The organism is Bacillus thermotolerans, assembly GCF_000812025.2.
Lineage (GTDB): Bacteria > Bacillota > Bacilli > Bacillales > Domibacillaceae > Quasibacillus > Quasibacillus thermotolerans.
Map to the genome: position 1 here is coordinate 1 of NZ_JWJE02000021.1, position 57,671 is coordinate 57,671.

Consider the following 57,671-nt stretch of genomic DNA (forward strand, 5'->3'; position numbering starts at 1 on the left):
CAGACTCCTGCGGGATCAGCGGGACAGGTGAGACCCCGCAAAGCGCAGCTTGAGGAGGCTCACCGCCCGCCCCGCGGAAAGCGAAGCGTCTGGAATGGAAACGGGCAGTCCACATTTACGGGTAAAATAAAAAGACTGTAGACGCTCGATTTCCATCGAGTTTGTCTACAGTCTGAAGCTTCGAATGAACGAAGCTCTCTTTCCCGCTGCTTTGTTATTAGTCTCTTCTAAAAGCGTCCATAATCAACACAACAGCCGTGATCCAGTGCATAATCATCCCAACGATCGGAATCCAGCCAATGATAGACGTAACAATACCGAGCACACTGCCTGCAATGCTTCTGCCGGCATTTAAAGCTAGAAGCAGTGTGATGATATGAAGCACAGCCATGAATCCAAGCGGCGCCCACAAGTTGCCAATGATAATTGAAGCACCAATAATAGGGAGGCCGAGAACAGCTTCTGCCCCGCCGGTAATCCACTTCATTGCGTTTACCATACGTTTCGTTCTCTCCTTTATTTTTCGTCATCTTCTACTTCTTTTTACGGATGAAAATAAAAAAGGTTTCATGCAGCGCCGAATTTTTAAAAAAGCCCGTTTGCGCACGGTATGCTACTATATAGAAGTTAAAATTTATATACAGAGAGGGTTTCAATCGTGTTTAAAGCTCAATCCTGGTTATCATTTAACTTCTTTGCTTTTTTCTTTACATGGGGCGTCTTTATTCCCTACTGGACAGCTTGGCTGATTGCCGAGAAAGGCTTGACGGTTGGAGCCGCCAGCACCATTATCGCGGCCGGCTTATTCGTTCGCTCGTTCTCTACGTTCTTTCTATTTCCAACGCTGCGAGCCAAATTCTCTGCCGGCACACTCTTTAAAGCCTTTGCTTTATTAAGCCTCGTGCTCTTGTTCTCGTTCTTTCTTTTCGATTCCTTTACCGCTATGATGGTGGCCATGATTTTGTTCAGCCTCGTGTACCCGCTCATGCTGCCGCTGACAGAAAGCACCGGGGCGATCATGATTCGAAGCGAGCACATTCAATACGGCCGAAGCCGCTCATGGGGGTCGATCGGTTATGCGGCAGCTTTAGTTGTAGTAGGCGCAGTCACCGCTGCCTTCGGTGATCCTGCGATTATGTATGTCATGATGGCAGGCTGCTTCCTTATGATCATAACGGCGTTTTATTATACTCCAGCCTCCGTTCAAGTGAAGGAGGAAAAGCGCTCTGTGTCGCTGAAGCCGATTCTAAAGTCCAAACGGTTTCTTACAGCCGCGATCATTTGTATTCTCATCGACGGCTCTCATGCGGCTTATTATAATTACGGCTTTATTTATTTGCAGGCATTAGGGGTAAATAATATGTGGGGCGGCATTATTTTGAACCTGGCCGTCGTGGCGGAGATCGCCTTCTTTGCAGTGGCTGACCGGATGTTCCGACGTACGCGGGCGTCATCTATGCTGTTGGCAGCAGGGCTGGCAACCGTGATCCGCTGGGCCATGATGTTTTTATTCCCGAACGTCATCGCCTATGTAGCCGGGCAACTTCTTCATGCTTTTACATTCGGACTAGCTCATTACACATTTATCCGTGTCATGTACGAGGAATTTGAAAATAAAGATATTCCTTCTGCACAAGGCATTTATTCCGCTTTCGGCATGGGGCTCAGCTCCTCGTTTCTAACGATTGCAGGCGGTTATTTATACAACCAGGAACCGGGACTGGCCTTTTTGGGCATGGCCGTTGTTACCATTCCAGCCATCCTGCTAGCCCTTTATATGAAGAAGCAATTCGAAGCTTCTCCACTTTCAGAAAAATAGGCTTTTTCTTCTTTTCTTCTATTATAATGGAGAAGAGAATACACCAAAGGAGAGAACATAGATGAAAATTGTCAAAGCCGAGATGTACGGCATCCACCTGCCGCTCCGGTCACCTTTCATTATTTCCTACGCGACCTTTGATTACATGCCGTCTGTTATCGTCAAACTCGAAACAGACGACGGCCTGGTCGGCTATGGAGAAGCGGTACCGGACGAGCATGTGACTGGTGAAAGCTTCTACAGCTGCATAGAAATACTCCGGCACCAGCTTTTACCTGCCGTGATCGGAGAAACGCCGTTTCACATTGAGCATCTTCATCATAAGATGAATCAAGTGATCACGGCCAATCCGGCAGCGAAAGCAGCGATTGATATTGCCTGCTATGACTTGATGGGAAAAGCCACAGGCCGGCCTGTCTATGACTTGATCGGCGGCAAGAGCCACGAAGAGCTCACTTACCCAAGGGTGCTCAGCATTGAAGAGCCCGAGGTCATGGCAGAGAAAGCACGTGGCGCTCTTGACCGAGGCTTCCGTTCCTTGAAGCTGAAGGTCGGCACAGATCCTGCCCTTGATGTAAAACGTATTCAAGCGGTGCGGGAAGCCGTCGGCTATGATGTGGAAATCCGCGTCGATGTGAATCAAGGATGGCAGACATATTCATCAGCGATTCAGGCGATGAAGCAGTTAGAACCGCTGCGGCTTGCCTGGATTGAACAGCCCATCCGCCTTGGAGATATCGACGGGCTTGCTCAGCTAAAAAGACAATGCACAACACCTTTAATGGCGGATGAATCGATTCATCATGGTGAACACTTAATAGACATGATCAAAAAAGAAGCCGTTGATAAGATTAATATTAAATTGATGAAGTCCGGCGGCATTTACCCCGCCATTTCTATAGCGAAAGCAGCTGAGTATGCCGGCATTGACTGCCAGGTCGGCTCGATGGTCGAATCTTCTATTGGCTCAGCAGCCGGCTATCACACAGCAATGGCGCGAAAAAATATTACAAGCACGGAACTGACCGGCCCCTTGCTATTCAGCAAGGATATCGGGGACTTGATCTACGAGGTGCCGTTCGTTCGTCTGAATGACAAGCCGGGCCTTGGCCTCATTATTAATGAAACCGTGTTAAATGAATTGACCGTTACTCAGGCAACAGTAAACTAAGAAAGGAGCGCTTGTTTGTGACCTCACTAGACAGCCGGCTGATGGACATCTTCCACCATTTGCACACGCACGCTGAAGTCAGCTGGAAGGAAACAGAGACGACCGCTTATCTGGCGGACCTGCTCACTAAAGAAGGCTTATCGGTTCGCACTTTTCCCGACTGCACCGGGCTAGTGGCGGAGATCGGCAGCGGCAAGCCGGTCATCGCCTTGCGAGCGGACATCGATGCACTTTGGCAAGAGGTGAATGGGACGTTTCAAGCGAACCATTCCTGCGGGCATGATGCCCATATGACGATTGCCATCGGCACTATTTTGCAGCTGAAGGACCAAGTCACTCAAGGCACTGTACGCTTTATTTTTCAGCCCGCTGAAGAAACCGGCAGCGGTGCGGTGAAGATGGTGGAAAAGGGCGTAGTAGATGATGCGGACTACTTATTCGGCATGCATCTCCGGCCGGAAGAAGAGCTGCCATTCGGCAAAATGGCGCCATCCATCTGCCACGGTGCGGCCGCTTTTTTATCCGGCAAGCTGACCGGCGGTGATGCGCATGGTGCCCGCCCTCACCAAGGGACAAATGCGATTGACGTTTTAACCGCTTTAAATGAACAGTTAAAAACGATCTACCTCTCGCCATTTGAAACGTATTCGGTGAAAATGACGCGATTAGAGGCCGGCGGGCAAAGCTTAAATATCATTCCCGGCTCCGCCTCCTTTGGCTTAGACGTACGCGCACAGAAAAACGACACGCTGTCTGAGCTGCAGCAAAAGGTAGAGGAAAAGATCCACGGTGTTAGCCAGCTATTTCAGGCAGATATTGAATTCGATTGGAGAGATATCACACCGGGAGCTGAAGTAGCTCCTGAAGCAGAGGAATGGCTGCGCCAGGCGATTAAAGCGCACGGCGGCGAAGACATGCTTGCCCCACCCGTCGTGACCTCCGGAAGTGATGACTTCCACTTCTACACGATTAAGCAGCCTCACGTCAAAGCAGCGATGCTCGGCATTGGCGCCAGCCTGACACCTGGCCTGCACCATCCGAATATGACATTTGACCAGCGCGTCATCCCGATGAGCAGCGACATCCTCGCCCGCGCCATTCTGCTCGCTTTGCAAGCATAATAATATATGTAAAAAGGAAAAAATCCGCCAATCTGCTGGCGGATTTTTTTCGTGTGACGGGAGATATGAGCGGTTTTTTCTTAATATGAGCGATCATCCATGTGAAATGTGCGATTCTCCTCTTGTTATGAGCGATTCTTGAGTCCATATGAGCGATTCCTCTTTTATGAGCGATTTTACTGTGAAAATGAGCGATTTCCACCTTATTATGAGCGATTCTCAACAAATAAAAAACTGCCCGACAGTCGAGGTTGAGCTGCCGGGCAGTTTGCTTAGTTGTTTATCATTATATTTATCAGTCTATTAGTTTAGCACAGTAACTTGAACAGTACGACGTCCAAATTCTAATGCTTCAGATGTAGTTGGTACGTGAAGGTCGATGCGGTTTCCTTTGATCGCACCGCCAGTGTCGCCAGCAACAGCTGTACCATAGCCTTCTACGTATACTTTTGAGCCTAGTGGAATTACGTTAGGGTCAACGGCAATAACTTTAGCGTTGCGGTTATTGTTCAGGTTGATACCTGTTGCAGTGATACCAGAGCAGCCTTTACAGTCAGCAGTGTAAGCAGTTGCTTCTACTGTTAAAGTTTTGCCTTGCGGTGCTTGTGTTGTAGAAGGTTTGCTTGCAGATGCATTTGATTTAGAAGCTGATACACCTTTTACTGCTTTAGCTGATCCGCTAAGTGCTAGCTTGTCGCCTACGTAGATTCTGTCAGAAGATAAGCCGTTTGCTGATTTCAGCGCTTGAACGGTTGTGCCATGCTTCTTAGCAATCTTGAATAACGTATCTCCTGCTTTTACAACGTATGTACCGCTTGCTTTAGACGCTGATACACCTTTTACTGCTTTGCCGCTTACTTCTAATTTTTGATTAGGGTAAATTATATTTGATGATAAATTATTGACAGATTTTAATTGTTGAACAGTTGTACCTTTTTGTTGAGAGATTCCCCAAAGTGTATCTCCCTTTTGTACTGTATATGTCTCAGCTGCTGCAGCTGTGCTGAAAAGACCTCCGCCGATCATTGTAGTAGCTGCCAATGCGATTACTTGTTTTTTCATGATAGAAAAACCTCCTGTATTCTCCCCTGCGACAGTTTCTCCGTTTCGCCTTTCCGACTAGCGGGAAAAGAAAAATGAACCGTCTGCATATATTTTTGATTATTCATTTCGTTCGTCCAGTGTCGTCCAGTGGCCTATCAAAATTAATAAAATTAGTTTTATATAACGCGGGCAGTCACTCTCAATGACCCGCTAACGAGATTCATTGTAACACGGGAAAAGGCGTAATGATTTTAAGAGACCATTACGCTTTTGCCTTTTTATATAACGAGACTGTTACAAAACTATCATTCTTCTTTATTTGTAACTTACGCGAAATAATCATGACAGTTATTCATATCAAAGGAATAATTTGGAATAATATTATTTACAAACCTTCATATTCTTCCTTTTATTGTCTATCCGATTGTCTTTTTTCATCCATATAATAGGCGGTTTATCTTTTTAAGGGAGAAAAAACATATGACTTTTCTTATGATAACGCTTACATACTTGTAATATTCTTTTACCTTGTAATCTTTTTGTAACATAATGTCGATGATAAACCTGATCGACTGTTCATTCCAAGCTTTTTTTATGAAATATGATATGTTTATCATGGTACGAAAAAGTAGAGTTGTATATAATTAGAAAGAATGATGTCGAATTTATTCTATTTATCTGGAGGATGTTAGATGATTTACCGTGTGCAGCTAGTGAAAGGTCTTTTGCATCCGAGACGCTCCCTTGAACAATTGGAGCATGCAGAAAAACTGAAGGGCTTATGGGGACGTATTTTTTTGGTCGTGTTTCTGAGCACCCTTATTTATTTTCTGGGCGGGCTGTTAGGTTTCCAGTCGGAGTCCGTTTCTACATACTTGCCGAAGTCCGGCACCCTTCTATTCGAGCATGAAAAAATGCTGTTTGCGGCTGGCCAAGCGATATGGGGATTTCTCTTCCCGCTTCTGATTATCTTTCTTCCATCGCTTGTATTCTGGACGTTTTTAGAGGTTGACTTCTCTAAACTCTTCACCTTGCAGTCTATGGTGTATGTAATCTATTTAATTGAATATGTTCTTCTTATCCTGTTTAACATTGCCCTTGCGATACCGAGAGATTCTTCACCATTCTCTCTTGGTGTGATTGCTCAATACATATCCGAGAATGAAATCGTGACGAGCTTCTTCAGCTTTGTCACGCTATTCCAGGTGTGGGCGATAACATTGCAATACCGCTTCCTTAAGCGTGTTTCAAGCAAGCAACCAACTGTCGTTCTCACCTACGTCGGCGTTGTTGCTCTCGCCATGTGGTTATTTTCGGCCTTATTTACATCTATCCATATTGATCGGTTATTTCAATAAGAAGGAGGCGACAGAGCGAAATGAAACGGATCAGAACATCAGTCTGGCTGACAGCCGGCGCCCTGGTCGTTGCCGGCAATTTATACTTAACCTTGAAGGAAGACAGCAAGGCAGACCGGTCACAATGGCTCACCTCATGGACTCAGGCAGCAGAGGATGACGTTGTGGAAACCTTCCAAACAACCGGTGTCCTTGTGCCTGCTGAAGAATATCCTGTGTACTTCGACAGCAGCAAAGGCACCTTCCTCCGTTTTCTTGTAGAGGAAGGCCAGGAAGTGGATGCGGGCACTCCTTTGTTCGAATACTCCTCCGCTCCGCTCGACCGGGAAGTGAAGGAGCTCGAAGCTGAGAAGGCCCAAATAGAAACGAAGATTCGATTGGCTGACGAACAGATTTCCCAATTGCAGTCGAAGCTTTCCTCCCTTGAGTCGGATGAAGACCGGGATTCTTACTCAACTGGCAGCTATGACGCAGAGACAAATAGTGAAAGTATTGAAATTCAGATACCAAAGGATTACGAAACTGCCAAAGCGGTCATTGAAAATGAAATCCTTGAACAGCAAACCGAAAAACGGGAGCTTGAAGAACAAGCCAACCAACTAGACACCCGGATTAAGGACACCAAATCGCAAAAGAGCGAATTAATTGTGAAAAGCGAAACCGAAGGCATCGTCAAGGAATTGAATAAAACGCTGGGCAACCCGATCATTACGCTTCGCTCAAAGCAGGCAGCCGTACAGGGGTCATTCGATGAGCAGCAAATGAGCGAGGTTCAGGAAGAGCTGGCGATCCGCGCTTCTGTTGACCAGGTGCCAGGAACGCTTGAAGGTAAAATCACCAACATTGAGAAATATCCTGCACAAGGACCGTCTGTACAGCAGCAAAGCTTGTATCCCTTTATCGCCCAGCTGGATGAAAACAGCATAGAAGGAAACAAACAGCTGCTGCCGGGAATGAAAGCCAATGTGACGGTTATTACAGATGAAGCTCTTCAAGCTGTTACTGTTCCGGTGACAGCCCTCCTGAAATCTGGTGACGAGTCGTACGTCTATGTACTAAATGATAAAGCGCGGCTTGAAAGGCGAGCAGTAGAACCCGGTCTTCTCGTGGATGGCCTGCAGGAAATCACCAGCGGGCTAGAAGCCGGTGAAGAAGTCGTTTCGGATCCTGAGAAGCTCATGGCAGAGCATGGATTCTTTGTCACTCCTGTTGATTACCAGGCCATTGACAAAAGCGAATATGACAATATGACAGCGAAGGAAAAGTTCAAATTCATCCTGATGGGATTGTTCTCTTAACAGAGCGGTTTAGCCTGCTCTGTTTTTTCTTTCTGCAAACAGAAAAGCCGCAAGCTTGGAAGCTTGCGGCTCTCTTTATATCCAATTAGATGATACGGGACATAACGACTCCGTCTACCTTGTCAATCGCCGTCTTCAGTTCTGTTAATACGTCTTCTGCTACTTCATTATCGATGTCGATCATAGTGTAAGCGTAGTCTCCGCGGCTTCTGTTCACCATGTCAGCAATGTTCAAGTGACGCTCAGACAAGCCAGAAGTGATTTGTCCAACCATGTTTGGCACATTTTTGTGGTAAACCGTTACGCGGCGCTTTCCTGTGTAAGGAAGAGAAGCGTTCGGCATATTTACAGAGTTCACAATGTTTCCTGTTTCTAAGTAATCTTTAATTTCACGAGCGGCCATGATGGCGCAGTTTTCTTCAGACTCTTTCGTAGAAGCGCCAAGATGCGGAATCGCAATAGCGTTTTTCATTTTCAGCACATTTTCGTTCGGGAAGTCTGTAATGTACTTGCCGACTTTTCCGCTTTCAAGTGCAGCGGCCATATCCTGCTCGTTCACTAGCTCTCCGCGGGAGAAGTTCAGAATATGTACGCCTTCCTTCATAATATCGAACGCTTTCTCATTGAACATGCCTTCTGTGCTGTCTGTTAACGGAACGTGAACAGTGATGTAGTCACTTTGTGCAAACAACTGTTCGATGGTCATCGCACGCTGTACGTTGCGGGACAAGTTCCAAGCCGTATTAACAGAAATGAAAGGATCGAAACCGATGACGTCCATATCAAGCGCAAGCGCGTCATTAGCTACGTGCATACCAACCGCACCTAAGCCGATAACACCAAGCGTTTTACCTTTGATTTCTTTTCCGACGAACTGCTTCTTGCCTGCTTCGACTAGCTTCGGAATGTTCTCCCCTTCTCCTTCAAGGCCTCGTGTCCACATAAGACCAGAGAATACGTTACGAGAAGAAGCCATGAGAGTAGTCAAAACAAGTTCTTTTACCGCGTTCGCATTCGCACCTGGCGTGTTGAATACAACAATGCCTTTCTCTGCACAGGCATCTGTCGGGATGTTGTTCACGCCTGCTCCTGCACGAGCGATGGCTTTCAGGTTGCTGCCAAGCTCCATGTCATGCATGTTAAAGCTGCGAACAAGGATGCCATCAGGATTATCACTGTCATTATCGATGGTAAATTTCTCTGTATCAAGTATATTTAAGCCGACTTGGGCAATATTATTGAGCGTTTTAATTGTATACACTGGCTTGTCCTCTCCTTTATTACTGATGATTTTCTTCGAATTTTTTCATGAATTGAATTAAAGCTTCTACGCCTTCCACCGGCATCGCATTGTAAATGCTCGCACGCATGCCGCCAACAGAACGGTGGCCTTTTAATGTTTCCAAGCCTTCTGCCTTTGCTTCCTTCACAAATGCTGCATCCAGTTCATCTGATGGAGAAACGAACGGGATGTTCATGATCGAACGGCTGTCCTTATCAACCGGTGAAGAGAACATTTTAGACTCTTCAAGGTAGCTGTACAGCATGTCCGCTTTCTTGCGGTTGATCTCTTCGATCGCCTTCAGGCCGCCGAGCTCTTCCAGCCATTCAAATACGAGCTTCGCCATGTAAATCGCGAACGTTGGAGGCGTGTTGTATAAAGAGCCGCTTTCGCTATGTGTCTTGTAGTCAAGCATCACCGGGCAGTCTTCCGGCGCGCGTCCAATCAAGTCTTCACGGATGATTACGACCGTCAGTCCAGCCGGTCCAATGTTCTTTTGAGCGCCGGCATAGATTAAGCCGAACTTGGATACATCAACCTCTTCAGAAAGAATATTGGAAGACATATCGGCTACAAGCGGCACATCGCCTGTATCAGGGATGTTTTGGAATGCTGTTCCTTCAATTGTATTGTTCGTTGTAATATGTACATAATCCGCTTCCGGATCGATCATGCTGCGGTCAATTTCAGGAATGTAAGAAAAGTTCTTATCCTCAGATGAAGCAATCACGCGAATATCTCCGTATTTCTTTGCCTCTTTGATCGCTTTCTTAGACCAAGACCCGGTATTTACGTAATCCGCTTTCTTGCTGTTTGTCAGAAGGTTCAGCGGCACAGACGAGAATTGCTGAGAAGCGCCTCCTTGAACGAAAAGCACTTTGTAGTTATCTGGAATGTTCATTAAGCCTCTTAGTAATTGTTCTGCCCCTTGAATAATATCAGTGAACAAACCCGAACGATGGCTCAATTCCATCACGGACATACCAGAATCCGCATAATTGACTAATTCTTTTTGCGCTTTCTCTAACACGGGCAGCGGCAGCATAGAAGGTCCCGCTGAAAAATTATACACTCTCTTCATGTAAACTCCCTCATTCGTTTTTTATTTGGAAATCAGAAAATTGATACACTAATAATATGCATGAATTATAAAGTATTACGCCCTACTTATCAAGAGGACAGAAAGCAACTTTTTTCATGCATTTTCTCATGTTAGCGTTTCCATCCCGATAAGAAAAGGTATTTGCAAATTACGAACGATTATTGAATTTTTTTTTTGATTCGTTCGCTTTAAGCACAAGTCCCTTCCTTCTCTTTTTTCTAATCCGATTTCTTTATTGTACCACTTTTGCTTTTTTCTTTTTCTATGGTTTGCTCATACAATTTCTGTGCATCTATGAAAATAGGAAAAAGTGGTGGTTGGCGACCTTACAATTAACAATAATTATTCGAATATTATATCTATTCTATTTTTGTGGAATTATTTTTCCAGTCTGCTAAAATGGAAAAAGCTAGGTTTCGCTTTTTATGAATCCTTTTTAAATGAAAGTGATTCCAAATAAAACAAGCTTCTCTTAATTTTACGAGGAGGATCTACCATGCTAGAAATCTTGCAGAAGATGAATGATGTACTTTGGGGCACGCCCAGCTTAATTCTATTAGCTGGAACCGGCCTATTTTTGACTCTTCTATTAAAGGGTCTGCAGTTCCGCCGGCTTGGCTATGCCTTTAAGCTTGCCTTCACGAAGGAGGACGCGGTAGATGCCCAGGCAGAGGGGGACGTAAGCAACTTTAAAGCACTCATGACGGCACTCGCCGCCACGATCGGCAACGGAAACATTGCCGGTGTAGCAACCGCTGTCACTCTCGGCGGGCCGGGTGCTATTTTTTGGATGTGGGTCGTCGGCCTGCTCGGTATGGCGACTAAATACGCAGAGGCGCTTCTCGCGATGAAATACCGTGTAAAGAATGCGAACGGCGAGTACTCCGGCGGTCCCATGTACTATATTGAACGAGGGCTCGGCCGCAAATGGAAATGGCTTGCGATGATGTTCGCCCTTTTCGGTGCCATTGCTGCCTTTGGGATCGGCAACAGTGTACAATCGAACACGATTGCCGATGTGATGCAAGGCTTCCATGTGAGCAGCTGGGCAACCGCTGTCGTGCTTGTCACATTGACGGCTTTGATTATTTTCGGAGGACTGCAGCGAATCAGCACGGTCGCAAGCTTTTTCGTACCGATTATGGCGTTTCTGTATATCGGCGGCTCCCTGCTTATTATTGGGGTTCATTACGACCAGATCATTCCGGCCTTTGAACTTATTTTTCATTATGCCTTCCAGCCCGTTTCTGCTGTCGGCGGCTTCGCTGGCGTCATGGTAGCAGAAGCCATTCGAAATGGCGTCTCGCGCGGCATTTTCTCCAACGAAGCAGGACTTGGAACCGCTGCGCTGATTGCCGGAAATGCCCGGGCGGATCACCCTGTCAAGCAGGCGCTCGTCGCGATGACTGGTACGTTTATCGTCACCATTATCGTATGTACAATGACAGGGCTCGTCCTGTTAATGACCGGCTTCTGGGATCCGACTGGAGGAGCTCTTTCCGGTGTGGTCCATGACTCGACACTCAAAGGCGGCGCGTTAACGACAGCGGCCTTCGGTTCAGTTCTTGGCGCAGCCGGTGAATGGATTGTTTCCTTATCCGTGATTTTCTTCGGATTCTCGACGATCGTCGGGTGGTATGTATATGGAGAGAAATGCTTCGAATACTTAGCCGGTACAAAGCTTATTGTTCTGTACCGTTTCGCCTATGTAGCAGTCACAGGAATCGGAGCCATCGCCAGCCTTGCCACCGTCTGGCAGTTTGCCGATATGGCTAACGCTCTTATGATGATTCCAAACTTAGTTGCGCTGCTTCTTCTGTATAAAGTCATTAAAAAGGAAACGGATGACTATTTCCGTCAACTGCCTTCTGCTTCATTTAATAAAAAAGCAAGTTAACTTATTATTAGCCTGCCAGGCTCATTCCTGGCAGGCTTTTTTGTGTATGAGCGGTTTTAACCTGGATATGAGCGATTCTAGGTGTAGTATGAGCGGTTTTTCCTGGATATGAGCGATTCTCACCGATAAATGAGCGATTCCCCTCTCCAATGTTATTGAAGGGTAATATCATTAGGAAAAGTTTTTTATTTTCTCAAGATTGTTTAAAATAATGTAGAATATTGACGGTTTTTTGCTGTATAATAGGAACAATTTGTGAGTAAAAGGAGAAGTGAGTATGCGCACCTACCAAGTTGATGAGCGGCCGCCGCTTCCGGCGATGATTCCGCTTAGCTTGCAGCATTTGTTTGCGATGTTTGGTTCAACGGTACTCGTGCCTATTCTGTTCGGAGTCAACCCAGCAACGATCTTGCTGATGAACGGAGTCGGTACGTTGATTTATTTGATTCTATGTAAAGGACAGGTTCCTGCTTATCTCGGCTCAAGCTTTGCCTTTATTTCCCCGGTGCTGGCGGTCATGGCAGATAAAAGCTATAACGCAGCCCTTGGCGGTTTTATCGCTGTTGGTATCATTTTTATTCTTGTTTCTTTAATCATTCGGGCAGCAGGCACAAAATGGGTCGATGTCGTCTTCCCTCCTGCTGCTATGGGCGCGATTGTCGCCGTCATCGGGCTTGAGCTCGTACCGGTCGCCGCCGGCATGGCCGGATGGATTCCGGGAGATGGGGCAGATCCTGCGACTTGGTCTCCTGATCCAGATGTGGTGATCGTTTCCTTGCTGACGCTCGGCATTACGATTATCGGAAATGTCATGTTCCGCGGTTTCCTGCGCATCATCCCGATCTTAATTGGCATTGTCGCTGGTTACATCATTGCGATGCTGTACGGACTCGTTGATTTCCAGCCAGTCCGGGATGCGGAATGGTTTGCCCTTCCTGACTTTTATCAGCCTGAATTCGATTGGGCCAGCATCGCGATTATTTTGCCGGCGGCTCTCGTTGTCATCGCTGAGCATATCAGCCACTTAGTCGTGACACAGAATATTGTCGGCCGCGACTTAATGAAAAAGCCTGGCCTTGGCACGTCGCTGTTCGGTAACGGGATCTCTACGGTGCTGTCTGGCTTCGTCGGTTCTACGCCGAACACGACTTACGGTGAAAACATCGGCGTGCTAGCTTTAACGAGAGTGTATTCGACATGGGTGATTGGCGGGGCGGCCGTGATGGCGATCATCCTTTCCTTCGTTGGAAAGCTCGCGGCTTTGATTTCCACGATCCCAAGCGCCGTCATGGGCGGGCTTTCTCTGTTGTTGTTCGGAAGCATTGCCATTTCCGGCTTGCGCATGCTCGTTGAAGCTAATATCGACTACTCTAAAGCGACGAATATGATTTTATCTGCTGTCGTGCTCGTTGTCGGCTTGAGCGGCGCTACGTTGAGGTTTGGCAACTTCGAGCTGACAGGCATGGCGCTTGCTACCGTCATCGCTGTTCTGCTCAGCTTATTCTTTGCTGCTATTGACAAATTGAAGATCTCTAACGATTACGAGTAGGAAAATCCGGCCCCGAGCGGCCGGATTTTTTTGTTCCTTCTATTCATGCTTCAGGTCGCTTGCCATCCGGCGGATCCGTACCTCAAATGCTGCCCAGGTCATAAGGGAAGGAAGAAAAAGAGCAATAGCCAATGTTTGGACGATATAAGCGATCACTCCTGCAAGTCCTGTATAGTCTTGAATAAATAAGAAATTAACCAAGAAGCAAAGAGCGGTGAAAGCGAAAAGAATCAGTGTCACTTTTGAAAGCAGCTTCCTCGCCCGTTTATACTTTTCAAGACGTGTGGCGCCATCTGTGTAAATCGGCTTCGTTCCCGGCGGTGCGGAAAAAATGTGCATATTCCCTTCCGAACAGACCGGCTGCCAGCCGCCTGCTCGAAAGATATCGTAATAGTCCTCTAAGTCTTCCCTCGCTACATCGTGATAATCCAGGCTGTAAACCACATGGCGGGGATTGCTTTTGCGAAGCTTATAGCCAAGCGGAGCGAACGAGTGAAGCACCCACCCCTTTTCCGCCATTTTGCTGAGCTTCTTCATGTCCTTCTCTTCTGTAAACGCCAATCCTCCCGAAGACATGTACTTTTCATTTTTCATTTCCTTCACTCCCCTGTAAGTGTTGAAATGCCTGTGCCCCGTGGGCGGCCATTCGTCTCCTTCTCTCAATTTCCCGCTGAAGCATTTCCCTGCCTTCTTGAGTGGCTTCGTACGTCTTCCGCCGGTCCCCCGGGGAATCCAGCAGTGTAATTAAACCTGCTTTTTGCAGCTTTTTCACTAATGTGTACAACGTGGCTGGCCCGACGATAAACTCGCCTTCTGTCATGTCCTCAATGTACTGCATCACCGCATATCCATGGCGCGCCTCGAGGACTGACAACAGAATATAATAGGCCGGATCCGTTAACTGGTCCATCTTCTCCTGTTTCAAGAAGCTTCCTCCCTGCTATATCATATTTCGTTATATCATGTTTGGTTATATCACTTTATGATATATCTGTTAATGATATAGTATGCGCTTTTGAATTATTTGTCAACGAAAAAAATAAAAAGCTGCCGGGCATTTGCCCGACAGCCTTCTATTCCTTCACTTGATACGTCCAGCCTTCTTCCTGATACACTTTCTTTTCCTTCATCAGTTTTCCGAGTGCACGCTTAAAGGCGCCCTTGCTCATAGAGAACCGCTTCTCGATTTCTTCCGGGAAGCTTTTGTCACTGTACGGCATTGCACCGCCGCGCTGAAGCAGATAGCGGTACACTTTCTCTGCGTCATCCACCTGCGCTTCCTGTCTGCGCGCGAGAAGCGAAATGTTCACGGAGCCGTCCTCCTTCACATCGATCACACGGCCCTCCACTTTCTGGCCAAGACGCGGCTCATCCTTCCGCTGAGAGGGATGGATAAATCCACGGTAGCCTTCCTCTGTAATAGCGAAGGAGCCGGCTTTTGTCGCCCGGTAGACAGTACCGATGACATCCTTATTGAAATCCTTGCGTGTTGCTTTCGTGAACTGCTCCTCCATGACGTCTTCTGTCGCCGGCTTAGCGAACAGGCGCCCCTTTCGATCAAGCTTCAGCGTACAGTACAGGCGGTCGCCGACATCCGGCCAGACAAATTGAATCAGCGGCAAATCGTCTTCCGATACGAGGACATCCTTCGTTAAGCCAATGGATACAAACACACCGAGCTCTCTCTTCACGCCTACCACTTCTACCCAGCCATATGTGTCCTGTGTAATGACCGGCATGTTCATCGTAGCCGCCAGCCGCCCTTGATGGTCCTGATACAAGAACACCTCTACCGGTTCATCCGGGTCGAAGGCTTCTGTTGTTTCCGACTGGTGAAGCAGCACACTCTCTTCTCCATCCGTTAAGAACCAGCCAAACGGCGCTTCATTTTTCACGTCCAGCGTCACAATGGTTCCTGCTTGTAAGTCACTCATATATGAAAATCCTTCTTTCTTTCCGTATTTATTCCACACTTTTCCCGATTTGGCTCTCATTATACCATGATGTTCCTTTGTTTAGTCTATTCCTAACTGGGGAATATAAAAGCCAACAGACAAATTCACAAAGGTGGTAAACATAATGGCAAAAAGTAAATTGTCTTCACTTGTGAAGCTGGCCGCGAAATACGGGCCAATCATTTATCCCATTGTCAAAAAGATGATGAACAAGCGGAAATCCTCGCAAATCGCTAAAAATTTAAGCAAACAACAATAATACAAGCACAAGGGAAGCCGGACTGGATTTATTCAATGCGTACCCAGACGGTTTCTTTTGTGCTGTTGTTTTGTAGATCGGTGCCGGTAAGAATGATTTGATAGTCACCGGGCGGCATCTTTTTTAAATTGCCGTTTGTTCCATCCCAGCTGAGGTTATGACGGCGTGCCGGCAGCGCCTTTCTTGTCAGGAGCGGCTTCACGAGCTTTCCCTGCTCATTGTAAACAGCCGCTGTGATAAATAAGCTTCTGTCGATTGCAAAGGTGACCGCAGCAGACGGCTTTTCCTTCGTCATGGTCATATCGGCAGCATCGGCAGTGATCACCGGAGGCAGGTCAGGAATGACTTGCACTTCGGCTCTTTGACTGAGTGACTGCCGGTTGTCGGCCAGACGGAATACAACCGAGTACTTGCCCGCCGGAACAAAGTCGCCGTTATCCTGCTTCCCGTTCCAATAAGCGACGAAGCCGCCCTGCTTTGGCAGTTCTCCGTTTATGAGCGTACGGACACGACGGCCGCTCGCGTCTTCTACATAGACCAGCCCTCGCATGCTTCCGCGGACTGACAGCGCGGCTCGGATATTAGTTTTTCCCGTCATGCGAAATTCTTTCGTATTGAGTGATATCGCTCCCATCGGCTTTGGTGTAAGCGCCAAAGCCTGGTGGGCATCCACACGGCCGTGCCCGTACGAATCATCCATCGACGGGTGACCGAGATCGACAGACGACTGATACAAAATACGCATCACCTGCTGCGGTGTCAAAAACGGATTTTTCGATAGCACGAGTGCGGCTGTGCCTGATACGACGGGTGCCGCCATGGACGTACCGCTGTCATAGCCGTATGAATGAACAGGCATCGTCGAGTATACGTTCTCTCCCGGTGCCGATAGATTAATGTGGCGGCCGACATTAGAAAACCCGGTTATATGATCCTTCTCGTCCACTGCGCTGACACCGATCACTTTGGAAAAAGCGGCCGGATACATCGGCAGGCTTGTCCCTTCATTGCCAGCAGCCGCTACGACAAGGGTGCCTTTTTCCAAAGCATAGGCCACCGCGTACTCCATCACACTGCTGTATACATACGTGCCCAGGCTTAAATTAATAACGTCCGCTCCTTGATCAGCAGCGTACATCATGGCTTCCGCGATATCATAGCTTTCTGCATATTCCCCCTGGAACACATCAATCGGCATTAGCTTCACGCCCGGAGCAACCCCTGTCACTCCCGCTCCGTTCATCGCCGCGCCAATGATGCCTGCTACGTGCGTGCCATGGCGGTCGCGGTCCACAATAGCTCCGTTGGCGACCACATTGTACGGCTTCACAATCCGGCCGGCAAACTCTGTATGAGTTAGATCGAGCCCTCCGTCAATCACAGCGACCGTCACTTGCGGGCGGCCCCGCGTTTGATCCCACGCCCTCGGTGACTGGATCATTCGGTGAAACCATTGACGGCTATAGGACGGATCGCTCGGCTGGAGCTGCGGCGTTACATGGTAATTCCGCTCTGCCCGCTGAACAGTCGGCTCCTTCTGCAGTGAAAGCATCATTTGCTGGAGCGGCTGCTTCTCCTTCACTTCCACATTCACAAACAGCCCATTCATCAAGCTCGACTGCTCCGTTAATCCATATTTCTCATATAAGGCTTCCCGCTCTATGGACGGAAGCGCTGACTCGAACTGAATGACCAGTTCGCTTTTTTCGTAGCTCGCCTGCAGGACATGGGCTGGTTTACTCACCGGAAGCTCCGCTGCTTCGACTCGGCCTTCACTTTCCCACATACTCATTCCCACACCTGCTGCTATCACACTGCTTAACACGGCCTTCCACAGCCCAAACAACCCTCTCATCCCTCTTCCCCCTATCCGATTCGGATGAGCACTTTCATGCGTTAATGTGGTGGGGGTCAGACCCCCACTCCTTTAAAGCGTTAAAGGAACGTCTTTCCATAACGAGATAATTATAGTTGGTTCGGGCGTGGGCGTCTATGGGATTTTTCGGGTTTAGCAGATTTGGAGCCTTTTGTGCACTTTATGAACAAAATGGTCTTTATGAAAGGATTATTGTTTATGAGAGAAATATTATCTTTCTTTTCAGAACATTCTATAATGAAAGCACTTACAAGAAAGGAGCATTCATTATGAAAAATATTCGTCTTATTTTCTTATTAATGGGCGCATTCATGTTATTCCTGGCTGGATGCGGAAACACACAGGAAAGCGGCGAGGCGGCTTCCGGCGCTGAAGGAAGCTGGCAGCCTGAAAAGCCAATTGAAGTGGTCGCTCCAGCTGGTCCGGGCGGCGGCTGGGATACAACCGCACGTGCGATCGCTAAGCTATTGGAAAGTGAAAATATCATTGACCAGCGCATGGCCGTTGTGAATAAGCCAGGAGGCGGCGGTGCTGTCGGCTGGGCCTATGTAAATGGAAAAGCAGGCGACAACCATACAATGTTCATCGCCTCTCCTCCGCTTCATTTCGTTCCTTTAAATGGACAATCTGATTTAGACTATCAGGACTTCACTCCGCTGTCTGCTGTCATTGCGGATTACGCGGCTTTCATCGTGAAAGCCGATTCTCCGTACAACTCCATGACAGACCTTGTGGAAGCTTTAAAGAAAGACCCGCAGGCGGTATCGGTTGTCGGTGACTCCGCGCCTGGAAGCATGGACCATATGCAATTCGTGAAAGCCGTAAAAGCCGGCGGCGTTGATGTCAAGAATCTGAAATATGTATCTGCTCAGGATGGCGGCGGCATGAGCATGCTGCTTGGCGGAAAAGTTGATGTGTACTCCACAGGTCTTGCGGAAGCAACAGAGCAAGCCAGAGCAGGCAAGGTAAAAGTCTTAGCGATTACCGCACCGGAACGTTTAGAGGGAGAAACGATCTCTGAGTTCCCGACACTGAAAGAACAAGGCATCGATGATGAGTTCGTCGTATGGCGCGGCTTCTTCGGACCGAAAGACATGGACCCGGCAGCTGTGAAGTATTACGAGGATGCTTTTAAACAAATGATGGAAACAGAACAGTGGAAGGAAGTACGGGATAACTTCGGCTGGACAGACAATTATATGAACAGTGAAGAATTCGCTGTGTTCCTGGAAGAAGAACATAAAGAAATTGAAGCATTAATGGAAGAAGTAGGATTGAAACAATAAGAAACACGGAAAGGCTGGCCGGTTACAGAAGCTGGCCTTTCCTGTATAGAAAGAGGGATGTATATGGCCAATAAGCCATCAAGATGGATTGCTTTATTGCTGCTTGCCATAGCCGGTGTATATTTAGTGTTAGCTTATCAGCTGCCGGAATTTCCATATGCCATTATAGACAGTGATGTCCTGCCGAAAGGCCTTGGCTTTTTACTTATCATCTTGTCTGTTGTACTGTTTGCCACGGCGAAGGAGGAGACAGCAGAGGAAAAAGAGAAACGCACGATTCCAAAAAACGACTTAGTCATTTTATTGATTACGGCTGTTGCTATTTTTATTTATATTTCCTTGTTAGAGGTTCTTGGATTCTTGCTGACAACGATTCTCTTTTTACTCTTCCTGCCAACGGTACTTGGCTATCGAAAATATGGTGTAACAGTGGCGGTTGCTTTCATCTTTAGCGGAGTGATGTACTACTCCTTCACTTATTTACTGAACATTACCTTGCCACAAGGCATTATGCCCTTCTAGGAGTTGATTAATATGGATTTCAGCAGTATTCTTTACGGCTTCCAGGTAGCTTTATCCCCTGGAAACTTAATTTTTGCCTTTATTGGTGTGCTAGCCGGTACAGTGATCGGCATGCTGCCCGGGCTCGGACCGATCAGCGCCATTGCGATTATGATTCCACTCAGCTACGGGATGGACCCGGCCTCCGCGCTGATTCTTATGGCGGGCGTTTACTATGGAGCTGTATTTGGCGGGTCGACTTCCTCCATCCTGCTGAATGCCCCCGGCGTTTCCGGTACGGTGGCCACGTCGTTTGACGGCTATCCAATGGCTCAGCAAGGAAAAGCCGGGAAAGCACTGGCGATTGCAGCCATTTCCTCCTTTGCTGGCGGAACGATCAGCGTCGTGTTCTTAATGCTTGTGGCACCATTTGTTGCTGACTTAGCTGTCACCTTCGGACCGACGGAATATTTTGCGCTTATGCTGTTAGGCTTAACCGCGATTTCGAGCTTATCAGACGGCTCTACCATAAAAGCGATGATCGCAGCGGTCGTCGGCTTAATGATTGCTACAGTCGGCATGGACCAGCAAACAGGCACCTCACGCTTTACGTTCGGTAACCCTTCCCTCTTGGAAGGCATCGATTTCTTAATTGTCGCTCTCGGTTTGTTTGCTCTAGCAGAGGTATGCCAGCTTATTCTTCGCAGAAAGGAAAAGGAGTCCAAGAAGAAATCAGACGTCGGCAACTTGAAGCTGTCGAAGGGCGAGCTCAAAGAGATGGGCGGCCCGATCAGCCGTCACTCCGTTCTAGGATTTATTCTCGGCGTGCTGCCGGGAGCCGGAGCCACCATCGCTTCATTTCTTTCATATATTTCTGAAAAACGCCTATCCAAGGATCCTTCTTCTTTCGGGAAAGGAAATATCAAGGGAATTGCGGCGCCCGAGACGTCCAATAATGCGGCTACAAGCGGCGCTTTCGTTCCGCTCTTAACACTCGGCATTCCAGGCTCAGGAACCACTGCGGTGCTCCTCGGTGCCCTGCTTGTTGTCGGTGTACAGCCTGGACCGCTTATGCTGCAGGATCACCCCGATGTATTCTGGGGCGTTATTGCCAGTATGTACATTGGTAACCTGTTTCTTTTAATATTGAACCTGCCGCTCATTCCGTTCCTGGCAAAAATTTTAGCCATTCCAAGACAATTGCTAATCTCTTTGATCATTGTCTTCTGTTTGATCGGTGTGTACGCCGTAAGCTTCAGCACCTTCCATTTATACATTTTGCTTGGCTTTGGCGTTCTCGGATTCTTAATGAGAATGTTCAGCTTCCCGGCCGCTCCTTTTATCTTAGCCTTTATTCTCGGCGGGATGATGGAGCAGTCGTTCAGACAGGCAATGACGATTTCTAACGGTTCTTACAACGTCTTCTTCCAAAGCAACATTACGATTGCCCTGTTTATCGTATCCTTGCTTTCCATCTTTGTGCCGATCATCTCCGGTTACTTTAAGAAGAAAGCTGAAGCGAATGAAGACGAAAGAAAAGGGCGGACCGCTTAATCCCCCCTTAAACCCAGTAATATTTTCTTTCTGGACGGCCGACTGTTCCATAGGACAGCTCGGCCTTTACTTTGTTCACAGAGACAAGATACTCCAGATAACGGCGGGAGGTTGTCCGGCTCATGCCGAGATGAGAAGCGGCTTCCTCGGCCGTCTTCCCTTCATCACCTGTCTCCTCCATGTAAGACTCCACTTTCTTCAGCGTCAAATAGTCAATTCCCTTTGGCATGCTGCTAGGCTCGATCCGCTGCTTCACCTGTACGGCACCGGGCTTTTCAGAAGCAGCTACCCGAAACAGCTCATCTACCTTTTTCTGGTTGACCAGCTCGCCGCCCTGCAGGCTTTGCCGGTAGCGCCGGTATTTATTCAGTGTCTCCTGAAAGCGGCTGAGAATAATCGGCTTTAAGATATAATCAAACGCCCCGCCCCTAATCGCTTCAGAGACATGTGCCACTTCCTTTGCGGCCGTCACCATGATGACATCCACATGCCGGTACTCCTTGCGAATGTGCCAAAGCAGATCAATGCCGCTGCTTTCCTCAAAATAAATATCGAGCAGCACCAGGTCTGGCTTCGCAAGCACAAGCGCTTCCTCTGCTTCCGTGATAGAAGAAGCAATCGCGCATACGGAGAAGCCATCCATGTGTTTTAAATAATTGGCATAAATGTCTGCCGCCTTCGGATCATCTTCCACAATCAATACGTAAATCTCTTCCATTTCTTATTCCCCCTCCCGTTCTTTAGGCAGATAAACCGTAAATAAAGCGCCGCCTAGTTCACCCGTTGTGACAGTCACATAGCCGCCTGCTTTATGCACGAGCTGCTGAATGAGATATAGCCCATAGCCATGCCCTTGCTCCTGCTTCGTCGTCACACCTTTTGAAAAAACCTCCTCCGCTTCCTCACTGCTAACCCCCGGACCGTTATCCTCCACTTCAATGATCACATCGTGGCCAATATCAGTGACAAACAGCTGCACCTTCCGTTCTTCTAGCGGCAATACGGCCGTGAAGGCATTGTCGAGCAAGTTGCCGATAATGGTAACAAGCTCCTCTTCCTCAAGGCCCGACGGCAGTTCATACAGTGTACTGTCCTCCACAATCATCAGGCTGATTTTCAGCTCCTGCGCCCGGTTGTATTTCCCTAGCATGATGCCGGCCACAAGCGGGTGCGGGATCGCCGATAATAAAAATTGAATGAGCTCTTCATAGGAGGACTGCTCTTTTTGAATCAGCTCGAGTGCTTCTTCATTTTTATTTAATTGAATGAGCCCAGCAATCGTGTTCAGCTTATTCGCATATTCGTGCGTCTGGGCCCGGAGAACATCTGTGTATTGGTGAACGCGGGCCAGCTCTTTCGCCATGCGGTCCAGCTCGTCCTTGCGCCTGAAACTGGCCACGACTCCCTTTACTTGCCCGTCGTCTAGAATGGGCTGCCGGTTGGCAATGACTTCTTGTCCATTTAATGCAATCTCATCATCAAGATGGATCTCTTTAGAGGTTAAGATCTCCGGCATTTTCGTGTTCGATAAAAGCTCGGCAATCGGCATGCTGAGATAAGATGTTTTCGGATTCAGCTTCAGCATATCGATTGCCTGCTGATTCATCGCTGTAATTTCCGCTTGATCGTTTACAGCGATAATGCCTTCCCTCACCGATTCAATGATGGCTTTTTTCTGAAGCAGCTCCTCCGCAATCTCCTCCGGCTCAAGCCCGAAAATCGAGCGTTTGACGTTTCTCGCAATCAAATAAGAACCAATCGCGCCAATGGCAATCGCGAGTGTCACTAAAAAGAGAATCCGGTTTTGAAAGTTCCCTACCGAAACAGCCGTGCTTTTTTCCAAAATTCCAACAGATACAACGCCAATGATTTCATCATTTTTACCGAAGACGGGTGTTTTGCCCCGGACAGAATACCCTAGTGAACCTTTGGCATGAGAAATATAGCTTTCTCCTTTTAAAAGCGCCCGGTCATTGTCGCCTCCGACCATCTTCCGCCCGATTCTTTCCTCTACCGGATGGGAGTAGCGAATGGACTCCGTGTTGCCGACAACGACGAACTCTGCATTCGTCATTTCCCGCACGCGTTCAGCAATCGGCTGGATCGTGGCTGCGGGGTCCTCTGTATAAAATGCACGCTGCACACTTGGCATACCTGCTACGGTTTTCGCAATATCTAAGGCTTGCTTGCCCTTCTCTTCTATAAATGTGTCAGACAGCATGTCGTAATAAATAAACGATAAAACAGCAATCACAAAAACAAGTAGTATTGAAAATAAAGCCATAATCTTTGTCTGCAGCTTCATGATGTTGTGCTCCTCTGCCCTTTCCATTTATTATGAATGATTTTACCGAACATGTGAACGTTTTCATGACAGAAACCTTCATATTCGATGATTCTCCTTACCTGCTAAAAACGATTTTTGATAGTTTTTGTCAGAAAATGCAGACAATACTCCACCCCGTTTCCGTTTAAATTTCGGGGGTTTATGCTATAATAAAAAGGAATGCAGTTTATTTTTTCTTGGCTTTTTTAAGCAGGATGCCTCTCTGTTACATATACAAAGACAGGTAAAGGTTTCTATCTAGCGGTCGCTGGGTAAAAGGAATAAGATGAACTTTCAAGAACGGAGATGAAGAAAATGAACATGAAAAAATTATTAACGTACGGATTAGTCGCAGCTGTTGTCGTTCCTAAAGTGAAAGAAAAACTCGAAACTCAGCAACTACGCAAAGAATACCAAAACGCACACCGCGTGCGCATGAATAATAACAGCATCTTAGGCAAGATCTCTGCTAACTAAACATGAACACAAGAGCCCGAAATGTGCCATCTGCACCTTTCGGGTTTTTATTTTGCTCGCTCTGCCACCTTAAAGCCCGATGACCACGAAAGAACACTGAACATAACAAAAGAGCCACCCAATATGAGCGGCCCTGTATGTATGGCGGCGCTTTATCGCTTTAAAGTGGCGGGGGTCTGACCCCCAGTACTTTAAAGCATTAAAGCCCCTTTATTATATCACTACTATAATTATCCGCTTATACGCCCAGGACAGCGGCTGTGCTGAAGAATTCCTGGTAAAGTTCTTTAAGCACTTTGTCTGTGTCGCTGTTTTGGATACCGAAGACTAAGCTGACTTCGGAGGATCCCTGGTTGATCATTTCGATGTTGGCATCCGCACGTGTAATAGCTGCTGTTGCGCGAGCCGTTAAGCCTTTTGTATTGTTCATACCTTCTCCTACAAGAACAACCATCGCAAAGTCATGCTCGATATGAACGTCATCGACTTCCAGTTCTTTGCGGCATCTGTCCATGATTCGCTCTTCTTTTTCAGGAGTCAGCTGGTGGCTGCGCACAATAATGGATAGATCATCGATGCCAGATGGCGTATGTTCGTAAGAGATGCCTTCATCTTCAAGGATTTGAAGCAGGCGACGGCCGAAGCCGATTTCACGGTTCATTAAGTATTTGCTGACGTAAATTGTAGAGAAGCCGCCATCTGTCGCAATACCGATCACCGGGCTCTTCGAATACTCACGCTCTGCCACGATCATCGTTCCTTCTGCTGATGGATTGTTTGTGTTCTTAATGCACACAGGCACGGAATGACGGAAAGCTGGCATTAATGCTTCATCGTGAAGAACCGAGAAGCCGGCATAGGAAAGCTCCCGCATTTCACGGTAAGTCATGCGCTTAATTTCAACCGGGCTGTCTACGACATTCGGGTTCGCTGCGAAAACAGAATCCACATCCGTGAAGTTTTCGTATAGCTCTGCCTTTGTTGCCGCTGCTAAAATGGAACCAGTGATATCGGAACCGCCGCGTGCAAATGTCATCATGACGCCTTCCTGTGTGAAGCCAAAGAATCCAGGGAATACGACGATGCCTTGGCGGTCACGCAGGCTTTTTAAATTTTCATACGCTTCCGGCAGTGCACGAGCCCGTCCAGGTTCATCGCTGACAACGAGGCCGGCATCTTTCGGGTTCACATACTCTGCTTCTAAGCCGATGCTAGAGAAATAAGCGGCAATCAGCTTCGCATTGTTATCTTCTCCGCTCGCTTTCATCTGATCCACGAACAGGTCACGGTTTTCCTTGTCGTGAGCGACCCGGCCGCGCAGGTCTTCCTCAATTACGTGAATGATGTCATCGCCAAGCCCAAGCTCTTCAGCAATGCTCGCATAACGGTCGACTACTGCCTGCAGTTCTTTTTCCGCGCCATTCCCGGAAAGCGCCGCATCTGCTAAGCTGATCAGCAGGTCAGTTACTTTAATATCATCGGAGAATCGTTTTCCCGGTGCTGAGACGACAACGATTTTTCTTGATGGATCCTCTTGAACAATAGCTGCAACCTTCTTAATTTGTGAAGCGCTCGCTACGGAAGTTCCTCCGAATTTACTTACCTTCATTACCTATTCCACTCCTTAATCATCGTTAGGCTTTCGTGATGAAAAGTTTTATTTGAAAAATTATAACACTGTCGCACCTAAAAAAGAAGAAATAATCTGATATTAATTCATAATAAAGAACCCCTCTTTGAGGATGCTGGTGCAACACGCCGTAGATAAATACTTTTTTATCATTTCTTAATTGAGAAGAAAAAAACAAAAATACCCATTTTCTAATAAAAAATAATAAAAAAATAACGGCGTCGTTTTGAGGATAAAGCAACTTGGCAAATATGGCAACCCTTCAGACAAAAGATTTTACAATTCCTATAAGAATAGGAAGAAAACACTTCACTGCAGATGCTGTTTATCCATTCAGATTCAGGGAATACATAAAGTACGCCAAGGACAAGAAGCGTAAAAATGATCAACCAAAACATTTTTCAAAGGAGCGTGTCAAACATGGCCAAACAAAAATCTATGAGCGGCAAAGCAACGATGACGGCCCTAGCCCTTGGAGCAGCCTTTCTTCTCCGAAACGAAAAATCCCGAAACAAAGTCATGGATCAACTAAAATCACTTGGTAAATAAAATAGAGATGCTGGAGTAATGTTAGCGAAAGACTTTATCGCTTTAAAGGAGCGGGGGACAGACCCCCACTCCTTTAAAGTACTAAAGCACTCCCTATACCTACATAAACAAGGGCATGCGTATTTGCATGCCCTTGTTTTTTAAGCAATTAATTATTCTTTCACGGAAATATTTGATGTGATCACAGGCAGCTCGTCGGAGGATTCCATAAATTGACGATAGTGATCTTTCGATGGAGAGGGAAAATAGGAGAACGTTTTCTCCAATGTCACATGAGGATTTCGTTGGTCGGAGAGAAAAGCGGAAGCGCTGCTCCACAAATAGTCTTGTGCTCTCGCAGCAAGCCCTGCTTCAACAGGGTTCAGATGAATATACTTACTCACTTTTAGAAAATAATAGATGGAATCAATGAACTCAGCTTTATACCTTCCTTGAAATAAATGACCAACTACACGATGCCGCTTGTTAAAGTAAATTGCATAGCGTGAATTCAGCATCTTCATGATCTCCTGTGTAGGGTGATCGATCGTTTCCAGCTGAAGATGGATGTGATTCGTCATCAAGCAGTAGGCATGCAAATGGAACGGAAAGTAACTGCGCGTCTCCTCCAGCAGCTTTAAATAAGCGAGCCGGTCCTTCTTATCATAAAATAAAGCCGCCCGCCGGTTTCCGCGGCACGTAATATGATACGTCGCACCCGGAATCCACACTCTTAACTTCCTAGGCAACCTTTACTCACCCCTTTCATGCTTAAATGATGCCCCGCCCTCTATCTTTCTACATAGGGGCGGGGTTTCCCTTTTGCTGAACACAACAAATTGCCGGTGAGCAGGTTGAGGTGGTGTGTACTTTAACGCGGTAATGCGGCGGGGGACAGACCCCCACTGCGTTAATCCGTTAAAGCATTCCTCCTTTTCCATTCGTTATTAATGAGGCCGCCCAGGAGGATGACGACAGCGCTGAAGTAGAACCAGAGAGTAAGGACGATAATCCCGGCGAGCTGTCCGTAAATACGGGCATAATTCATGGCAGTTGCGTATTCACTAAAGAGCACCGACATCGCCTGCCAGCTGACCGCGGTAAAAATAGCGCCCGGCAGAACAAACTTCACGGTCTGCTTCCCGCTCGGCAGAATTTTATAAAATAAAATAAAAAAGCCAAATAAGAACAAAGTACCAAGCCCCCATCGAACGACCGTCCATATGGGCAGAAACGGCGCCGGTTCTGCCCCTGCTCCGTCTGCCGACAAGATCAGCCGCAACACCTGCTCCCCTATTGGTATGAGCAGCGAAAGCGGGACGAGGAACATAAAAATCAGTGTGACCCCTAAGTCCCGAAACACGCCTTGAAAAAAAGACAACGTCCGTTCAATCCGGTAGGCTTCATTCAAGGAGCGCACAAGCGATTGCACAGCCATCGAGGAAACCCAGAAGGTCGAAAAGAAACTGATGGAAGCCAGCGCATTCCCGCCAGACAGCACAAGCTCCACATTTCTATGAATCAGCTCATACGTATTCCCCGGAGCATATGGCTCAATTACGCCCAATATATCCCTCTCTTCAATAGGAAAGAAGCTGATAAGCGAGAGCATAAAAATAAAAAATGGGATCATCGACAATAGCAAATAATACGCCGTCTGGGCTGCCTGATCGAAAAAACGCTCCACAAAAAAGCGTCCCCCCACCCGCTTCATAAACCTTAAAAATGACATACCTTTCCCCTCCTTCCCCTTTATTATTTACGACGGCTCCTGCCTGCAAACACAGCTTCGCACAAAATTCCCCACAACCAAAAAGCCTTGCAGACTAAGCTGCAAGGCTTTGCTTTATCGCGTTAACGTGCTGGGGGTCAGACCCCCACTACGTTAAAGCAGTAAAGTGTCTCTTCTCTTTTTCTAATCTTCTTCGATAATGCCGCTATGCACCATAAGCAGAGACATGATGGCGGCGGCGAAGATGGAGACAGCTGGTGCGGTGAAGACGTGGCCGGCTGTGGCACCGATTCCGGCAGCGAGTATGAAGCCTACGCCGTACATGACATACGGAATCGTGAAAGTCTCCTTCAAATACCGGACGAAATAAACGATAAAGCGCATGGCATAATAGAGAAGCGGCGCAATAAAGTATAAAAATCCGATAATACCAAGCGAGAAGAACAAATCATAGAAGTCCATCTCGATCATTTTAGGTCCTTGTCCCGGTGCAGGCTCTTCATAATCCCCTGCATAGCCCATACCGAACAGCTTCCTCATGATCGGAGCATCCGCGTAATCCTGTTTGTAGTCAGCCAAATACTTCTCCCGACTGCTGAAGACGAGGTTTTGAACCTGTTCTTGTGTCACTTTCGGCTCTTCCTCTTCCTCTTCTTCTCCCTCCATGCCTTCCTGCTGCTCCGGATCTTCTTCTTTCTCCGGTTCATCTTTGCTTAAATCAATGTTCAGCAAGCTTAAATGAGCATACATGTTGCTGAATACCGGCGTAATCGGCGTGGATAACGCAAGCAAAGCGAGCAAGAATAGCGAAACCAGCATGTTGGTCCGTGTTTTTTTCGTGCGTGCGCCAGTTATGTAAATAATTAATAGCGAAATACACGAAGCCGCCAACACGATGACAATCCCGCCATAGCCTACCTTTGTACCAAGGAATAGCATAGAGACGGATAATAAGAAGAACGGCAGCCAGTAGTAGCTTGTCCTGAACGACTCCGTCTTCTCGATCGCGTACAAGGCCGTGACCGGAAGAATGATCGCCATGATGGCGCCGATTTCATTTCCGGCAAAGAACCAGCCGGTGAAGCCGATTTTCGTGTGGGAATAATTCGACAAGCTTGTTCCTGTCAAGAAGGAGATAATGAACACAGCGCTGATAATGAGCGACGCGTACAAGAAGTAAGCAGTTGTTTTTTCCATGAAAGGCGTGCGGTGCTTCTTCAGCTGCAGGTACAATAAGTTAAAGCCGAAGAATAAGATAGGAAAATAGACTACTTTGTTATAAAACTTTAACTCTTGGAATAAATAGTAAGGATCTTTCAGGTTCATATTTACAAGAATATTAATGACAATAACGACAGCAAGACCGATTAAGTAAAATACATATTTCCTGGCCAGCCGACTTGAAAACGCTAACTTCAACAAAAGCAGCAAAATCACTAGCATATAAAGTGCACGGACGATGACCCCAACCGTCAAACTGACGTTGAGAACCATAAGCGATGCGGTCGTGAGTACATCAATAACCGGCTGCAAGACAAGAAATGCAAGCAGCAATAAAAGTGTCTTCTGATTCAACATGTTGATCGTTTCCTCTTCCCTTTCTTTTATCTCTATTGGCGCCCAAAAAGCCCCATTGGCCCCCGTTCGCCCAGCCTTTTTCAACAAACGGCCCCTGCCTGGCCCCAAGCAACGGACCAAAGCCCAAACGACAACCTATGTATGAAAAACAACTGTTCCATTATACCATAAACAGACGCTCCCCCTGCAAAGGATCCCCCTGCAAGTAAATTACTGCCATTGTATTCTATCATCTTTTTCCCTCTTGGACTATCCATCTAATTAAACAACTTTTTAACATTTTTTATGATAAGAAGATGCTTTGGCGCTTTAAAGTGGCGGGGGGCAGACCCCCGCCACTTTAAAGCGCTAAACTATTTCCCATTCAGCCGTTCGGGAAAAACCATTTACGCTCCAACTCCTCTGTACTATACTAAAGAGAAAATAAGTAGAAAGAGTGTGAGCCGTGAGCAATCTAGAAACATCGGTGAAAGAGAAAAGCATTGTATTTATTGGATTTATGGGTGTCGGCAAGACAACGATCGGTTCGCTTGTGGCCAAGAAGCTATACCGGACGTTCGTCGACATTGATGAGGAAATTGAAAAGCAACACAACATGTCTATTAGCGAAATTTTTGCGTTGCATGGCGAAAAGGCCTTTCGGGAAATGGAGAAAGACACCATCCGCTCCTTCTGCGAGCAGCCGCTGAAGGTCATCTCACTCGGCGGAGGCGCATTCATGAACCCTGAAGTCCGTGAAATTTGCCTAAAAAATTGCATCGTCTTCTACCTTGATATGTCCTGGGAACAATGGAAAGAACGCCTGAACATCCTGATCGACAACCGCCCTGTTCTTCAAGGAAAAAATATCGACGAAATCGAGGAGCTGTTTTATAAGCGGCAAAGCGCTTATAGCGTCAACCACTCCACTTACAAAGTCGACTCCCAGACAGCCGAGGAAGCGGCCGACTACATCGTAGACTCGCTTAAGCTCGCATGGGACTTATACAAGTGATAGCCAGGCACCGAACAGGCAGAGATCGCTCTGCCTAACGCTTCGCCTGTCTTTATTTTGGTTAGTTGCTTTAACACTTTAAAGGAGCGGGGGACAGTCCCCCGCCCCTTTAAAGCATGAAAACCCATACTATCTACCCTCTTTTTCTCTCTTTTTCTTCCCTGATCGATAAATTTTTACAATGATCGAGCAATTTATACTAGTAAAAAAGATTCACTCATGGTACTGTATTATTGTAATTTTCAAATTTATAAAGCAGAGGAGGATTTAAACATGGAAATTGTAGAAAATTATCAAATTTCAACAACGACCATGGCAATTGTTGAAGAATTCAACGAGGATTACAACTCAATTATTTATGACAGGAACGGGGTATACGGATCGAAGCAGACGATTCGCAAGCTGCTCAACGACGCATGTATACAGAGAATTTCTACATATGATGGCAGGATACAAGCCATTCGCAAGCTTTTTCCATATCGCAAAAAGACACCTATAGTGATTTGCCTCCATGACCGCATTTGCGCATTTCCAACTACCTCACCTGACACGTATGGATGCAGCTGGATCTTCCCGCACCATATTCAAACAGGTACCGTGAAAGACGGACAACTATTCGCAGTTTTCAAAAACGGAATGCAGCTTCCACTCTCTTGCTCACTTCACATTTTTAACAGACAACGGGAACGCACTGCCAACTGCTTAAATTACTTTCAAACTTTACTCGAAGAAAAATCGCATTATCTGCATTAAACCTTATACATAACGTACTCTGTACAAAGCCCGTTGATCTGCTGATGAACGGGCTTTTACTTTATCGCTTTAAAGGAGTGGGGGTCTGACCCCCACTCCTTTAAAGCAATAAAGCCCTCCTATCAGTCAACACTGATCTCTAATGACAGACGTTCGTTGTTTTGTTACGATGGTCTCATATATCATAGGGAAGCTGAAAAAGGATGTGTATGAAATGATTCGTGTGTTATTTGTTTGCCTTGGCAATATCTGCCGTTCACCGATGGCGGAAGCCTTGTTCAAGGACCTTGTGAAGCGTGAAGGGTTAGAGGATCAAATTAAGATCGATTCCGCCGGTACAGGCGACTGGCATGTTGGTGAACCGCCTCATGAGGGAACGCTGAAAATCCTGGAAAAATACGAAATCGATGCTACAGGACTGGTCGGCCGGCAGCTAACGGTGGATGACTTTGAAGCTTTTGATTACATTGTGGCAATGGATGAAAGCAATATTGATAACCTGTACCGCATGCTTAACAAGCCCAAGCACCCCAAAGTCATGCGGCTGCTTGACTTAACAGATGAACCTAAAGACGTGCCAGACCCGTATTATACTGGCAACTTCGAAGAAACGTATGAACTCGTCACGAATGGCTGCCAGGCTCTCCTGGAAAAAATCAAAAAAGAACGTCTGTAAATGCGCAGGAAGAAAGCCCACGGTGAATGAAACCGCGGGCTTTCTTTATCGCTTTAAAGTGGTAGGGGTCAGACCCCCGCCACTTTAAAGCACAAAAGCAAATTCAAATTCTCCCTTATCTACCTCTTGGGTTTTAAGTTAGCAAGAATATTGATGACGAAAGCAAGGATCCCTAGCACGGTGAGTGTGGCTCCAATGGCAATCCATGGACCAAACGCTGGATTGCCGGTGGTGAGATTAAGAGCAAGGAAAATCATCATAAGAGGCAGACCAATGTTATGCAGCCAAACATGCGCTTTTGCCCATCCGTTTGAGGCAAGAGCAGGAAATAAATAGTATAAGATACCAGCAATCATAAGAGCGGCCCACCCTAGAAGGTTCACATGCGCATGCACGCCAGCTAAAGCAGGATTATGAGTCACAGACATATAATAGCCCAGCAGCACACCAATCCCGAAATAAATTGCGCCAATTCGGATCAGCCAAATGCCCATACGTGGTTCCCCCTTTGTTGAATAAAGGCTTCGAAAGGCTCATTGCCTTTCTCTCCCACTATATGCGTCCTGCTTTAACGAAAGAACTGTCCTCCACCTCTCCATGATAAAAAAGTTCTATTTCTTTCCTTCCTATTCACGGAAAAAACACCCCCCGGTCCTTCAACCTATGTATGCTACACTAGAGATAAAAACAAGAAAGGAACGAACCTATGAAAAAGCTGACATTTGTGATACCAGTTATGATCCTAGTAGGCTCACTTTCCCTCTGGATGCTGGGTAAGGATTACTCAGAAATCGCTCTCCAAACGAGACTGCTCATTACCGCCGGCGCCATGATCTTCTCCGGCATCATCTCCTACTTTCTTCTCGGAAGCGACGGCGAGAAATTCAACGACACCCTCACGAAAAAGAAGCGCGAAAAGTAATCCTTTCACGCTTTAAAGGGGTGGGGGTCAGACCCCCACCCCTTTAAAGCAATAAAGCACTCCCTCTATAAACCTCCTCACTAACATCTCTACTAAATCAGCGAACTAATCAAAATTCCAGAGGCTGCTTCGTAAATTTCATCAAATTGCTCAATAGGAAGCGGGTTCTGTCCTTCACCGAGCTCAATCGTGAACCCAGGCCGGCGGAATTCCTGGATAAACCAGTCCTTGTATCCTGAGTGGCTGTCCACATAGCGAATCGCCTCATAACCGCTCACCCGTGCAAATCGCTCTGCCAGCACTTGCGATTCCGGTGGCTCCAGCCCTTCGTAGCCCCAATAAAATTCCCTTCCCTGTGTATGAAGCGCTACTAGCCGATCAAAGCTTTCATCCCTGACCAAATCAGCCATCGCCTGCGTCTCAGGCTCTGTTAACGGCGCCTCCCCCGGATAATCGCGCGGCCTTGGCTCTGTCGGTTTACGGCCTGCCTCAAACTCCCAATTCGCCGGGAACTGTTTATTCAAATCCACTCCATTAATGTTCGCCTTCCACCCTGAGAAATCACGGCTTCCCCGATTCAGCGCCACCACTTCCTCCTCACGCTCCGGCGGCGGCCCGTTCAGCACCAGATTGACCCCATCTGGATTCACCATCGGTACCGCCGACAGCTCTGTCAACCCATACACGGGCAGCGTGGCTACTCCTTTAATCGGCGTGTTGTTCGTCAAGGAAAGCAAATATTCGTTTAAAAACCGCATCAAAATGGGCGTCGTGATCCACTCATTTGCATGGAAGGAGGCATTCACCTGCACCTTGCGTCCCCCTGTGCCGATTCGCACATCGTGCAGCGGCAGGCCGAGCACACTTTTTCCCGCGTCCCTTCTCCTCATAAAAGGGTAGATCGCCAGCAGCTCGTTCAAATCATCGGTCATGGCTTGAAAATCATACGGCTCCCGCCCATTCACCACAAACCAAGTCACCCGGATCGGAATCCGCACTCGCTGCCCCACCTGAAGCTGGCTCGGGTTGACATTCGGATTCAGCAAAAGCAGCGCATCTACATTTAAGCGATACGCATTCGCCAAGCCCCAAAACGTGTCCCCCGGCTGAATCGTCCGAGTAATGGTCGTGAACCCTGGAATCTGCACCGCTTGTCCCACTTGCAGGCTCCCCGTCTCAACCCCCGGATTCGAATCCATAATCAACACAAGTGGAATCGAAAACAACTGGCTATACTGCCAAAGCGTATCCCCTCTTCGCACACGAACCTCCATGCTTCCACCTACCCCCTCTAAAGACTCCTTTTCTCTCATTCTATGCCCCAACGAAAAAATTATGCTGTACGCTTTATCACTTTAAAGGAGCGGGGGACTGTCCCCCACCCCTTTAAAGCACTAAAACCCCTCACCTATCATTCTCTCTCATACCCCTTATGAAAATAGGAAATAAATTCCGAAATCATTTTTATTGAATATTCAGAATTTATTTGTTAAGATAATGACCATTCCTTATAAGTGATTCGGTCATCATGACCAGTTGTCATCCAGCCATAGTTTTATCACAACCACTATCCCACCGAACGAAAGGAGGCTCTCCGCATTCACTTGCTTGCCTACTACCACACAGAACGTTTCAATCACCTTAGCCCCTCACCCTAGACACCCTTAACACGTCGCCTTTATTCATATTGCTCATCCAATAAGAGATTGGAGGAAATTTAATGGCCTGGTACACAAGCTATATCGTTGTCTATTTCCTGTTCATGTTCGCGGTTGGTTTTTATTACTTTACAAAGGTCAAAACGTCAGATTCTTATTTAATCGCCGGATGGAATATGGGGTTTTGGAACATTGTCGGCACGATTATCAGCACGAACTGCGGAGCGGCCGTTTTCATCGGCTGGATCGGCATGGGCTTTACTGTCGGCATGTCAGGGTTCTTCAAATTCGCCCTTCCCGCCATGCTGGTCAGTATGCTGCTGATTGCTTTATTCAGCCGGCCGCTGCGACGGCAAAAACTCTACACCCTTGCCGATTTGTTTGGTGAGCGCTTCGGTTCCAAAACGGGCATCATTCCTTCTGTTCTTTCTGCCTTCATCTACTCTGTCCCAACGACCGCGCTCCAAATTGTCGGCATGAGCACGGTGTTCAGCATTGTATACGGCATCGATCCAAAGATCGGCATTGCCTTATCCTTCGCCCTTGTCCTTGGCTTTACAATTCTTGGCGGCCTTGTCGCTACAATTGTCACGGACGCGATTCAAAGCATCATCCTGATCGCCGGGATCATCATCCTTGCTTTTTCCGCTCTAAATTTCAGCGGCGGGATGACAGCTGTTTTAGAAAACACCCCGCGTGAGTACTTAACTGTATTCGGCGCAGAAAGCGCAGGAGCCGTGCTGATGTTCGCCCTGTCTGTCGCACCGTTCTATTTAATCTGGCAATCAACTTGGCAGCGTATTTTCGCCTCTAAATCAGAAAAAGTCGCCATCCGAGCTGGCCTCACCGGATTTGGCATTACGCTCTGCATCTCTGTGCTTCCATACTCCATCGGCGTGATTGCCCGCCAGTTTGTCCCAGCTGATATACACCCAGACCTCATCTTCTCTTATATTACGGTTGAACTGCTTTCACCAGCTGTCGGCGGCCTCGTCATCGTTGGCCTGCTCTCTGCTTTAATGACCGGAGCAGATTCCTTCATTTTACAAGGAAGCTCCAACATCACCCAAGACTTGTATCACCGCCTGATTAACCCGAATGCTACAGAAAAACAATTAATGTTCATGGCACGAGCTACCGTTGTCGCGATTTCTGTTCTTTCCCTGATCGTCGCTTACTTCATGACTGACATTATCAGCATGTATCAATGGGCGCTCCGGATATCGGCGACCACACTCGTCTTCCCATTCCTAGCCATTATGTTCTGGAAGCGAACCACCAATGCAGGCGTCGTTGCCAGCATGCTGGCCGGCGCAGCCGCAACGATCATTTGGCCATTTTTCGGCACAGGCTTAGACGAGGTGGTCCCTGGCTTCATCGCTTCACTTTCGGCCCTGATCATCGTCACCCTGCTCACGAAGCACAGCCCAAAGGAGAGCGTCAAAGCCGTCTTCTGGGAGGACTTGCCGTCTGCTCAGAGACAAATAAATGGACCACCTGAAACGCCTGAGAAAACAAATATCATATAAAAGGAGTTTGAAAGATGACGATTGATTTAATTATAAAAAATGCTAACGTCCTCACATTGGATGAGAACGATACTATCGCCCGCTCCGTGCTGGTGGCCGATGGAAAAATCGTCAAAGTGTGCACCGAGTCAGAGCCCAATACTGCTGGCTTCACCGTCGGACCGGACACACGGGAAATCGACTTAAACGGAGCCACCCTGCTTCCGGGCTTCATCGACACGCACAGCCACCTGCTCATGTACGGGGAAATGCTCGACTTTATCGACTGCCGCTCCCCTGAAAATGAATCGATCACCGACATCGTCCAAAAGGTTAAGACGAAGGCCCAGCACACGCCTCCGGGCAAGTGGATCATGGGCTGGGGCTATGATGACACGCTGCTCGCGGAAAAAAGACATCCGATGAGAGACGACTTGGATCAAGCGGCACCGGACCACCCGGTATTTCTCCGGCACATCTCCGGCCATTTTGCGGCTGTGAACTCCAAAGCATTGGAGCTCGCCGGCATCACGGAACAAACGCCAGATCCGGAAGGCGGATTTTTCGGACGCTATGAGAACGGGCGACTGGATGGGGTCGTTCATGAAATCCCGGCACTCCAACTAGTGGCCCCTGCTCTTCCAAAGCCGACAGTGGAGGACTTAGTCGAAGCGATCGCAAACGGTGCGAAGGAGTATTTAGCTCAAGGCATTACGACGTGCACCGATGCCGGCGTGGGACTCGATAAAGGCGCGATTGAACTGGACGCCCACTTAGCTGCCGCCAAATCAGGAAAAAATCCACTGAACATGCGGCTTATGATTTTGAACCATTTGTTCCGTGAAGACGGCGTGCTGGCTGGCTACACAGCGGAGCAAACCGACGAGGAGCTTCAGCAAAAATCAAACGGCCGTGTGCGCCTAGACAGCGCGAAGCATTTCCAGGACGGATCGATCCAGGGCTACACGGCCGCACTCCGGGAGCCGTATTACAGCAAGCCCGATCAGATCGGCGAGCTCTTGAATGAACAAGAGGCATTCAATGAGGAAATTGCGGACCTTCACAACCGCGGCTTCCGCATCGCCATTCATGGCAACGGCGACCGGGCGATTGGCTCGAACATCGAAGCGCTCAGCCAAGCCGTGCAAAAGTATCCGAGAAACGATCACCGTCACCGGATTGAGCATGTGCAAACCGCCAGCACAGCAGACCTGCAGACGATGAAGCAGCATGGCATCGCGGCTTCCTTCTTCATCAATCATGTATACTATTGGGGCGACCGTCACCGCGATATTTTCCTGGGGCCCGACCGTGCCGAGCGAATGAACCCTCTCGCAGAAGCCGTGGATCTAGACCTATTATTCACCTTGCATTCCGACTGCCCGATCACACCGATCTCTCCGCTGTTTTCTGTATGGGCAGCGGTCAACCGATTAACGAGAAACGGCCACGTCCTAGGTGAATCCCAAAAGATCGATGTCGTCACCGCGCTCAAATCGATGACCATCTACGGAGCCGAACTCAACTTCGAAGAAAACGAAAAAGGCACCATCAAAGAAGGCAAGCAAGCCGACTTCGCCATACTCGCCCAAGACCCGCTCACCTGCCCGCCAGAGGAAATCAAAGACATCAAGGTCCTCGCCACCCTCATCAACGGCGAGATTGCCTGGGGAGATGTGCCTGCTTCTTCGTTAACTTAATTATGAGGGGTCTGACCCCCACCGCTTTAAAGCATAAAAGCACGTCAACAACAAAAACCCCCGCTCCTAGCATCCAACTGCTAGAAGCGGGGGTTTTTTCTTTTATACTAATCAGCGAATCAGTGAATATGGAAGGGTGAACTCCCTAATACTGTCTGCATAAGAGCCATATTCATAAGGATTGAAATACATAACAAATCCATCCGGCTTCATATAAAACTGATATTGGTGCTCATCTAAGCTATAAAGCCCATCCCATGAACCGATTCGACCCTGCCTCTCCAAATTGCGAGCCTGTGCGTTGATTCGATCGATCACCGCACGCTTGTAATTCGACTTTAACGCAAGGTCATCCAATTCCATGAAATAATCATTCTTTACATCATAGTTGTAGGAGAACAGCTGCTCATAGCCATGAGCACCTCCCGCATACTCGTACTGCTCAAACACAACACTAATATAGCTTAAATCTGAACGGGCTACTTTATAAGAGATTTCATAAAAGTAACGATCGCCGTACCCTTTATCTCTCCTAGCTTTCTCCATAAACTCTCTCTTGAAGGCAGCGATTTCTTTCCCTACCTCCGCATAATGCTCATTCAAGTAAGAAAGATCCTTCTTCCCGCTTGTGTCCTTAAACTGCGGGTAAAAAATTCCGTCTGCCGCTTTTTTCGGATATGAGGCCACTTTCAACCGGAATTTCGGATCAAGTCCACGAGCCGTAAATACCGCGAATTGCGCCCGTGTCACCACACCTGTCGGCTGGTACTTGGTTGCCGTGTAGCCAGATGTCACACCGTTAGCGACGAGCCGCTCTACATAAGGAGCACCCCAATATTTGCGGCTCATATCTTCCCACTCTACCGGCGCTGTACCCTTCAAATTAAAAGCATTCGCTGTGATTTTCGCCATTTCTGCGCGCGTCAGCTTCCCATTCGGATTAAATTTAGCCGCCTTTGAGAACCAGCCCGCATTCACAGCTGCCGCAATTTCTTTATAGAATGGATGTGACTTCGGCACGTCCTGGAACCCAGGATTCGGCACATTCGTCAGCGGGAGCTTTTTCGCCCGGACTAAAATGGCTGCCGCTTGGGCCCGCGTAACGGCCGTATCTTTGTTGAACTTTCCATTCGTCCCGCCTTTTAATACTCCCAAATTACTTAAATAATAAACTTCCTTGGCACTCCAGTGAGAAGCCGGCACGTCCGGATAAGACGCGGCTTCCGCATTTGACACGGAAAAAGATAATACCAATAAACCTATTAACCATGCTGATACCCACTTTGTAAAATTATACAAATGACCCACCCCCTTCTAACTATGTAATCATTAGAATAGTCTAGATTTCACATTTAGTAAACTAGTTATTTCATGTTTTATCGCTTTAAAGTGGTGGGGGTCTGACCCCCACCACTTTAAAGCGCAAAAGCCCTCTTCCCCATCAACAACAAAAACCCCCGCTCCTAGCATCCAACTGCTAGAAACGGGGGTTTTTTCATTCATATTCTTCTTTCCTATTGATCACCGATCCTTAATCAGCGAATCAACGAGTACGGGAGCTTAAATTCCCAAATCCCTGCTGCGTAGGAGCCTTGCTGGTAGGGATTGAAGTAGACGACAAATCCGTCATTTGTCATGTAAAACTGCCGCTGGTAGCCGCCGAGGCTGTAGAGATGACTCCAGTCGCCTCTGCCTTGCTTCTGCAGGTAAGCGCCCTGCGTGTTAATCCGGTCGATCACCTTGCGCTCATAATCCGCTTTCGTCGCCAGGTCTCCCAGCAGCATAAAGAACGCATTCCGTACATCATAGTTCTGCGAAGAAAGCGAGGTGTATCCGTGGGCGCCTCCCGTATAATAATAATGATCAAACACGATGCTAATATAACTTCGGTCTGCCCGCGCCACCCGGTAAGAGGCTTCATACGTGTACAAGTGGCCACGCTCCGGATCTTCCTTCGCAAGCTCCGTCAATTCCTTCTTCGTATCCTCCATCTCCTCGCCTTCATTCACGTAGTATTCATTTAAGTATTGAAAATCCTTCTGTCCGCTCGTGTCCCGAAATTGCGGGTAAAAAATGTCCTCCGCCGCTTTTTTCGGATACACAGCAACGGTTAAGCGGTACGCAGGATCAAGTCCCCGGGCAATGAATACGGCAAACTGGGCACGTGTCACCACTCCTGCAGGGCGATACTTTGTCGCCGTGTAGCCGGATGTCACGCCGTTCGCCACGATCCGTTCAACAAAAGGGGTACTCCAATGCGCCTTGCCCATGTCCTCCCAATCAGCCGATGCCGTGCCCTGCAGATCAAACGCGTTCGCTGTGATCTTTGCCATTTCCGCACGCGTCAGCTGGCCATCCGGGTTAAAGCTTTGGGCCGTCGAGAACCAGCCGGCATGCACGGCCGCTGCAATTTCTTTGTAAAAAGGATGTGATTTCGGTACGTCCTGGAATCCTGGATCCGGTACATTCGCCATGGACAGCTCTTTCGCCCGGACCAAAATAGCGGCCGCTTGCGCTCTCGTCACTGGTGCATCCTTGTTGAACCTTCCGTTCGTGCCGCCCTTAAGCACCCCTCGCTCACTTAGATACGTTACTTCCTTCGCACTCCAATGAGACGCCGGCACATCCGGATACACCGTGGCTTCGGCAGGCAAGCTTGAAAAAGAAAAGACACACAACACTCCGGCGAAGCTGGCCAGCCATTTCTTCCAACCTAACAATCGACCCACCCCTTTCTATCTATGTAATTATTAGAATAATCTAAAAATTTAATCGAGTAAATGTCTTTCGCTAGACACTTTCCTACATAATTAAGCACGAAAAAAAGACAGTCCCTTCAGCGCGTTAACGCGCTGGGGGACTGTCCCCCGCTCCTTTAAAGCAATAAAGCCCTACTCCACCTCACGACGGGATTCCTTCAACAAATCGCGAATCTCCGTCAGAAGCTCTTCTTCCTTGCTTAACACGGGTTCGGCTTCCTCTTCCTGCTTCTCCCGGTGATACACCCTATTAACGAGGCGGATAAATAGGAAGATAGAGAATGAAATAATTAAAAAGTCCACAATGGTTTGAATAAATACCCCGTATTTTATAACCGCTTCTCCCACACGGAAGGACAAGCCGCTGAAATCAATTCCGCCAATCAGCAAACCGATGAGCGGCATCACCACGTCTTCTACTAAAGAAGACACGATCTTTCCAAATGCCGTACCGAGGATCACCCCGACCGCTAATTCAATCACGTTGCCGCGCATCGCAAACTTCTTAAATTCTTGCAGCACTCTTCGCACCTCCTTGCCAGCTTTCTTATGCTGGGTTTCCTATAGTCTATTCCCTGAATACACACAGGTTTAAAACTAGCACATATATATCTTCCGCTTCAAAGGAAATAATCAGCAATAAAGGGTGTTTCGCCCACTGCCCCTGAGCCAGCGACTTCCCATACTGCGATTCTACTTAATATTCAATTCTTACCATTTTACTTACCATTTTCAAAATATTTGTAGTATAATAAAAATTGACCCTGCCAATATGACAGCGGTCAAAAATTTGCTGCGTTGTAGAGAGCCGCCCTTTTGCTAGAATAGCAAGGGCGGTTTCTTTGTGTTGAAGCACTTTACCACTTTAAAGGGCCGGGGGACAGACCCCCACCCCTTTAAAGCACGAAAGCATCGTTATTCAAACCTCAACGCCTTACTTGGGTTCATCCTGGCCGCTTTCAACGCAGGGTAAATGCCGAACAGCGTGCCGACAACGACCGAAGAATACAACGCAAGCTTCACGGCCCACATTGGCAGCACGAGCGAGAAGATGGACACATTCGCATTCCACACCTCTACAAATGCATAACCAAGGCCTAACCCGATCACCCCGCCGAGCAGGCAAAGCAGCACCGTTTCGAAGAAGAACTGCACCATCACTTCAAACGTCGTCGCACCAAGCGCCTTTCGAATCCCGATCTCACGCGTGCGCTCCCGCACCGACATGACCATCACATTCATAATACCCGTTCCGCTGATCACGAGCGCCGTCAGCGTAATCCCCGCCAGCATCACCTGCAGAATGCTCGTCACCCGGTCGAGCGCCTCGAGCATTTGATCCTGCTTCACGACGCTGAAATCAATCTCCTGGTGATTCTCCTTAATCGCCGAGAACACATCCACGTCCACTTGATCAATCACCGCCGTGCTCTCCGCTTCCACGACCATCTTCGTCAAATTCTTCATATCCGTCTGCACAAGCGCCGTCTCAATCGGCATCACGACATTATTATCCGTACTCGAACCGAGCGTCGCATTCGGCGCCAGCACCCCGATCACCCGGTACGACGTCTCCCCAATCATTACGTCCTTCCCGACAAGCGACTCAGCCTTCTCCTCGGCGGATGCCTGCCCGGTCACCGTCCCCAGCAGCCGCTGCCACCACGGCTTCGGCTCCGCTTCCGGAGTTCCGCCATCACGGCTTTCCTCCGGCACCTGTTCCTTTCCAAGCAGCCCATCATGAATGTTGCTGCCGAGCACGATCACCTTCGCCTTCTTCTCCTGCTCCTCTTTCGTGAAAAAACGGCCTTCCGCGAGCTCCGCATGCTGCACGCGCGCATACTGATCCGTGCTTCCCACAACCGCTGCCTGCAGCCGCTGGGTTCCTTCTCCTTCGCCCCACTGCACGAACGACACCGTCTCTAATTGAGGCGTCACCGAGCGCACGTTCTCAACCTCTTCCACCGCCTTCGCATCCTCATACGTCAGCGTACTCGGCACACTCGTCAACCCGCTCAGCAAATCCTTCTGCCCACTCGTCGTATCCAGCACCCGGCCCGGAATGACAAGAATCTGCTCCGCTCCGAGTCCGCCCATCTGCTTCATCATCGTATCCTTCACGCCGATCGCAATCGCAGAGAGCACAATGACCGCGAACATGCCGATCACGACACCCATCATCGCAAACAGCACCCGGAAGCGGTTCGACCACAAGCCGAACCACGCCAGCTTAAACCCGGTAAGCAGCTTCATCGGACCACTCCTCTAACACACCATTTTTCAAAAATAAAATCCGTTCCGCCCGCTTGGCCACTTCCATATCATGCGTAATCACTAGAATCGTCGCGCCGTCCTTATGCACCCGGTCGAGCAGATGAAGCACGCTTTCCGTCGTCTCCTCATCCAGGCTGCCCGTCGGCTCATCCGCCAAGATCAATCCCGGCTCATTCACGAGCGCCCGTGCAATTGCTACACGCTGCTTCTCCCCGCCTGATAAGCGGCTCGGCTTCTGCCGCTTCTTATGCGCCAGGCCGACCTGCTCTAACAGATCCATCACCCGCTCGCGCTTTTTGCTCCACCGCCGCTTGCTGTACGTGAGCGGCAGCATCACATTGTGATACACCGACAAATTCGGAATCAAATGAAAGTGCTGAAACACAAACCCGATCTCCTTATTCCGAAGCGCCGCCCGCTTTCTCTTGCTCATCTTATGTACCGCTTTTCCCGCCAGCTCATACTCCCCGCCATCCAATGTATCCAGCGTGCCAAGCAGGTTCAGAAGCGTGCTCTTCCCTGAGCCGGACTTCCCCATGATGGCCACGTACTCGCCCTGCTCCACACGCAGGTTCACCCCGCGCAGCACCGGCACCTTCTCCCCACCTGACCGAAACCATTTCTTCGCTTCTCGCAACTCAATCACACGATTTCCTCCTACTGCTAGATTCGTAGGTTCATCATAGCACACCAAGGGAAAAAGAAAATTCCCTTCTCGCAACTTGTGGCCCCAAACAAAAGTCCCTCATTTTCTTCCCTTCGCCTGCTGACTCTCTAAATATCTCCTCAACTTTTCCCAGCTTTCGACAGTCCATGTCGAATGTAAAGGCTTTTTTACAACTTTTCCTACCAATTTCTCAAATTTTGTAATATGAAGGAATAAAACTCCATCTTGCTAAATAAATGCTAAAATGAGTTTTGTGTTCAGCCTATACATATTAAGGAGGTGTTTCTTATCCGAATACTCTTCATTAGCTTCCTATCGTTCCTGCTGTTCTTCACCTGGCAGACGGATGAGCTCACCGCCGAAGCGGCCGGTGCTGTGAAAGTAGCCGTGGACACGGCCAACATTCGCAGTGAACCAAGCAAGACATCCGCTGTGATTGACCAGGCGAGCCGCAGTGAACAGCTCCAGACCGTTCAGGAAAAATACGGCTGGTACGAAGTGAAGCTTGCGAATGGACAGACCGGTTGGATTGCCGGCTACATTACACGGCCTGCCGGAGGCGCTTCCCCCACAGCAAACGGAACTCATACATCAACTAAAGCAACCGGCACAGTAACAGCAGATCAGTTGCGCGTCCGCACCGCTCCGTCCTTGTCCGCAAGCATTATCGGAAAACTACATACCGGTGACCAGGTTACGATCCTCGGCACAGAGAACGGCTGGGTGAACATCACCCATAACGGCTCAAACGCCTGGGTAAGCGGACAGTACATCCAGCGCAAGGAAGCTGCACCAGCCCGCCAGACGAAAAGCAAGGCGGATACCGCTTGGGGCACATTCGCTGTGATCACGATTGACGGCACGAACCTGCGCTCAGGAGCTAGCACGTCTTCCCCTATTATTGTTGAAGGCTCCAAAGGCGAGCGCTACCCAATCGTGGGACAAGAGGGCGACTGGTACAAGATTCAGCTCGCGAGCGGCAACCCTGCCTATGTAGCAAGCTGGGTCGTATCCAAAGACGGCGAAAGCCAGGCGAAGCAGCCGGCCAGCCAGCCTAAAGCCGCCACGAATGAGTCCGTTTCGATCATCACCAACGGAACAAACTTACGCGCAGGAGCCAGCACCTCTTCCCCTGTTCTTGCTGAAGGCTCCAAGGGCGAAAGCTATCCGATCGTGGCTCAGGAAGGCGACTGGTACAAAATCCAGCTTCCAAGCGGCAGCCACGCCTATGTGGCCAGCTGGGTCGTGTCTACAAGCGGCGAAGCACAAGCCGTAAAAGCGAAAAAAACACCGAACGCAGCGGGTGTTCAAGGAAAGACGATTGTCATTGACCCGGGACACGGCGGCTATGACCCAGGCGCGACAAGCGGAGAAGGCGCACCTGAAAAAACACTCGCCCTGCAAACGGCTCAGCGCGTTTCTCAGAAGCTGTCCAATGCCGGTGCGAACGTCATCATGACCCGCTCCAGTGACACGTACATCTCCTTAGCGGAACGCGTTCAGGCCGCCGAACGCCAAGGCGCCGATGCCTTCATCAGCGTGCATTACGACAGCGCAACGAATTCATCCGCGAACGGCTTTACGACGTACTACTATCATGACTACCAATCGCCGCTCGCCCAGAACGTTCACCGTTCACTGGACGAGAAGCTGTCACTCGCTGACCGCGGCACACGCCAAGGCGACTACTACGTCATCCGCGAGAACAGCCAGTCCGCGATTCTCCTAGAGCTTGGCTTCTTAAGCAACCCAGAGGAAAGAGCCCATGTCTCCACTAGCCAGTATCAGGAGCTCGTCGCAGACGGAGTGTACAACGGATTGGTCAGCTATTTTAATTAATGAAAAAAAAGCCCTCGAATAAGCAGCCATGCTTATTCGGGGGCTTTCCTTATGTGCAGCGAAGACAAATCCCCTCCACACACTTTTTACACTCCTGTCAATGAAGATTTACAAGCGTCCGCTATGATGAGAATGATAGATACATAGAAAGGAGCATCCATATGAACAAACGACACCTATTCAACCACCGAAACCTCTTAAGCACGGCGGCTTTAGCCTCCATGCTCGCCTTTGTCCCTGCAGCAGAGGCAGATGCGGCCCCTATTCATGCACACGAGCAAGTGAAGGAAAAACAACACGCCCATCAACCGATCCAATCTGTGAAGAGCCTCCGCTTCCTCGGTGAGCAGCGCCTTCCCTACAATCTGACATTTGAAGACACGACGGTCGGCGGCCTCTCCGGCATCCGCTACGACGAGAAAAATGACGAGTGGCTCATGATCAGCGACGACCGCTCCAGCCTGCAGCCGGCCCGCTTCTACACAGGCAAGCTCAATTACGGCTTAAACGGCTTCCGCTCCGTACAACTGACCGGCATGGAATACATGAAGCAGCCGGACGGTTCCCTGTACCCAAGCCACACGGAATACGAAGCACAAGGCGGTGACGTCCCGGATCTTGAATCCATCAGCTTAGACCCGAAAACGGACACGATCTGGTACACGAGCGAAGGCGACCGCTCACTTGGCCTCCATCCGTTCATCCGCCAGGCGACCCGGGAAGGGGATCACCTGTCGACGCTGCCGCTTCCTGACGAGTTCCATATGTCACCAGACGAAGAAAGCGGCCCGCGGAACAATGCCGTCTTTGAAGGCTCCACCTTCTCCGCAGACGGCGAATCGCTCTGGGTCGCCATGGAAGGGCCTTTACATGAAGACGGAGCGGCCCCAACCGTGGAGAACGGCGGCTTCTCCCGCATCACGCAGTATGACCGCCAAGGGAATGTCCTAGCTCAATACGCTTATCCGATGGACGCCATCCCAGCAGCTCCAGGACCGGGCAAACACGCCGATAACGGGGTCACCGAAATTCTTGCGGTCAACAAGCACACGTTCCTCGTTCTTGAACGAGCCGGTGTCCAGGCCGCAGACGGCAGCTTCAGCAACTACATACGGCTGTATGAAATGAAGATTCCTGGCGCGAGCGACATTCAAGACATCGACTCCCTGCAGGACGAGCGCTTCAAGCCGGTGAAAAAGCGCCTCGTTCTGGACTTGAACACGCTGAATTTGCCAAAGATTGATAACGTCGAAGGCCTTTCCTGGGGACCGACGCTCGAGAACGGCAACCGCAGCCTCGTTCTCGTCTCCGACAACAACTTCAACTCCACCCAGGTGACGCAATTTCTGGCGTTTGAGGTGAAGACGAAAGGCCCAAAAGCTAGATAAGCCAATAGCCGCCCCACCGCCTCCAACGAGACGAAAGTGGGGCGGCTGTTTGTCATCTCTCAACCGTTCTCGCTTGAATTATTGTTTCTCCCTTACTAGAATGAGACAAACCGTCCCTATCATTCTTTCATTGGAAATCACAACAAACGATTATGAATGAGAAAGGAAAGTGAAACATGAACAAACGAGAAACCTGGCTCGATATCGCCAAAGGTATCGGCATTCTGTCGGTCGTCATCAGCCATGGGGGAAATCCGGTGGCGCACCAGTACTTATTCTGGTTCCACATGCCGTTATTCTTCATCATTTCCGGCTATCTCTTTCGCCGCCTGGACACATACGATACCTTTATCCAATGGACGAAAAAAAGAACAATCCAGCTGTTGGTTCCATACGTCTCTTTTGGACTCGCGATTTCACTGTTCCTTTTCTTTACGGACTTATCGATGACAAAGCTTATCGAAAATATCCAGAATCTCGCTTACGGCGGTCAAGTGCTGCGCAGCTTCTTTGCGGTCTTCTGGTTTATCACATGCCTGTACTTGACGCAAATTCTATTCGCGCTCATGCAGCTTGTGACTAAAAATATCTATGTACATCTCGGCATACTGGCAGCCTTTTATTACGCCGCGCACGTGATCGGGTATTCCCCGAAGCTGGAGAATGTGGACATCCCGTGGAACGCCGATGTCGCCTTGCTCGCGATTGTGTACTATGCCTTCGGCTACTACGGCAAGAGGTTCCTGAATGCCTTAGTCAGACACAAACAGACGCTCTTGATCAGCGTCTTACTAGCAACAGCAGCGATTGCGCTCCAATGGAATCACGTCATTCACTTTGAGCTCGACATGAAACTAAACAAATATTCATCCATGGGCTTGAATGTGCTGATCCCATTGATTTTCAGCCTATTGGTCTTTACGGTCAGCTATCAGTTCTCGTTACTGGAGAAGAAGTTCTGGGAGTATTTAGGCACAGCTTCCTTAACGATCATGTATCTGCATATCCCGCTCAACAAGTATTTGCAGGACGTCTTAGGAGACTACAACCTCCTCGTCTACACACTTGTCGGCGTCTTGATTCCACTCATGGTTCATTATGCCATCCTCGTAAACTTCGACTTTACGAAAAAAGCCTTTCTCGGCGTCTTTCGCAAGAAGACGTATCAGGAGAGAAGAAAAGTGGCTTCCTAAATATAAACACCCCCTCTGATCAAACTCAGATCAGGGGGTTGTTTGATTTACACTCATACAGGAGCCGCTCTTGTTTTCCAAAGTGAAATAAAAAACGTGGGCAGTCTATAATATCAAACTGAGATTTACTCTATCTGCTCCTCTCCTTTAACTGATCACTATATATATCTCATGTTATAATAGTCAGAACATTCAAAACCTTAGAGGGAGTTGAATGATGAAATATGACATACACAAAAAGTCAGGAGGCTCAACTGATCGCCGAAAATGAAGAATTAAAAAAAGCAATAGATTCTTCATATGATGGAATATGGATCTGCGACGCGGAGGGCAAAACATTATTTATAAACCCAGCAATTGAAAGAATTACTGGATTAAGAAAGGAAACAGTGATTGGAAGAAATATGAGCGACCTTGTGAAAAAAGGAATATTCGATAAAAGTGCAACTATAGAGGTCATAAAAAAGAAACAGACAGTTACTATTATGCAAAAAGTTAGTACAGGCATTACTACCATTGTGACGGGTACACCTATATTTAATAACAGCGGCGAGTTAAGGCGCATCATTTCAAATGTAAGAGATATTACTGAACTTATTACATTAAAGGAAAAAATGCAGAAACTAGAAGCAGAGCGTAATCGTTATCAGTCTGAGTTAAGCAGTCTACGTCTTCATGTGGAAAAGGTAAACGGCATCGTCTTAAAATCCAAAAGTATGAATGAGTTAGTCGATAGTGCTATGCATGTAGCTCAATACGACACAACCATCCTGCTTCAAGGGGAATCAGGTACCGGAAAAGAAGTAATGGCTCAACTAATTCATAACACTAGTCCAAGAAAAGAATCAGGCGCGTTCATTCGTGTAAACTGCAGTGCCATACCTGAGGCTCTGCTTGAATCAGAGCTATTTGGCTATGAAGAGGGTGCGTTCACTGGTGCCAGAAAACAAGGTAAGCCGGGTATGTTCGAGCTGGCGAATAACGGAACATTATTTCTGGATGAGATTGGTGAATTGCCGTTAACCACTCAAGCAAAATTCTTGCGTGTTATTCAAGAGAGAGAGGTCATGCGCCTAGAAGGTACTAAACCAATTAAGGTTAATGTAAGGCTCATCACGGCAACCAATCGAAGTTTAGCAGAAATGGTGGCTGCTGGTGAATTCCGGCCGGATTTATTCTATCGGTTAAATGTCGTGCCGCTCACCCTTCCCCCGCTAAATCAAAGAAAAGAGGACATTCCCTTACTTGTTGAGCATTTCACTGCTCAATTCAACGAACATTATCAAATGAAGAAACGTCTCTCTCATAGCGCTATAAAAGATTTACTCGACTACCCTTGGCCTGGTAATGTGAGAGAACTAAAAAATATTATAGAAAGAGCATTTGTCACCTCTCCTAACGAAATCATTACTAGTAATGAACTCCCTTCCTTTCTAAGGATGAAAGAAACAGCAAAGTATAACTTTCAAGCAGGTACCTTAAAGGAAGAAGTCGCTCGTTTTGAAAAAGAATTAATCCAATCTGTGATAAACAAATCTGACACAACTTATGAAGCAGCCGAACTACTCGGTATAAATCAATCAACAGTCGTAAGAAAAATGAAAAAATACCAATTATCTATGCAAAGTTAATGCAAAAACGCCTTCCATGCAATATGGCATTGAAGGCTCTTTTTTTATTAACTCCAAGGTTTTGTCTTTATGCTGCCTTAAATTTAATGCAAATGTGCATGAACATATAAACCAGTTTCAAAGAAAAAGCCCACCAAACAAGGTCTCTACTTTGGCACGAATGTTGCAATTAAGATAAACAAAACAACTAGGGGGTGAAGGAATGAAACATTCGTTTACTGTGATCATGACTGTCTGGTTTATCATCGTCAATGCTCCCCAATTTCTTCCTGCTTTGGACAGAATAGAACCCGCTATCTTGGGGATCCCATTTAATCTGTGGTGGATTTGGGGATGGAATTTAGCTATTTCCATTTATCTAATTTATTGTGCGTTTCGTAAGTGGAAAACATATGATTTTGATGTAGAAGAAGCACGAGAAGATGCATTCTCTCGTGGGTTGGAGGTGAAAGAATGATGAGTTTACCAACGATGGTTTTTTTGTTTCTTGGTATTTCAATCCTTGTGTATCTATTTATATGTTACTTAGGATACCGGGCTACTAACCAATCTTCCATGGATGACTTTTATTTAGGAGGAAGGGACTTAGGACCTGTTGTTCTCTTCTTAACAATAGGTGCTTCCTGGTTCAGCATGTGGTTCTTGCTCGGAGCCCCCGGTTCATTCTTCGTTCATGGTGTAGGTTTTAATTCTTTCTTTATTCTCAACATTGTACTAGGCGTATTCATGTACGTATTCGGAAGAAGAATGTGGGCTCTCGGAAAGATTTACAACTACGTTACCCCGAGCGACATGCTGGAGCATTATTACGATAGCCGATTTCTACGCCTCATTTCCAGCATTGTCGGCATATACTTGCTCTTCCCATATATCGGCATACAGTTGCTTGGAGCAGGGGTAGCCTTTGAATTAATAGGAAGCCCATTCTGGCTCGGTGTTGGGAGCATGCTTGTGCTAGTCACCATTTATAGCATGATCGGTGGAATGAAGGCTGTTGCCTGGACAGACGCCGTTCAAGGAATATTTTATATGCTTCTTACCTGGGGGCTGGCGTTCTGGATGCTTAGTAAAGGTGTATCTGGTATCGGCACACTGGGTAACTTATTCTCCATGGTTGATGGCCGCTATCCTGATTTCTTGAAGTATCCCGGATCTTCTGGCTACTTCACTCCGCTTAACTGGTTTGCTTACATTGCTATTTATGTCACAGCTGGCATTGGACTCCCTCATTTATGGACTCGCTACTATATGGCGAAATCGATGAGCGCCTTTAAAGTAGTGCCGATCGGTCATATTCTGTTCGCCAGCTGGGGTTTTGTGCCGATCCTTGTTGTCGGTATACTCGGCAAACTATTTATTCCTGATATTGCTATCGTAGACCAAGTGTTCCCTGCTATTGTCCTCGAATATTCTCCCGTGATGGCTGTAGTGCTAATCACGGCGGCCTTTGCAGCAGCAATGTCCACGGTTGATTCACAGCTCATGGCGATGGGAACCATTTTTACGAAAGACATTTGGCAAGTATTCATCAAAAAAGATAACAGTGAACGGACACTAGTTTGGGTAGGACGTATAGCTATGCTTATTTTAATGACTATCTCTGTCGCTTGGACGTTCCTTGCCCAAGGATCAATCGTTGCTCTCTCAATGATTGCCTTTACGTGTGGCTCACTTCTGTTTATGCCGCTGTTTGGTGTTCTCTTCTATCCAAAAGCGGGCAAATACGCAGCGAATATCAGCTTAATCGCTGGCTTCTTAACATTGTTATTTACAACATATATCGTTCAGGACCCTGGAGGTGTATATGGCGGAGGGTACGCGCTGTTCATCCAGGTACTTCTGTTCTTTGGAATTGCTCAATTTGAGAAAAACCATTTGAAAGATCGAACAAAGCATTATCATGAAGTTCTCAGAAAGAGCATTGATGGAGAATATCAAGCAACGAAGAATGGGCATGATTGGCAAACAGTCAAGACAAAAACGAATTAATAAGGAGAGAGGAAACCATGAAAAACGAAACATTCAAAGCAGCAGCAGTCAACGCTTCACCTTACCTATTTAACTTGGAGAAAACAGTGGAGAAGTGTCTATCGATTATAGAGGAGGCAGCTAGTAAAGATGCAAGACTTATTGTATTCCCAGAAACTTTCCTGCCGATGTACCCTTGGTGGATTTGGATGTCAGTCGACAACACAAAGCGCCTAGAGCTATTCAAGAAGCTATATTATGAGTCTGTCGATATCGCACAAGAGCCATTTCAGAAGATTTGCAGAAAAGCCCGGGAAAAGGAAGTGTTTGTCGTTATAGGCATAAATGAAAGAGAGCGAACGACTTTATACAATACTCAAGTCTTCATCAATGATCAAGGGGATATTATCGGTAAGCGCCGGAAACTCGTCCCAACGAGCGAGGAAAGGACTATTTGGGGACGCGGAGACGGCAGCGACTTGTTTGTCCTAGATACCTCTATCGGAAAGATGGGAGGCCTAATTTGCTATGAGAACTCGATGACTCTTTCCCGTTATGCTCTCTACTCTATGGAAGAACAGTTGCATATCGCTAACTGGCCCGGCTCCAATTATCAAAGCCAACCGAGAGACCGGACAAAAACAATTGAAACAGTGTCTAAGTTTGTTGCCTTCGAGGGACAAATGTTTGTCATCGCCTCCTCCTCTTGCGTGGGGCAGGAAGAAGTAGACTTTTATAGAGCAATTGATCCATCTATTGAAGGCAACTTTGATGTTGGAGGTGGGATTTCAGGAATTATTTCTCCATTTGGTGAATTCGTCTCTGAACCAGTTGTCAACGAAGAAGGAATCGCTTATGGAGAGATTGATTTAGATAAAATCCTAGATGCAAAACATATGATCGACTGCACTGGCCATTATGCTCGCCCTGACGTCACTCAATTGATTCTTGACACAACAAAGAAGTCAGCCTTGAATCAGCCACATCAGCCGGAGAAAGTGATCAAATACGAGCCAGTGTTACAAACTGATGAGATAGAGGAAAAGCAAACTATCTCTATCGACTGATAAACCAAAGAACAGAGATGATCACATATAATATCCCCTGGTGTTAATCACTCAGGGGATCACCTCATTTCTTCTTCCTCCCATGCCTTAGCGCATACACCGGCACATACAGCACAAGCGCAATCATCCCGCCAATCAAGTCCAGCACCACATCCTGGATCATTGGTGTGCGTCCGCCTGTCTGCAGCTGATGCCACTCATCAAACGCCGCGTACATACCGGTAATGATTAACGCGAGAATCACGCCTGTGTTAATCTGCTTCGGCCGTATCCAAACGTAGACACGAAACAGCCCGATCGCTAAAAGTCCAAACAACAGCATATGCGCAAACTTCCGAATCATAAATTCTACGAAATAGTGGTAGCCTCTCGACTCTACGGAAATCTCGCGGCCCCAGTACGTTAACTCAATCTGCGAAAGCGGGCCAGCCAACGGTTCATTTGCCAGTACCTTCTGCAGCAACGGCACAATCGACTGCTGTTCATAGGTTTGTGATGAAAATAAATAAATGACGCCTGCTATCGCTAAGAGCAGCATCACCTTGAAGATTCCTTTCATATATACACCTCGTACGTAGCAGCTTCTCTAGAAAATTTCATTGCTCATTGTAATTCCACATCAACAGCCATTCATCCTTCTCCTCGACGGCAAACACATCCTGTTCAATGGAGAAGTTGCCATACTTCCCTTTATATTGTTGCACGACGGTGACCCGGTACACAATTTTAAACTCCGGCCCATCCTCCGCCGGTTTCCATACCTCTAACTCTACCGGATCATCTAGAGAATACTCAAATGTTTCCACTCCGAAGTGATTCATAAACACATGCGCCCGGTCCTGCAGGTAATGTCCTTTATCAAATTTCTCCTTCATAAATGGATGAAACAGCTCCCACGACTCCGAAAAATTCCCTTCCTGCTCATATTGATAAAATTCATTCACCGCCGCCCACGCTTCTTCTCCCGGCGATGGCACAATCACCTTCCAGCCAAGCCAGCCGACCGCTGCCCCGATCACTGCAAGCAACAAGACACGGGTCACACTTCCAGCTCTTTGCCGCTTTCTGAACACAGCCACCACCCCTTAAAAAGGTGCCTATTTGAGCGTATTCAAAAAGACAACAATTTACCACCGAACGCGAAAAAAGCCAGCTTCCTTTATGCAGCTGACTTTTATGCTCTATCTATCACTGATTAAGCTCTTTATAGGCCAGCATCTTTAGGGCTAGCACTTCTTCCTCTGTAAGCTTTCCTTCCAGCTTATTCAAGATCTCTTGCTTATTCCCGCTTTGCAGGTCAGACTGGATCTCTTTCAATTCACTGACATTAAACTTTGTGGCAAGCTCACGAACGGCCTCTTCCTTCGTCTGGAAAGGCAGCGACTCACTATTGACATTGGTCCCTTCTGCGATAAACTCCTGCAGCTGCGGGTCATTCTTCACCTGTTCCTTCAGCTTGTCCAATTCCCCGCTGTTCTCAAGCTGTGCGGACACTTCCTCCATTACTTTGTCGGAAACAAACTGTGTGCCAAAGTAAAGCCCCGCAATCCCAAGCAGCACGACAAACCCTACGATTCCAAGAAGCACTTTTATTAGTCTCAATCCTCATCCCTCCCGACTTGATTATACTATGGACTAGAGGAAAAGGGACAAGGAAAAAAGACCGATTTACCTCCACACTAAAAAAGCCGGCACCCTCATGGATACCGGCTTTCTTCTTACGAGTCGGCGCCCTTGCGATGGGACACCTTTCTTTCAATGTGACGCAAGGAATCGTATATTTTGAACGAGATAATCAATAACTCACAGTACACACGAACGGCAATCGGACCAAGGATAATCGTTAATAATCCGGTGATCACGGCTCCAGCACCGCCGCCTGAAGCAAGGAGAACGATCCCCCAAATAATAGAGGCGACAACCCCGATCCAGAAAATGATTTTGATAATAGCAGGAGTGATCATCCGGTCGAAACTCGTCAAGCTGCTCATCTATATCCCTCCTATTAAGATAAATGACTTACAGTATATATGTATGACGGGCATGAGGGGGATAGACATGTATGGGCAAAAAAGGACAAGCTAAAAATTTCAGCTTTTCTAGCTTCGAACATAGAAAAAGCCTGCAGGCAAGCCGATGTTTATCGAGCTTGTCTGCAGGCGAAGAAAAATGGGATATTTAAGACTTATTTGTTTGGAAACCAGCCTACAGGCTCTACAGCAAGGTTCACGTTGATCTGCTTGACTTCCTGGAAGTCCTCTAAACCATATGTTCCAAGGCTGCGGCCGATTCCGCTTTGCTTGTAGCCGCCCCATGGAGCTTCTACATACGTAGGGTGGTAAGAGTTCACCCAAGTGATTCCAGCGCGAACCTTTTTAATCACGCGCATCGCTTTCGCTCCGTCACCTGAGAATACGCCGCCAGCTAAGCCATACACTGTGTCATTCGCTAACTTAATCGCTTCTGCTTCATCTTTAAACTTTTGGATCGTTACAACTGGTCCAAAGATCTCTTCCTGCACGATGCGCATATCAGATGTCACATCTGTGAAAACTGTTGGCTCGATGAAGAACCCTTGATCCAAGCCGTTTTCTGTTAAGCGACGGCCGCCGCACGCCAGTGTCGCTCCTTCTTTCTTGCCGATTTCGATGTAATTTAAGATCGTATTCATTTGATTTTCACTGTTAATCGCACCTACTTGGGAATTCTCATCCAGGCCAGGTCCAACTTTAATTTGTTTCGCACGTTCCACGTAGCGTTCTACGAATTTATCGTAAATGCTTTCTTCTACTAAAATACGGCTTCCGGATGAGCATACTTGACCAGCGCCGAAGAAAATTCCGAATAACGCATAATCGACAGCTGTTTCAAAGTCGGCATCTGCGAAAATGATATTAGGAGATTTTCCGCCTAGCTCTAGAGACACTTTCTTTAAGTTTCCTGCAGCAGCTTTCATAATTTCGCGTCCAACCTCTGTGCTTCCTGTGAAGGAGACAAGATCCACATCATGGCTTTCTGCGATCGTCTGGCCAACGACGGAACCTTTACCCATTACCAGGTTAACGACACCTTTTGGCACACCGACTTCTTCAATGATTTCTACTAGTTTCATAGCTGTGATTGGCGTAGATTCTGCCGGCTTGTACACAATCGTATTTCCTGCAGCTAGTGCTGGAGCGATTTTCCACACACTCATTAATAATGGGAAGTTCCAAGGAACAATGAGTCCTGTCACGCCAACTGGCTCTTTCACAACCATCGCTTGTACATCCTCAGGTACTTGGTATGTCTCGCCCTCAGGCGCTAGAATCAATCCAGCGTAATAACGGAAGCATGTCGCCGCATCACTGATATCGAATTCAGCTTCTGCTTTCAATTTACCGTTGTCCATCACTTCTAGCTTCACTAATTCATCAAAGTTCTCTTCAATCTTGTCTGCAATTTTATTTAAGTATTTTGCCCGCTCATGTGTCGTTAGTTCCGACCACACACCGCTTTCAAACGCAGCTTTTGCCACAGCAATGGCTTCTTCTGTTTCTTCTTTTGTTGCTCTTGGGGCTATAGCGATCACTTCTTGGTTGGCAGGATTGATTACTGTGTTTACATCAGAATTTGTAGAGTCTTTCCACTCACCGTTAATATATAGTTTTAATTCGATTGCTTGAGTTTGTACAGTCATTTGTTATCCACCTCGTCCATTATATTTTTACTACTAGTTTTTCTTCCTTGGCTCTTGAGCAGCATGTCAATATCATATTTCTTTGCTTTCTCTCTTCATCGCTGAAGAAAATATCCCGGTGATCCACTTCTCCTGCAACGACATCCACTTCACATTGTCCGCACCCTCCTGCTTTGCAGGAATACGGCGCTTCAATGCCAGCATCCAGCAGTGCTTCTAAGAGTGTTTGTTCCGGCTTTACTTCGATGACCGCATTACGGTTCACCACTTCTACGACGAATGGATTTTGCTCTCCTGTTGCCGCCGCAAACAATTCGAAGTGGATCGATTTCTCTGGATACCCATAGGACAGAGCAGCCTCTTTATATTCCGTTACCATTGAAACCGGACCACAGAAGTACACATGGCTGCCAATTCGATGATTCTTCATCGTTTCAGGTGTCATGCGCACCGGATTCTCACTTCTTGAGAAGTAGAACGTACACTTACCCGGATACTTTTCATTCAAGTAATCATAGTAAGCACATTGCTCTTTTGTCCGTGCCGCGTAATGAAGTTCAAATGTTTTCCCTTGCGCCTCCAGGTCAGCCATCATCGTAAGGAACGGGGTAATCCCGATTCCAGCGGCATAAAATACATGGTGCTTCGCATGAAATCCTAGGGCAAAGTGGTTCTTCGGCAAACTGATTTCAACGGTGTCACCGACCTTCACGTGATCATGCCAGTAGACAGATCCCCCTCGTGAATTCGGGTCGCGGTTAATGGAGATCGAGTAGTGCGTGCGCTCAGTCGGATGACTGACAAGAGAATAGTCTCTTTCAAGAACCTTGTCTCCTTGGTTCACATATGTTGTGATATGGGCACCGCCAGTGAAGGCCGGCAATAGTTTCTTATCAGCAGGATAAAGATCAAAGCGCTTCACGCTCTCCGTTATTTGCTCGATCTTTCCTACGTACACTTCTACATTTCCTATGAGTCTCATAATCTTCACCTCAGTCCTTTCCTCAATTAGGGATAAACGGATAGCCGATATAACCTTTGCGAACCTTCGAGAAAAACGGGCCAACCTCCATGTGAGCATCGCAGTGTACGCACTGAACGGTCTCAGCCTCCGGATTGATCTCACTCTTTTGATAGCATTTCATGCAATAGATATACCGTCTTTTCGGTCCATAGATAATCGTTTGAATTTCATCTTCTGTGAAGCCTGCTTCTACCGCCTCTGTGAAAACAGTGACAGCGTGATCCCAATCCGAAGCGATATACAGGTGCGTCCCCATCTTCTGGCTGTAAAGCAGGGCTCGAAGATCATGAAGATTCCTAGAATCGATTTCAAACTGCTCATAGTCCACGTCGTTTTGTGACTCTGCAGCCAAGGCCTGCTTAACATCGCTTAGAGCCTGCTGATCATAAATAATCAGGTGCTTCTTTCTTTTATTATTGAAGGCTAGCTTTTCTTTAATAGTCTCTGATTGATCGTATAATACTGGACTACTGTACAAAATGCTCCTCTCCCTTCTCTTGTTTGTCTTTCTCCTTCATGCTATCAATCAAGTTTTTGAGATACTCCACCGTCTGAGGCAGGAACGGTGCCATGCCTTTATACTCGGCCATGTAATCTGGAATATCGGCAAGGTTGAAATAAGTAATCT

55 protein-coding genes (1 of these 55 running past the window's edge) are annotated in these 57,671 nt (G+C 47.6%); 26 read left to right on the plus strand and 29 right to left on the minus strand.

The features are described from left to right. Nucleotides 1–217 precede the first annotated feature (217 nt). Nucleotides 218–499, minus strand: a complete 282-nt coding sequence (locus QY97_RS09770) for a hypothetical protein (RefSeq protein ID WP_039238535.1) — start codon at nt 497–499, stop codon at nt 218–220. 159 nt (nt 500–658) lie between these two features. Between QY97_RS09770 and QY97_RS09775 the strand changes: the two genes are divergently transcribed. From QY97_RS09775 to QY97_RS09785, 3 genes are all read left to right on the plus strand, one after another. Next, entirely contained in the window at nt 659–1,819 is a 1,161-nt protein-coding gene (locus QY97_RS09775; protein WP_039238537.1) for an MFS transporter, read from the plus strand. 61 nt (nt 1,820–1,880) lie between these two features. After that, entirely contained in the window at nt 1,881–2,990 is a 1,110-nt protein-coding gene (locus QY97_RS09780) for a mandelate racemase/muconate lactonizing enzyme family protein (RefSeq protein WP_039238539.1), read from the plus strand. An 11-nt stretch (nt 2,991–3,001) separates the two neighbouring features. Further along, nucleotides 3,002–4,111, plus strand: a complete 1,110-nt coding sequence (locus QY97_RS09785) for a M20 peptidase aminoacylase family protein (RefSeq protein ID WP_408606260.1) — start codon at nt 3,002–3,004, stop codon at nt 4,109–4,111. Between the two features lie 303 nt (nt 4,112–4,414). On the opposite strand, the gene QY97_RS09790 is transcribed toward QY97_RS09785, so the two are convergent. Next, the gene (locus tag QY97_RS09790) at nt 4,415–5,173 is read right to left on the minus strand and encodes a 3D domain-containing protein (RefSeq protein WP_039238541.1); all 759 of its coding nucleotides are present in this window, start codon (nt 5,171–5,173) and stop codon (nt 4,415–4,417) included. Between the two features lie 674 nt (nt 5,174–5,847). Here QY97_RS09790 and QY97_RS09795 point away from each other — a divergent pair. Continuing rightward, on the plus strand, nt 5,848–6,513 hold the full coding sequence (locus QY97_RS09795) for a hypothetical protein (protein WP_039238543.1): 666 nt from the start codon (nt 5,848–5,850) through the stop codon (nt 6,511–6,513). A gap of 20 nt (nt 6,514–6,533) precedes the next feature. Further along, a complete protein-coding gene (locus QY97_RS09800) occupies nt 6,534–7,811 on the plus strand; it encodes an efflux RND transporter periplasmic adaptor subunit (protein ID WP_039238545.1) in 1,278 nt (425 codons plus the stop codon). Nucleotides 7,812–7,896: 85 nt separating this feature from the next. Here QY97_RS09800 and QY97_RS09805 read toward each other — a convergent pair whose 3' ends face one another. Both QY97_RS09805 and serC read right to left on the minus strand, forming a co-directional pair. Beyond that, nucleotides 7,897–9,072 carry a phosphoglycerate dehydrogenase gene (locus tag QY97_RS09805; protein WP_232506268.1) on the minus strand — a complete coding sequence of 392 codons (1,176 nt, stop codon included), beginning with the start codon at nt 9,070–9,072 and terminating at the stop codon, nt 7,897–7,899. A gap of 19 nt (nt 9,073–9,091) precedes the next feature. Beyond that, entirely contained in the window at nt 9,092–10,174 is a 1,083-nt protein-coding gene (gene serC / locus QY97_RS09810) for a 3-phosphoserine/phosphohydroxythreonine transaminase (protein ID WP_039238549.1), read from the minus strand. Nucleotides 10,175–10,691: 517 nt separating this feature from the next. Here serC and QY97_RS09815 point away from each other — a divergent pair. After that, nucleotides 10,692–12,092: an alanine/glycine:cation symporter family protein gene (locus QY97_RS09815; protein WP_039238551.1), complete on the plus strand. Its 1,401-nt coding sequence runs from the start codon at nt 10,692–10,694 to the stop codon at nt 12,090–12,092. A 277-nt stretch (nt 12,093–12,369) separates the two neighbouring features. Beyond that, nucleotides 12,370–13,641: a uracil permease gene (gene uraA / locus QY97_RS09820; RefSeq protein WP_198402933.1), complete on the plus strand. Its 1,272-nt coding sequence runs from the start codon at nt 12,370–12,372 to the stop codon at nt 13,639–13,641. Nucleotides 13,642–13,680: 39 nt separating this feature from the next. Here the strand turns inward: uraA and QY97_RS09825 are convergent, their stop codons facing one another. The 3 genes from QY97_RS09825 to QY97_RS09835 all read right to left on the minus strand — a co-directional run bounded on the left by QY97_RS09825 (nt 13,681) and on the right by QY97_RS09835 (nt 15,575). Beyond that, a complete protein-coding gene (locus QY97_RS09825; RefSeq protein WP_039238557.1) occupies nt 13,681–14,235 on the minus strand; it encodes a DUF2812 domain-containing protein in 555 nt (184 codons plus the stop codon). After that, complete coding sequence (locus QY97_RS09830) at nt 14,225–14,566, minus strand: PadR family transcriptional regulator (RefSeq protein WP_332370327.1); 342 nt, start codon at nt 14,564–14,566, stop codon at nt 14,225–14,227. Before QY97_RS09830 ends, QY97_RS09825 begins: the two co-directional genes overlap by 11 nt. Nucleotides 14,567–14,714: 148 nt before the next feature. Then, nucleotides 14,715–15,575 carry a CvfB family protein gene (locus QY97_RS09835; protein WP_039238681.1) on the minus strand — a complete coding sequence of 287 codons (861 nt, stop codon included), beginning with the start codon at nt 15,573–15,575 and terminating at the stop codon, nt 14,715–14,717. Between the two features lie 145 nt (nt 15,576–15,720). Here QY97_RS09835 and QY97_RS20980 point away from each other — a divergent pair, with 145 nt between their 5' ends. Continuing rightward, nucleotides 15,721–15,855, plus strand: a complete 135-nt coding sequence (locus tag QY97_RS20980; RefSeq protein ID WP_261337317.1) for a hypothetical protein — start codon at nt 15,721–15,723, stop codon at nt 15,853–15,855. A gap of 28 nt (nt 15,856–15,883) precedes the next feature. Here QY97_RS20980 and QY97_RS19555 read toward each other — a convergent pair whose 3' ends face one another. After that, nucleotides 15,884–17,710 carry a S8 family serine peptidase gene (locus QY97_RS19555; protein WP_052728951.1) on the minus strand — a complete coding sequence of 609 codons (1,827 nt, stop codon included), beginning with the start codon at nt 17,708–17,710 and terminating at the stop codon, nt 15,884–15,886. A 290-nt stretch (nt 17,711–18,000) separates the two neighbouring features. Between QY97_RS19555 and QY97_RS09845 the strand changes: the two genes are divergently transcribed. From QY97_RS09845 to QY97_RS09855, 3 genes are all read left to right on the plus strand, one after another. Next, nucleotides 18,001–19,017, plus strand: coding sequence for a tripartite tricarboxylate transporter substrate binding protein (locus QY97_RS09845; RefSeq protein ID WP_039238684.1), 1,017 nt, complete (start codon nt 18,001–18,003; stop codon nt 19,015–19,017). A 63-nt stretch (nt 19,018–19,080) separates the two neighbouring features. Further along, nucleotides 19,081–19,539, plus strand: a complete 459-nt coding sequence (locus QY97_RS09850; RefSeq protein ID WP_052717109.1) for a tripartite tricarboxylate transporter TctB family protein — start codon at nt 19,081–19,083, stop codon at nt 19,537–19,539. Between the two features lie 12 nt (nt 19,540–19,551). Next, on the plus strand, nt 19,552–21,072 hold the full coding sequence (locus tag QY97_RS09855; RefSeq protein WP_039238561.1) for a tripartite tricarboxylate transporter permease: 1,521 nt from the start codon (nt 19,552–19,554) through the stop codon (nt 21,070–21,072). Nucleotides 21,073–21,079: 7 nt separating this feature from the next. On the opposite strand, the gene QY97_RS09860 is transcribed toward QY97_RS09855, so the two are convergent. Together QY97_RS09860 and QY97_RS09865 are read right to left on the minus strand one after the other, a co-directional pair. Beyond that, nucleotides 21,080–21,790 carry a response regulator gene (locus QY97_RS09860; protein WP_039238563.1) on the minus strand — a complete coding sequence of 237 codons (711 nt, stop codon included), beginning with the start codon at nt 21,788–21,790 and terminating at the stop codon, nt 21,080–21,082. Between the two features lie 3 nt (nt 21,791–21,793). Continuing rightward, entirely contained in the window at nt 21,794–23,377 is a 1,584-nt protein-coding gene (locus QY97_RS09865) for an ATP-binding protein (protein WP_046128713.1), read from the minus strand. Nucleotides 23,378–23,713: 336 nt separating this feature from the next. Here QY97_RS09865 and QY97_RS20430 point away from each other — a divergent pair, with 336 nt between their 5' ends. Beyond that, nucleotides 23,714–23,875 carry a hypothetical protein gene (locus QY97_RS20430; RefSeq protein ID WP_156994526.1) on the plus strand — a complete coding sequence of 54 codons (162 nt, stop codon included), beginning with the start codon at nt 23,714–23,716 and terminating at the stop codon, nt 23,873–23,875. Between the two features lie 238 nt (nt 23,876–24,113). Here QY97_RS20430 and QY97_RS09870 read toward each other — a convergent pair whose 3' ends face one another. After that, nucleotides 24,114–25,484 carry an aspartate kinase gene (locus QY97_RS09870; RefSeq protein WP_039238567.1) on the minus strand — a complete coding sequence of 457 codons (1,371 nt, stop codon included), beginning with the start codon at nt 25,482–25,484 and terminating at the stop codon, nt 24,114–24,116. 441 nt (nt 25,485–25,925) lie between these two features. On the opposite strand from QY97_RS09870, the gene QY97_RS20985 reads away from it, so the two are divergent. Then, nucleotides 25,926–26,054 carry a hypothetical protein gene (locus tag QY97_RS20985; protein ID WP_269764108.1) on the plus strand — a complete coding sequence of 43 codons (129 nt, stop codon included), beginning with the start codon at nt 25,926–25,928 and terminating at the stop codon, nt 26,052–26,054. A gap of 152 nt (nt 26,055–26,206) precedes the next feature. Here the strand turns inward: QY97_RS20985 and QY97_RS09875 are convergent, their stop codons facing one another. From QY97_RS09875 to QY97_RS09885, 3 genes are all read right to left on the minus strand, one after another. Further along, nucleotides 26,207–26,782: a transposase gene (locus tag QY97_RS09875; protein ID WP_039238569.1), complete on the minus strand. Its 576-nt coding sequence runs from the start codon at nt 26,780–26,782 to the stop codon at nt 26,207–26,209. A 161-nt stretch (nt 26,783–26,943) separates the two neighbouring features. After that, nucleotides 26,944–27,765 (minus strand): YihY/virulence factor BrkB family protein, encoded by an 822-nt coding sequence (locus QY97_RS09880; protein WP_039238571.1) that lies wholly within the window; start codon nt 27,763–27,765, stop codon nt 26,944–26,946. Nucleotides 27,766–27,948: 183 nt separating this feature from the next. Beyond that, nucleotides 27,949–29,427, minus strand: coding sequence for an O-antigen ligase family protein (locus QY97_RS09885; RefSeq protein WP_232506269.1), 1,479 nt, complete (start codon nt 29,425–29,427; stop codon nt 27,949–27,951). A gap of 415 nt (nt 29,428–29,842) precedes the next feature. Between QY97_RS09885 and QY97_RS09890 the strand changes: the two genes are divergently transcribed. From QY97_RS09890 to QY97_RS09900, 3 genes are all read left to right on the plus strand, one after another. After that, nucleotides 29,843–30,337 (plus strand): shikimate kinase, encoded by a 495-nt coding sequence (locus QY97_RS09890; protein ID WP_046128465.1) that lies wholly within the window; start codon nt 29,843–29,845, stop codon nt 30,335–30,337. A gap of 273 nt (nt 30,338–30,610) precedes the next feature. Further along, nucleotides 30,611–31,090 (plus strand): competence protein ComK, encoded by a 480-nt coding sequence (locus QY97_RS09895; protein ID WP_052717110.1) that lies wholly within the window; start codon nt 30,611–30,613, stop codon nt 31,088–31,090. 214 nt (nt 31,091–31,304) lie between these two features. After that, entirely contained in the window at nt 31,305–31,766 is a 462-nt protein-coding gene (locus QY97_RS09900; RefSeq protein ID WP_039232264.1) for a low molecular weight protein-tyrosine-phosphatase, read from the plus strand. A gap of 119 nt (nt 31,767–31,885) precedes the next feature. On the opposite strand, the gene QY97_RS09905 is transcribed toward QY97_RS09900, so the two are convergent. Continuing rightward, nucleotides 31,886–32,260 carry a cytochrome-c oxidase gene (locus tag QY97_RS09905; protein ID WP_039232268.1) on the minus strand — a complete coding sequence of 125 codons (375 nt, stop codon included), beginning with the start codon at nt 32,258–32,260 and terminating at the stop codon, nt 31,886–31,888. Nucleotides 32,261–32,472: 212 nt separating this feature from the next. Here QY97_RS09905 and QY97_RS09910 point away from each other — a divergent pair, with 212 nt between their 5' ends. Continuing rightward, nucleotides 32,473–32,688 carry a hypothetical protein gene (locus tag QY97_RS09910; protein WP_039232271.1) on the plus strand — a complete coding sequence of 72 codons (216 nt, stop codon included), beginning with the start codon at nt 32,473–32,475 and terminating at the stop codon, nt 32,686–32,688. Nucleotides 32,689–32,780: 92 nt separating this feature from the next. Here QY97_RS09910 and QY97_RS09915 read toward each other — a convergent pair whose 3' ends face one another. After that, the gene (locus QY97_RS09915) at nt 32,781–33,962 is read right to left on the minus strand and encodes a M14 family metallopeptidase (protein ID WP_039232274.1); all 1,182 of its coding nucleotides are present in this window, start codon (nt 33,960–33,962) and stop codon (nt 32,781–32,783) included. Between the two features lie 446 nt (nt 33,963–34,408). On the opposite strand from QY97_RS09915, the gene QY97_RS09920 reads away from it, so the two are divergent. Beyond that, complete coding sequence (locus tag QY97_RS09920; protein WP_046128714.1) at nt 34,409–35,875, plus strand: sodium:solute symporter family protein; 1,467 nt, start codon at nt 34,409–34,411, stop codon at nt 35,873–35,875. 14 nt (nt 35,876–35,889) lie between these two features. Next, nucleotides 35,890–37,554, plus strand: coding sequence for an amidohydrolase (locus QY97_RS09925; RefSeq protein WP_039232277.1), 1,665 nt, complete (start codon nt 35,890–35,892; stop codon nt 37,552–37,554). A 111-nt stretch (nt 37,555–37,665) separates the two neighbouring features. On the opposite strand, the gene QY97_RS09930 is transcribed toward QY97_RS09925, so the two are convergent. The 5 genes from QY97_RS09930 to QY97_RS09950 all read right to left on the minus strand — a co-directional run bounded on the left by QY97_RS09930 (nt 37,666) and on the right by QY97_RS09950 (nt 43,233). Then, a complete protein-coding gene (locus tag QY97_RS09930) occupies nt 37,666–38,853 on the minus strand; it encodes an S-layer homology domain-containing protein (protein ID WP_039232280.1) in 1,188 nt (395 codons plus the stop codon). Nucleotides 38,854–39,089: 236 nt separating this feature from the next. Further along, a complete protein-coding gene (locus QY97_RS09935) occupies nt 39,090–40,274 on the minus strand; it encodes an S-layer homology domain-containing protein (RefSeq protein WP_039232282.1) in 1,185 nt (394 codons plus the stop codon). 171 nt (nt 40,275–40,445) lie between these two features. Further along, entirely contained in the window at nt 40,446–40,835 is a 390-nt protein-coding gene (mscL, locus tag QY97_RS09940; protein ID WP_082090100.1) for a large conductance mechanosensitive channel protein MscL, read from the minus strand. 393 nt (nt 40,836–41,228) lie between these two features. Further along, nucleotides 41,229–42,566 (minus strand): ABC transporter permease, encoded by a 1,338-nt coding sequence (locus QY97_RS09945; protein WP_039232285.1) that lies wholly within the window; start codon nt 42,564–42,566, stop codon nt 41,229–41,231. Further along, nucleotides 42,544–43,233 (minus strand): ABC transporter ATP-binding protein, encoded by a 690-nt coding sequence (locus QY97_RS09950; protein ID WP_039232288.1) that lies wholly within the window; start codon nt 43,231–43,233, stop codon nt 42,544–42,546. Before QY97_RS09950 ends, QY97_RS09945 begins: the two co-directional genes overlap by 23 nt. Nucleotides 43,234–43,629: 396 nt before the next feature. Here QY97_RS09950 and QY97_RS09955 point away from each other — a divergent pair, with 396 nt between their 5' ends. The 7 genes from QY97_RS09955 (at nt 43,630) to QY97_RS09985 (ending at nt 52,340) form a co-directional block, all read left to right on the plus strand. After that, nucleotides 43,630–45,093 (plus strand): N-acetylmuramoyl-L-alanine amidase, encoded by a 1,464-nt coding sequence (locus QY97_RS09955; RefSeq protein WP_052728952.1) that lies wholly within the window; start codon nt 43,630–43,632, stop codon nt 45,091–45,093. A 161-nt stretch (nt 45,094–45,254) separates the two neighbouring features. Continuing rightward, nucleotides 45,255–46,481: an esterase-like activity of phytase family protein gene (locus QY97_RS09960; RefSeq protein ID WP_052728953.1), complete on the plus strand. Its 1,227-nt coding sequence runs from the start codon at nt 45,255–45,257 to the stop codon at nt 46,479–46,481. A gap of 176 nt (nt 46,482–46,657) precedes the next feature. Continuing rightward, nucleotides 46,658–47,674 (plus strand): acyltransferase family protein, encoded by a 1,017-nt coding sequence (locus tag QY97_RS09965; protein ID WP_039232291.1) that lies wholly within the window; start codon nt 46,658–46,660, stop codon nt 47,672–47,674. 224 nt (nt 47,675–47,898) lie between these two features. Further along, the gene (locus QY97_RS09970; RefSeq protein WP_052728954.1) at nt 47,899–49,305 is read left to right on the plus strand and encodes a sigma-54 interaction domain-containing protein; all 1,407 of its coding nucleotides are present in this window, start codon (nt 47,899–47,901) and stop codon (nt 49,303–49,305) included. A gap of 202 nt (nt 49,306–49,507) precedes the next feature. Then, nucleotides 49,508–49,762, plus strand: a complete 255-nt coding sequence (locus QY97_RS09975) for a hypothetical protein (protein WP_039232296.1) — start codon at nt 49,508–49,510, stop codon at nt 49,760–49,762. After that, nucleotides 49,759–51,294 carry a sodium:solute symporter family protein gene (locus tag QY97_RS09980; RefSeq protein WP_039232299.1) on the plus strand — a complete coding sequence of 512 codons (1,536 nt, stop codon included), beginning with the start codon at nt 49,759–49,761 and terminating at the stop codon, nt 51,292–51,294. The genes QY97_RS09975 and QY97_RS09980 overlap by 4 nt, the downstream gene beginning before the upstream one ends. A gap of 17 nt (nt 51,295–51,311) precedes the next feature. Next, on the plus strand, nt 51,312–52,340 hold the full coding sequence (locus QY97_RS09985) for a carbon-nitrogen hydrolase family protein (RefSeq protein WP_039232302.1): 1,029 nt from the start codon (nt 51,312–51,314) through the stop codon (nt 52,338–52,340). Between the two features lie 64 nt (nt 52,341–52,404). Here QY97_RS09985 and QY97_RS09990 read toward each other — a convergent pair whose 3' ends face one another. From QY97_RS09990 to QY97_RS10025, 8 genes are all read right to left on the minus strand, one after another. Beyond that, entirely contained in the window at nt 52,405–52,899 is a 495-nt protein-coding gene (locus QY97_RS09990; RefSeq protein WP_039232304.1) for a VanZ family protein, read from the minus strand. A 37-nt stretch (nt 52,900–52,936) separates the two neighbouring features. Further along, nucleotides 52,937–53,413, minus strand: coding sequence for a hypothetical protein (locus QY97_RS09995; RefSeq protein WP_039232307.1), 477 nt, complete (start codon nt 53,411–53,413; stop codon nt 52,937–52,939). A 115-nt stretch (nt 53,414–53,528) separates the two neighbouring features. Continuing rightward, the gene (locus tag QY97_RS10000) at nt 53,529–53,942 is read right to left on the minus strand and encodes a hypothetical protein (RefSeq protein ID WP_039232310.1); all 414 of its coding nucleotides are present in this window, start codon (nt 53,940–53,942) and stop codon (nt 53,529–53,531) included. 116 nt (nt 53,943–54,058) lie between these two features. Then, nucleotides 54,059–54,331, minus strand: a complete 273-nt coding sequence (locus tag QY97_RS10005) for a DUF4282 domain-containing protein (protein ID WP_039232311.1) — start codon at nt 54,329–54,331, stop codon at nt 54,059–54,061. A 194-nt stretch (nt 54,332–54,525) separates the two neighbouring features. Further along, nucleotides 54,526–56,019, minus strand: a complete 1,494-nt coding sequence (locus QY97_RS10010) for an aldehyde dehydrogenase family protein (RefSeq protein ID WP_039232313.1) — start codon at nt 56,017–56,019, stop codon at nt 54,526–54,528. Between the two features lie 19 nt (nt 56,020–56,038). Next, on the minus strand, nt 56,039–57,001 hold the full coding sequence (locus tag QY97_RS10015; RefSeq protein ID WP_039232338.1) for a PDR/VanB family oxidoreductase: 963 nt from the start codon (nt 56,999–57,001) through the stop codon (nt 56,039–56,041). A 22-nt stretch (nt 57,002–57,023) separates the two neighbouring features. Beyond that, entirely contained in the window at nt 57,024–57,521 is a 498-nt protein-coding gene (locus QY97_RS10020) for a hypothetical protein (RefSeq protein WP_039232315.1), read from the minus strand. Continuing rightward, nucleotides 57,511–57,671 carry the 3' portion of a heme-dependent oxidative N-demethylase family protein gene (locus tag QY97_RS10025; protein WP_046128715.1) on the minus strand. Its footprint extends 850 nt past the window's final position, so only the last 161 of its 1,011 coding nucleotides appear in the window; its start codon lies off the right edge, out of view; it ends in the stop codon at nt 57,511–57,513. Before QY97_RS10025 ends, QY97_RS10020 begins: the two co-directional genes overlap by 11 nt.

Coding starts and splice junctions, on each gene's coding strand:
- QY97_RS20430 (WP_156994526.1), top strand. CDS start 23,714: ATGAACATGAAAAAATTATTAACGTACGGATTAGTCGCAGCTGTTGTC.
- QY97_RS10015 (WP_039232338.1), bottom strand. CDS start 57,001: ATGAGACTCATAGGAAATGTAGAAGTGTACGTAGGAAAGATCGAGCAA.
- QY97_RS09975 (WP_039232296.1), top strand. CDS start 49,508: ATGAAACATTCGTTTACTGTGATCATGACTGTCTGGTTTATCATCGTC.
- QY97_RS19555 (WP_052728951.1), bottom strand. CDS start 17,710: ATGAGAGGGTTGTTTGGGCTGTGGAAGGCCGTGTTAAGCAGTGTGATA.
- QY97_RS09895 (WP_052717110.1), top strand. CDS start 30,611: ATGGAAATTGTAGAAAATTATCAAATTTCAACAACGACCATGGCAATT.
- QY97_RS09945 (WP_039232285.1), bottom strand. CDS start 42,566: ATGAAGCTGCTTACCGGGTTTAAGCTGGCGTGGTTCGGCTTGTGGTCG.
- QY97_RS09980 (WP_039232299.1), top strand. CDS start 49,759: ATGATGAGTTTACCAACGATGGTTTTTTTGTTTCTTGGTATTTCAATC.
- QY97_RS09860 (WP_039238563.1), bottom strand. CDS start 21,790: ATGGAAGAGATTTACGTATTGATTGTGGAAGATGATCCGAAGGCGGCA.
- QY97_RS10005 (WP_039232311.1), bottom strand. CDS start 54,331: ATGAGCAGCTTGACGAGTTTCGACCGGATGATCACTCCTGCTATTATC.
- QY97_RS09990 (WP_039232304.1), bottom strand. CDS start 52,899: ATGAAAGGAATCTTCAAGGTGATGCTGCTCTTAGCGATAGCAGGCGTC.
- QY97_RS09825 (WP_039238557.1), bottom strand. CDS start 14,235: ATGAAAAATGAAAAGTACATGTCTTCGGGAGGATTGGCGTTTACAGAA.
- QY97_RS09925 (WP_039232277.1), top strand. CDS start 35,890: ATGACGATTGATTTAATTATAAAAAATGCTAACGTCCTCACATTGGAT.
- QY97_RS20985 (WP_269764108.1), top strand. CDS start 25,926: ATGGCCAAACAAAAATCTATGAGCGGCAAAGCAACGATGACGGCCCTA.
- QY97_RS09965 (WP_039232291.1), top strand. CDS start 46,658: ATGAACAAACGAGAAACCTGGCTCGATATCGCCAAAGGTATCGGCATT.
- QY97_RS09780 (WP_039238539.1), top strand. CDS start 1,881: ATGAAAATTGTCAAAGCCGAGATGTACGGCATCCACCTGCCGCTCCGG.
- QY97_RS09910 (WP_039232271.1), top strand. CDS start 32,473: ATGAAAAAGCTGACATTTGTGATACCAGTTATGATCCTAGTAGGCTCA.
- uraA (WP_198402933.1), top strand. CDS start 12,370: ATGCGCACCTACCAAGTTGATGAGCGGCCGCCGCTTCCGGCGATGATT.
- QY97_RS09815 (WP_039238551.1), top strand. CDS start 10,692: ATGCTAGAAATCTTGCAGAAGATGAATGATGTACTTTGGGGCACGCCC.
- QY97_RS09900 (WP_039232264.1), top strand. CDS start 31,305: ATGATTCGTGTGTTATTTGTTTGCCTTGGCAATATCTGCCGTTCACCG.
- QY97_RS09855 (WP_039238561.1), top strand. CDS start 19,552: ATGGATTTCAGCAGTATTCTTTACGGCTTCCAGGTAGCTTTATCCCCT.
- QY97_RS09845 (WP_039238684.1), top strand. CDS start 18,001: ATGAAAAATATTCGTCTTATTTTCTTATTAATGGGCGCATTCATGTTA.
- QY97_RS09905 (WP_039232268.1), bottom strand. CDS start 32,260: ATGGGCATTTGGCTGATCCGAATTGGCGCAATTTATTTCGGGATTGGT.
- QY97_RS09880 (WP_039238571.1), bottom strand. CDS start 27,765: ATGTCATTTTTAAGGTTTATGAAGCGGGTGGGGGGACGCTTTTTTGTG.
- QY97_RS09770 (WP_039238535.1), bottom strand. CDS start 499: ATGGTAAACGCAATGAAGTGGATTACCGGCGGGGCAGAAGCTGTTCTC.
- QY97_RS09985 (WP_039232302.1), top strand. CDS start 51,312: ATGAAAAACGAAACATTCAAAGCAGCAGCAGTCAACGCTTCACCTTAC.
- QY97_RS09850 (WP_052717109.1), top strand. CDS start 19,081: ATGGCCAATAAGCCATCAAGATGGATTGCTTTATTGCTGCTTGCCATA.
- QY97_RS09865 (WP_046128713.1), bottom strand. CDS start 23,377: ATGAAGCTGCAGACAAAGATTATGGCTTTATTTTCAATACTACTTGTT.
- QY97_RS09915 (WP_039232274.1), bottom strand. CDS start 33,962: ATGGAGGTTCGTGTGCGAAGAGGGGATACGCTTTGGCAGTATAGCCAG.
- QY97_RS20980 (WP_261337317.1), top strand. CDS start 15,721: ATGGCAAAAAGTAAATTGTCTTCACTTGTGAAGCTGGCCGCGAAATAC.
- QY97_RS09790 (WP_039238541.1), bottom strand. CDS start 5,173: ATGAAAAAACAAGTAATCGCATTGGCAGCTACTACAATGATCGGCGGA.
- QY97_RS09890 (WP_046128465.1), top strand. CDS start 29,843: ATGGGTGTCGGCAAGACAACGATCGGTTCGCTTGTGGCCAAGAAGCTA.
- QY97_RS09870 (WP_039238567.1), bottom strand. CDS start 25,484: ATGAAGGTAAGTAAATTCGGAGGAACTTCCGTAGCGAGCGCTTCACAA.
- serC (WP_039238549.1), bottom strand. CDS start 10,174: ATGAAGAGAGTGTATAATTTTTCAGCGGGACCTTCTATGCTGCCGCTG.
- QY97_RS09920 (WP_046128714.1), top strand. CDS start 34,409: ATGGCCTGGTACACAAGCTATATCGTTGTCTATTTCCTGTTCATGTTC.
- QY97_RS09960 (WP_052728953.1), top strand. CDS start 45,255: ATGAACAAACGACACCTATTCAACCACCGAAACCTCTTAAGCACGGCG.
- QY97_RS09970 (WP_052728954.1), top strand. CDS start 47,899: ATGACATACACAAAAAGTCAGGAGGCTCAACTGATCGCCGAAAATGAA.
- QY97_RS09800 (WP_039238545.1), top strand. CDS start 6,534: ATGAAACGGATCAGAACATCAGTCTGGCTGACAGCCGGCGCCCTGGTC.
- QY97_RS09835 (WP_039238681.1), bottom strand. CDS start 15,575: ATGAGTGACTTACAAGCAGGAACCATTGTGACGCTGGACGTGAAAAAT.
- QY97_RS10010 (WP_039232313.1), bottom strand. CDS start 56,019: ATGACTGTACAAACTCAAGCAATCGAATTAAAACTATATATTAACGGT.
- QY97_RS09795 (WP_039238543.1), top strand. CDS start 5,848: ATGATTTACCGTGTGCAGCTAGTGAAAGGTCTTTTGCATCCGAGACGC.